A 57,671-nucleotide genomic window follows, 5' to 3' on the forward strand; every position below is an offset into this window, starting at 1 on the left:
TGGTCCAATCACATCTCAACCGGCGCCGAAAGGGTGGAACGCCCTTCCCGCGGCCAGAAACCACACGCCGAACTCATCGAGACGGGAGCCGTGGGGTCCGCCGTTCCAAGAACGGACCGTCGGCCATCCGAGGGAAGCGGGGCGCATCGAGCACGGAAGGCCGGAAGGCTCGGTGCGGGATCGGATCGATCCTGAAGGCTCGCGAAGATCAAGGACGAATCATCTTAACAACCGTCGCGGGGCCGTCAAGGCACGTCCGCTCGTCGCAACTATTCTACGCATATTGGCTAGCGAACCGCCAAATCGTTCTCGCAAAGTCGCCCCCGAGGCTCGCGGTTTCGCGGCTCGACCACCAGCCTTGGCTGGTATTTTCCGTGAGTGATCCTACAATTCACAGGAGAGATTTCGTCCTCCTCGTGTACACTTTGAGTGCGACGCGTCCCGGAAGCGGTCGTCCATGACGCCTTCCGGGCCGGCGGACTTCCATCGAAGAGGCCGATAAGCCCCCCTTCGCCCCCCCGTGCGCAGTCCCCAGGCTATCTGTATGACGTCCATCCCAGCGGACCCGCCGACAACCCCACGACGAGTCGTCGCGGCGTCGCCGTTCTCCACGAACGTGCCGCAGCTGACCTTCCTCGTCCCGGGATATCCCCAGTGGACGTCCGGCCGTCGGGCTCGGGGTGCGGCGTTGGCGGGGATGTATGCGGTCTCGGCGGCGACTTCGCTGCTGCTCTGGGGGAGTCCGGCGACCTGGTTCTTCCTGGTCGCCTCGATCGCGTTCCAGGGCCTGAGTTGGGTGGACGCGGCCCGGCAGAATCCGTTCTCCGGGCTGACGCCGACTCCGGTACTCGCCGTGACGGGCGCCGGACTCGGGCTGGCCCTCCATGCGCCGGCGTTCGCCCTGCTTACGCTCCTGGCCTGGCCGAGTCACGGCCCCGATCCGGGGGACGGCTCCTACCTCGTCAATCGGCTCGCGTACAAGGATCGCCTCCCCTCGCCCGGCCAGTGGGTCTGGCTCGACGGCTCGGCGACGGGGCTGCAGAGCGCGGCCCGGGTCGTCGCGGTCGGCGGCCAGGAGGTGGAATGGACGGGAAAGCGATGGACCGTCAACGGTGAGGAGATCGACGTGAAGTCGGGGCAGGCGTTCGCCGGGTATCCGAGGCGCTGGAAGTTCCGAGTTCCAGGCAATCACGTCCTCCTCGACCCCGAGACCCGCCCGCGCCCGGGCGAGTCCCGGGCCCCCCTGATGGTCGTCGAGAGCGAGCACATCACCGGCCGGGTCTGGGCCCGCTGCTCCCCGTTCTGGGGACGCAGCTTGCTGTGAGCCGATGGGAAGTCGACCGATCCGGTGCGAGCCCTCGCCGACCGAACGCCCCGCCCATCCGATCCTTTCCCTTGTTTTGATCAGGTCTTGGAGAGACATCTCCGACCCCCGCCTGTTATGATCCATTAGGAGTCGGCGTGGGCCCGGCTTCTCGGGCGTGACGGACCGTCGTGCGAAACATCCGCTCGCTCTCGATGCCGGCCTCATCCGGGCACCGGGCTTTCCGGAGCCTCGAGGACCTCGACCGTGATCGATCGAATCTGGGCGCCCTGGCGTGCGCAGTATGTTTCCGGCACGGACCCGGAGTCCCGGCCGGCCTCCTCGTGCTTCCTCTGTCAGGGCCTGGCCGAGGATCGCGATGGCGAGAATCTCATCGCCTGGCGCGGCGAAGAGACGGTGGTGATCCTCAATCGATATCCGTACAACAACGGCCACCTGCTCGTCGCCCCGATCGTCCACAAGGGCAGCCTTCAGGACCTCGAGGGCCGATCGCTCGTCGAGCCCGTCCAGACGATTCGCTGGATGCTTCGGATCCTCGACCGGATGATGCGGCCTCAGGGATACAACGTGGGGCTCAACCAGGGCAAGGCCGCGGGCGCGGGATTGCCGGGGCACCTCCACTGGCACATCGTCCCGCGCTGGGACGGAGACGTGAATTTCATGCCGGTGCTCGGCGAGACGAAGGTCGTCACCGAAAGCCTCCGCTCGTTCCAGGAGCGCCTGCGACGCGAGATCGAGGCCGACCTCAAGGCCGGCGCGACTTTGACCGAATGATTTCATCTAGCTTTTTATTTCATTGCGCCCCATCTTGGATCAATGGCCGGACCATCCCGGCGGTTCGAGCGTAGCGAGGTCCACCATCCCATGTTGCTCGTCCTGATTCGACTGACGTTCATCCTCGTGGTCGCCGGGCTCGGCGTCCGCGTCGCTCGGGTCGTCGGCGAGAACGAGATCGGCAAGCCGTACGTTTTCTTCATCGGCCTGATGCTGGCCGCCATCGCGTTCGTGATGGGCGACCTGCTGACGCCGCGGAAGAAGATCCAGACGATCTCGGCGATCTATTTCGGGGTGATCGTCGGCATCTTCCTCAGCAACCTGATCACCGACGCCGTCGAGCCCGCGTTGCAGCTCTACATCAACCCCAAGATCCACTCGGCGATCGCCAGCGTGCTGATGATATTCGTCACGTACATCTGCATCTCGACCCTGTTGCAGACCAAGGACGATTTCCGGTTCGTGATCCCCTACGTCGAGTTTTCCAAGGAAGTCAAAGGGGCCAGGCCCCTGGTCCTCGACACCTCCGTCGTGATCGACGGGCGGATCGCCGACGTGGCCGAGACCAAGGTGATCGACCAGCCGATGGTGGTCCCGCGGTTCGTCCTCCAGGAACTCCAGGGCATCGCCGACAGCTCGGACAAGCTCCGGCGCAATCGCGGCCGTCGCGGGCTGGACATCCTGAATCGGCTCCAGAAGTCGCCGGGCGTCGAGGTACGGATCGACGACGCCGAGATCCCCGAGCTGGCCGGCGTCCGCGAGGTCGACCAGCGGCTGGTGATCCTGGCGAAGCATCTGGGGGGGAAGGTCGTGACGAACGACTACAACCTCAACAAGATCGCAAGGCTCCAGGGGGTCGACGTGATCAACCTGAACGACCTCGCCAACGCGATGAAGCCGATCGTCCTTCCCGGCGAAAACCTGAACGTCAAGCTGATCAAGCGGGGCGAGGAGGCCGGCCAGGGCGTCGGCTATCTCGACGACGGCACGATGGTCGTCGCCGAGCAGGGGGCTCACCACCTCGGCGAGATCGTGCGACTGATCGTAACCAGCGTGCTCCAGACGAGTGCCGGGCGGATGATCTTCGGCCGCATGGAGCTGCTCCCGCCTCCGAAGGGGAATGCGGTCGCAAGCGGGCCCTCGCATCACGAGAACCCGCCTCCGACCTCGCACGGGCGAAACCGCGACGCTTGATCCGATCGCGGTCGTTGAAACAAAAAGCCGCCGCGGGCCCGGGACCAAGTGGGTCCGGGCCCGCGGCGATTTCGTTTCGAATCCCGAACCTGCTCAAATCAGTTGACGGCCTGCTCCAGACGCAGGCAGCGGCCGATCTGGCGGATGGCCTGACGGAGGCGGTGGGCGTTCTCCACGAGTGCGAGCCGCAACGAGCCTTCGCCCGCCTCGCCGAAGCCTCGGCCCGGGCTGACCGCCACGTTCGCCTCTTCGAGCAGCTTCATGGCGAAGTCGATCGAGCCCATCTGGCTCCGCCAGGGCTCGGGCATGTTCGCCCAGACGAACATCCCGGCGCGCGGAGCCTCGACCTCCCAGCCCTGTCGCTTCAGGCCCCGGACCATGACGTTCCGACGCTCCTGATACTCGGCCACCTGGGCGAGCCGGCCTTCCTCGCCGTGCCGCAGGGCCACGATCGCGGCGACCTGGACCGCCTGGAAGAGGCCGTAATCGTAGTAACCCTTGATCGCCTTGAGCGCGCCCAGCATGTCGCGGTTGCCGGCCGCGAAGCCGACCCGCCATCCGGCCATGTTGTAGCCCTTGGACATGGTCGTGAATTCGCAGCCGACCTTGATCGCGTCCTTGACCGACAGGAAGCTCGGCGGCTGGTAGCCGTCGAAGCCGATGTCGCCGTAGGCGAAGTCGTGGATCACGAAGAATCGGTACTTCTTCGCGAGCCCGACGATCTCCTCGAAGAAGGCCGGCTCGACGACGGTGGATGTCGGGTTGTGCGGGTAGTTCAAAACGAGGATCTTGGGCCTGGGGTGCAGGCTCTCGCAGACCCGGGCGATGTTCGTGAGGAAGGACTGCGAGTCCCTTACGTCCAGCGAGATCACGTTGGCCGAGGCCAGCGCGATGGCGTGGATATGGATCGGAAAGCTCGGGGCCGGCACCAGGGCCGTGTCGCCCGGCCCGAGGAGGGCCAGGCACATGTGGCTGAACCCCTCCTTCGAACCGATCGTCGCCACGACCTCATGGTCCGGGTCGAGCTTCACTCCGAACCGTTTCTCGTACTTGGCGGCGACCTCGCGACGCAGGTTGTAGACGCCGTTGGACACGCTGTAGCGGTGGTTGCGCGAGTCCCGGGCCGCCTCGCACAGCTTGTCGATCACCCAATCGCCGGGCGGGTCGGTCGGGTTACCCATGCCGAGGTCGATCACGTCGATCCCGGCCGTGCGCTTCCGATACTTCAGCTCGTTGATCTTGCCGAACAGGTACGGCGGGAGGCTGCGCACCCGGGGCGCGACTTCGATGTCGTAGCGTTCGGTCGACTCGTGCTCTTCAGATCCGGGATTCGTTATCGGATCGATCATCGCGACCCTCGTCCTCGGCCCGCGGGAGGGAAATGGCGAGAGCCTGCCGTCCATCGGACCCCCCGGCAGGCTCTTCTTCGGTTTCTCGACGGAGGTCGGGCCGTCGCCTCGCGGACGCCTCGTCCCGACTTCCCTATTACAATACATCAGATCGGCCGAAGCGGGCAGTTCCTTTCTCGCGGACCAGTCCGACCGGCCGGATTTCGGGTTGCGTGCGGCATTGTGCACCCTCTCCCGACGAGCCGACCCAGTAGGTCCGGATTCCGCGTGGAAGGCCGCGGATTCTGTGATTCCGGCGGCGTGGCGGGTCGATAACTCGTTTACCACCAGGACGACCCACCGACATCGTCGCAAGCACCCACTGATCGACCCCGCGGCCCCCGGTCACTTGGATCTTCATAAATCGACGAAAGGGCGGGTCGGCTCACGCCGACCCGCCCTTTCTCGCTTTCAGCACCGCGTGCCGAGCGCAACTGGGGTCACTTGGATCCCTTGCTCAGCGAGACGAACCGGCTGGGGGCCGAGCTGGACTGCACGTAGAACGACAGGACGTCGCTCTTGGCGGCCAGCTCCTGGAACGACTTGACGTCGCCCACCGGCTGGATGCTCTTGTCGCTGACGATCTTCGTGATCAGGTCGCCCTGCTTGAGCCCTTCGGCCTCGGCGGGGCTGTTCTCCTTGACGTCGGAGACGAGAAGACCCTTGACGTCCTCGCCCAGGCCCAGGGTCTTGGCGAGCTCGGGCGTCAGCGGCTGGACTTCCAGGCCGAAGTCGCCCACCGGGGTCTTCTCCGGCTCCTTGGCCTGCTCACCGGCCTCGGACTTCTTCTCCATCTCGCGCTCGATGTCGAAGACGACGTTCTCAGCCGGCGCCGGGATGATCGTCGTCGTCTTGCGCTGGCCGTCGCGATAGTACTCGACCGGGTATTCCTGGCCGGCCGGGCTGGAGGCGACCTTGAGCCGGAAGGCGGGGATGCCGTCGACCTTCTCGCCGCCAAAGCCGACGATCACGTCGCCCTGCTTGAGTCCCGCCTTGTCGGCCGGGCTGCCCGCGACGATGTCGCCGACGAGGATGCCCTTGGAACCGTTCTCGATCCCGAGCTGCTTGGCCAGCACCGGGGTGAGCGGGTCGAGCTTGATGCCGATCCGCGAGCGGCTGACCTTGCCCGACTTGATGAGCTGATCGGCCACGTTCTCGGCCATGTCGATGGGGATCGCGAAGCCGATGCCGTCGTTGCCGCGACCGCCGGTGACGATCGCCGAGTTCACGCCGACCACCTCGCCGGCCATGTTGACGAGCGGCCCGCCGGAGTTGCCCGGGTTGATGGCCGCATCGGTTTGGAGGAACGACTCGTAGTCGTTGATCCGGACGTTGTTCCGCTCGGTGGCGGAGATGATGCCGGTGGTGACGCTTTGGCTCAGCTCAAAGGGGGAGCCGACGGCCATGACGAGGTCGCCGACCTTCAACTTCTGGCTGTCACCGCGCGGCAGGGCCGGATAATTGGTGGTGTCGACCTTGATGACCGCCACGTCCGATTTCTCATCGGCCCCCACGACCGTCGCGGGGAGTTCGATGCCGTCGTGGAAGCCGACGGTGATCTTCTCGGCCCCTTCGATGACGTGGTTGTTGGTCAAGATGTGGCCCTGGTCGTCATAGACGAAGCCGGAGCCGACGCCGCTGCCAGGGCCGCCGAACTGATTCTTCTCGGGCATGCCTTCAGGGCCGAAGAACTTCTTGAGCATCTCCTCAAGGTCCTTCATGTCACGCGGCGACTGGGGACCGCGACCGTTACCGCCGGGACCGCCCGGGTTGCCCGGCAACGGGAACTGGAAGTTCCTCAGGTTGGGGCCCGAAGCCTTCTTCTTGACGCTGATCAGGACCGCCGAGGGCTTCACGAACTCGGCGACCGACTCGTAGGCCTGCGAGAGCGCCTCGGCGACCTTCTGCCCCTCGGGGGAAACCTTGGGCGCGGCCGGCATCGGCCGTAGGACGCCCGTCGAGCTGACCAGGGCGGCCGAGGAGACCACCAGGGCCGCCCAGGCGACGGGATTTCGACTCATATTCTGCCTTCTCCTCTTGAAAATCCTGAATAGCGACGGGCTCCGAGAATGACCGGCCCGCCCGAAACGCATGATCCGGCAAGTCCCGAGGGGGTTCGCCTCGGGCTTTCCGGCCTGATCGTGTGCAATTCCCCATTCCTACGAAGGGTCTTGCCCAAAGGTTTGTTCATCAAATCCGAGAATCCTCGGCGTGATGAAGAGTATGGAATCTCCGGAATTCGGATCGAACTCTCGGTGCCGCAGGCGAGTGACTGTCCCAACCGCCTCGACCCGCGAGCGGCGGGCACCATTCCCATTTGGGTTCGTTCGTCCCCACCGAGAACGAAGCCAAATCTCCACAACTCATTTTACCGATTCGCCTTGCGACACCGGAAGACACGTAGAAATTGGCTTCGTTCGGCGTGCTTTCCCGTTCGACGGAAGGCTTGATCGAACCGCACGACCTTTCATTAGGGCCAAGGCTCTCGTCGTGGTCTTCGGATCCTGCCCGCGAACATTCAACGGGTGGGGTCGCGAAGTCCTCTCCTGAAGGCGAGACCCCTCGAAGCCGGGTACGCACGGAAAGTCCCACCCTTACTGTACGATGGATAATGGCAATGCACGCGCCGGTCGGGTTCGATCCTGGAGCCTGACTTCGTTAGACTGGTCGGGCGGGCATGATTGCGGCGCGTCCGAGAAGTGGTGGAGTGGACGAAGATGGACCCCAGGAACGTCAGGCCGAGCGAACTGGAGGTCTGGGCCGCCGAGCGGGATTGCGACGCGACCGTCGTTCGCAAACTGCTCTCCGCCATCTTTCGACGCGGCGTCCTCGAACCGGGACGGTGGATGGCGGAGTCGCAGATCCCGAAGCGGCTCGCCCTGTCCGTCGCGCCGTCCCCCCTGCCCCGCCTGACGCTCGACGGGTCGGTCGTCTCGCCGAAGGACGGATTCCAGAAGCTCCGATTCCGGACCGGCGAGGGGCTGGCGTTGGAAACGGTCCTGATCCCCCTCCATAAAGAAGGCGCGGTCAGCGTCTGCCTCTCGTCTCAGATCGGTTGCGCGATGGGCTGCACGTTCTGCGCGACCGCCCGGATGGCGATCCGGCGCAATCTCCAGGCCTGGGAGATCATCGACCAGTTCCTCCAGGCTCGCGAGCTGGTGCAGGCTCAGGGGCGACGGGTGACGGGCGCCGTGTTCATGGGGATGGGCGAGCCTTTCCTCAATTACGACCATGTCCTGACGGCGGCCGACCTCCTGCGAAGCTCGTCGGCGGGGTCGGTGGCCGCGAAGGCCATCACGATCAGCACCGTGGGGCTCGTCCCGGAGATCGACCGCTATACTCGGGAAGGGCATCGCTACCGACTGGCCGTCAGCCTGGGCGCGGCGACCGACGCGAAGCGCAAAGAACTGGTCCCGGTGGCCTCGCGCTGGCCGGTCGCCGAGGTCGTGGCGGCGGCGCGTCGGCATGCGCTCGCCAGGCGAGCCCGCGTGACGCTGGCTTACGTCTGCATCGGCGGCGTGAACGTTGGCGAGGAGGACGCCCGGGCCCTGGGCGAGTTGATCGGCGACACGCCGGTCCGGGTCGACCTCATCGAGGTCACGGACACGACCGGCCGCTACCTTCCGCCCACGGCGGAGGAACTCCAGGCGTTTCGCGACGCCCTGACGCGTCACGTCGGACAGCCGATCGTCCGCCGCTACTCCGGCGGCAAGGACATCCAGGCCGCCTGCGGCACCCTCGCGGGCGTCGGTTGAAACGGATCGCCGATGCCCGTCGATCGACACTGGCGGGGCCGCGGGCGGGCCTATAGAATCGAGCCGCCTCAAGCCCTAGCGGCGCTCCCCGGTTGGATCGAGCGTACCGCGGTCGAGGGCATTGCTAGGCCTGCGACGCGATGCGTCGCAGGCCTAACGTCGGAGGGAAGACAGGGAGGCCCGAGCCTCAGGGCGAGGGTCCTCTCGCCGGCCGCGGGAGACCGCGGCTCGCGATCGCCCTGCGTCGGACCGGATACCTGTCGGGCTGCCGAGGGCCTTAGGCTCGCCGGCGCCCGGCATCAAGGATCGGCCCGCGATCGCCGGCTTGCCCGGCCGCCCCCTCCGACTCGCCGTCATCCCAGCGTCGGTCCCACGAGGGACATTCGTCGTCGAGAGGAGCCGGTCGTGTTGCGCCGCACCGTGATCGTCCGCGAATATGAGCGGGGCCTGCTCTACGAGCACGGCCGGTTCCTTGAGACGCTCCCGCCGGGCCGCTATCGGTCGTGGTTCTGGCAGGACCGAAACATCGAACGCATCGACGTCCGCGAAGTCAGCGAGACCGTCGAGGCGCAGGAGATCCTCACCAGCGAGAAGATCGGAGTCCGCGTCACCCTGATCGCGCAATATCGGGTCGCGGATCCGGTCGCCGCGAAACACCGGGTCGAGGATTATCACTCTCAGCTCTATCAGGACCTCCAGCTCACGCTCCGCGAAGCCATCACCGGGCGGACCCTGGAAGAGCTGTTGAAGGAGCGCGAGCTGCTGGGGAAGAACCTGTTCGAAAGCGTCGCGCCCCGGGCGACGTCCTACGGCCTGGAGCTGACCCGGGTGGGCGTCAAGGACATGGTGCTGCCTGGCTCGGTCCGCTCGGTCTTCCTGCAAGAGGTCGAGGCCGACCTGAAAGGACGGGCCGGCCTGGCCACCGCTCGCCACGAGGTCGCCGCGGCGCGGGCCCGGGCGAACACGGCTCGACTCTTCCAGGAGAATCCCCTGCTCCTGCGGCTACAGGAGTTGGAGATGCTGTCCCGGCTCGCCTCAAAGTCCGGGAACGTCGTCATCATCCCCGGCCTGGACTCATTCCTGGCGAAGCCGCCGATGGTTTCCCCACCCTCCGAGCCGGACCGCCCGGCATGAGCCCCTGGCGTCCGCTCGGCCGCCTGATCCCGACGGCCTTGCGGTCGATCCTGCCCAGGTTCGAGCACGATTCCGGCGCGATGGGACGACTTTCCACGATCCTCGGGTTGTCCGAGGACGAACTCCGCGCGTTCCGCCTGGGCCCTCGCTACCACTATCGCCCGTTCACGATCCCCAAGCCCGACGGCCGCAACCGACGGCTCCTCGCCCCATCCGCCGCCCTGAAACGACTCCAGCGAAGTTTGCTCGACGAGTACCTTGGCCGGCTTCCGGTCCATCCCTGCGCGACGGCTTTTCATCCCGGGGCGTCGACGGTGCGGCATGCGCTCCCCCACGCCCGCGGGACGCGGATCGCCACGGTCGACCTCCGCGACTTCTTCGAGTCGACGACCGCGGCGCGAGTCCGTCGGTTTTTCGTCTCGAAAGGTTGGCGAGGCGAATCGTTGGGCGTGCTGATGCGCCTCTGCACCTACCGCGGCTGCCTGCCGCAGGGCGCGCCCACGAGCCCTTGCCTGAGCAATCTCGTGAACGAGCGGCTCGACGATCGGCTTCGGGTCCTCGCCCGCCGATCGGGAGGGCGCTACACGCGTTACGGCGACGACCTGGCGTTTTCCTGGGTCGAACGGCCCATGCCGGCGGGGTTTCAGCGATCCATCGAAGCGGCCCTGGAACGATCGGGCTATTCCATCCAGCCGCGCAAGGGCTGGCTCGTCAGGGAGGCCCGCGGACGGCCGCAGGTCACGGGGGTGGTCCTCGCCGGGGACGGGCGATTGCACGTCCCCTGGCGATACCGACTTCGGACGGCCTGGCTGCGCTGGCGAGGCTTCTGGAGCCGAGACCCCCACGTGCGGGCGCAGTGGAGGGGCCGCCAAGCGTATCGGCGGATGGTCGAGCGGGGGAAGGCCGGGCCACGTCGCCGACCTGGGAGAAGCAGCTGAGCACGCCGCGGCCCGTGGGAAGCCACCGCGGCGGGGTCGATTGAAAGCCGGAGGCAGGATCAGGACTTGCGCGAGCGGGCGCGGCGGGCGGTGTCGTGACGCAGGGCCGCGACGAGTTCCAGGGTGGCCTTCGCGAAGGGGCGAAGCGCGGGCTGGCGGCCCACCCATTCCTCGGCGTTCGGGAGTGCTGCGAAGACGTGGCGGCCGTGACGCACCGTCCATTCGACGGCGCCCTGGTCGACCAGATACAGGAGCACGGCAAGCCTGCGGTGGAGCGAGACTCGCGACCAGTACTCGGAACGGCAGAGATCGTTTTCCAGGTGAAGGCCGACGAAGCGGCGCGTCTCTTCGTACAGCGCGTTCAGATGCTCATCATTACGATGCGTGTTGTAGTGGGCCAGGCGGCCCGTCCAGTGGCTTGAGAGCTCGCGAAGCGATGAAAGCGACAAGGCAGGTTTCCTCAAGGGCCCATTCTCGGGCCGGATGTTCGGCCCGATCCGTCTCTTCTAGAGCATAATACTCCTCATGGCAAGTTTCAGGCCAAGCTAGCCGACGGGTTCCGGGTGCGGCGGCCTCGACCGATCTCCGAAAGATGCCAGACCCCGCCCGCCGGGGGGTTTCGCTTTGACAGCGGCACGGGTATCGACTATGCTCGTCCCGATCAACCAAAAAGCTTGCCGTGGGACGACTTGGGACCGGTCGACGGCTGGTCCTCACGACGACTTCAAGGTGGAAGTCGCTCGATCGCACCTCCTCGGGAAACCAGTCCGACCATGTTTCCTTTTCTCGCCGGTCTGGTGCAGCGTCGGTCCTGGGTGATCCTCCTGCTCTGGATCTCGGCGACGGCCCTGCTGTTTCTTTACGCACCGCGATGGGAAGAAGTGACCAAGGACGACGACGTCCGCTTCTTCCCCAGCGATTACCCGAGCGTCGTCGGCCAGAATCTCCTGGAGCGTGGCTTCCCGCGCGACGCCTCCAGCTCTCAGGTCGTCTTCATCTTCGACCGGAAGTCCGGGCCGCTGACGCCGGAGGATCTGGCGTTCGTCGAGAAGCACGCGGCCGAGTTCTACAAGTGGAGCGAGGCCGACCCCACGCTCGGCGTCAAGAAGCTCGACACCCACCGATCCCCGGTCATCGGCCCCCGCCTGATCGGCAAGGACCCGGACGGCCCCGGCCAGGCCGTGCTCTCGATCGTCTCGCTGAACGGGACCTACCTGTCGCGGAAGACCCGGATCGCCGTCGACAAGATCCTGGAATACCTCGCGGCCCAGCCCCCGCTCCCGGAGGGGCTCACCCGATCGGTGTCGGGCTCGGCGGTCGTCGGCCACGACATGAACACGGCGGCGAACGAGAGCATCGAGAACACCACGACGGCGACGATCGTCCTGGTGGTCGCCATCCTCCTGATCGTCTACCGATCCCCCCTGCTAGCCATGGTCCCCCTGGTGACGATCGCGTTCTCGGTCCTCGTCTCCATGAAGGCGATCGCGGCGCTCACGGTGATCCCCTGGATGTCGTTCCAGGTGATCAACATCACGCGAGTCTTCGTGGTGGTGGTGCTCTTCGGGGCCGGGACCGACTACTGCCTGTTCCTGATCGCCCGATACCGCGAGGAACTGGCGCGCGGCAGGTCGCGGCACGACGCCTTGCGCGAGGCGATCGAGCAGGTCGGCGGAGCCCTGGTGGCCAGCGCGGGGACGGTCATCGTCGGCCTGGGGATGCTCTACTTCTCCAGCTTCGCGAAGATCCGTTACACCGGGCCCGCCATCGCGCTGAGCCTGACCATCGCCCTGCTGGCCGCGCTGACGCTCGCCCCGATGCTGCTCTCGTGGCTGGGCGGGATCATCTTCTGGCCGTTCCGACCGCCGCACCACGAACGGGGGGCCGACCGCGAGGCCGAGAGCCTGGACGAGATGCCGATGTCCGGCTTCTGGGTGGCCGTGTCGAGCCTGGTGGTCCGACATCCTATCTGGATCCTGCTCATCAGCCTGTCCGCGCTGGTGCCGCTGGCGGTGATCGGGGCGGGGACGACCTCGAATTACAGTCAGCTCGCGGACCTGTCGCCGGATCGGCCGAGCGTGATCGGGGCCTCGGTGATCCGCCGCTACTATGCGGTGGGCGAGTTGAGCCCGACGATCGCGGTGGTGGAGAACCCCAGGCTCGACTTCCGCTCGCCCGAGGGCCGGGCCCGCGTGGCCGAGGTCACGCAACGTCTGCTGGCCGTCCCCGGCGTGGCCGAGGTCCGCTCGCTCTCGCAGCCGCTCGGGAAGCCGCCCATCCCCGAAAGCGACATGACGTTCCTCCAGAAGATGGCCGACCGGGCCCTCCGCGCGGCGGCCGACGGTCGCTACGTCAGCATCAATCCCGCCGAAGAAAAGCTGCCGGGCCAGCCGGATTCCGCCCCCACGAAGTCGCGGAACCACATCACCCGGTTCGACATCGTCTTCAAGACCGACCCGTTCTCCAAAGCCAGCCTGGACTCGCTCTCACTGGTCGAGGAGACGCTCCAGGCCGCGAGCCGACCCGAGGGCCCGCTCAACGGCTGCGTCGGCATCGGCCTGGCCGGATCGACGTCGGCCGTGAACGACCTGATGCGGGTCACGACGGGCGACGAGCACCGGATGTACTTCCTCGTGACCTTCGGGGTCTATGTCATCCTGGTCGCCCTGATCCGCCGGCCGGGGACGTGCCTCTACCTGATCCTGACGGTGGTGCTGGGCTACCTTGCCTCGCTGGGGATCACGGAGTTGGTCTTCAAGAACCTTCACCACGGGACCGAGCCCTGGGGCGGGCTGGACTGGACCGTCGGCTTCTTCCTGTTCGTGATCCTGGTGGCCGTGGGGGAGGACTACAACATCCTGCTCATGGCCCGGGTGATCGAGGAGGAGGCGAAGTACGGCGTCGTCGAGGGGACCCGGCGCGCGGTGGCCCACACCGGCGGAATCATCAGCTCGTGCGGGCTCATCATGGCCGGCACCTTCGGGTCGATGCTCACCGGCAGCCTGACGTCGCTGCGCGAGTTGGGCTTCTCCCTGGGCCTCGGGATCCTGCTCGACACTTTCCTCGTCCGGCCGATCCTCGTGCCGGCCTTCGTGGTCGTCGTCGACAGGCTCTGGAACGACGTTCCGGCCCCTGCAAAGCCGGCGGCCCCAGCCTCGGGACCGCAGATGCCCGCGTCCGTCTCTCCCAACGGCGAGACCCCGGCGGCCGACAAGGACAAGTCGCTCGTCCCCGACGCCGTCGACTCCTGCCTGGGCGAATTCTACGAGGAATGAGACGAGGCCGATGTCGGCCGACGCTCCCCATAACCCATCATCCTCAAGAGTCGGCTCGTGTCCGGGCCGAGGACGGGGCGTTGGGTTCCGGATCGTTGAAGTCGATGGATTTGATCGACTTGGGCCGGATCAGGCTCCGTCGACCGTCGGAAAGTTGGATCAAGATCATCGCCCGCAGTTCCAACGGAATGTCGCTGAACTTGGATAGCTCATCGGGGAGGTTCCCCAGATAGCGAGCGTCTTTCAGGATGCCACCGTCGACGAGGTGGATCGTGATCGACGCTTCGGGCCTCAGCAGGTCTCGCGAGCCGAAGACCCCCCGGGCGAGCGAGCCGCCTCTCCTGCTCAGCCAGCTCAAGAGGCCGAAGAACAAGGTCAGAACGACCACGACCACGATGATCGCGGCGGCGACGCTGAGCATCACGGTCAGGGCTTCGATGACGCACCACCCTTAGCGAGGATGTGAATGATTCGCCGAGGCAGGCCGCTCGAGGCGGCTCGGCGCTCGAAATAGGACGGACCCGCCCCGGGGCCTCGCCGGCTTCGAACGCGAAGAGGGGGGCCGGGGCCCCCCTCTCGTCGACTGCGATGCTGCCGTAGGACGGCTAGCTGGTCGGGTCAGGCGTCGCCGCCGCCGACGGCCGCCAGCTCCTGGCCCTGAGCCTCGTCCTTGTTGACGGCGTCGAACTTGAGCTTCTTGGGCTCGTTCTCGCCGTCACCCGTGACGTCGACCGTGATGAGATTCTTGCCGGAGAAGGTCCCGCGAAGGATCTCTTCCGACATGGGATTCTCGATCATGTTCTCGATCGCGCGACGGAGCGGTCGGGCGCCGTAGTCGGGGTTGTAGCCCTTGGCGATGATGAGGTCCTTGGCGGCGTCCGTGAGCGCCAGCTCCAGGCCGCGGTCGGCCATTCGGCCCCGGATCTTGGCCAGCTCGATGTCGACGATCCGCTTGAGATCGGCGTGGGTCAGCGTGTGGAACACGATGACGTCGTCGAGCCGGTTGAGGAACTCGGGCCGGAAGTATTTCTCGATGGCGACCTTGAGCCGCTCCTTCATCTCCTCATAACTGCCCGCCTCGTCGCGGCCGCGGTCGAACCCGAAGATGTTCGTGCTCGACGTCACCTCCGCGCCGGCGTTGGTCGTCATGATGATGATGGTGTTCTTGAAGTCGACGTTGCGGCCGAAGCTGTCGGTGAGCCGGCCTTCCTCCATGATCTGGAGGAGCATGTTGTAGACGTCGGGGTGGGCCTTCTCGATCTCGTCGAGGAGGACCACGGCGTAGGGGCGGCGGCGGATCTTCTCGGTGAGCTGGCCGCCCTCCTCGTAGCCGACGTAGCCCGGAGGGGCGCCGATCAGCCGCGAGACGTTGTGCTTCTCCATGTACTCCGACATGTCGATCTGGATCAACGCGTCGGCGTCGCCGAACATGAACTCGGCGAGGGCCTTGGCCAGGTGGGTCTTCCCGACGCCCGTGGGGCCGGCGAAGATGAAGCTGCCGATCGGCCGCTTGGGATCCTTGAGCCCCGCCCGGCTGCGCCGCACGGCCTCGCTGATCCGCTTGATGGCCTCGGTCTGGGAGATGACCTTCTTCTGGATCTCCTCTTCCATCCGGAGCAGGCGGGCGGTCTCCTCGGTCTCCAGGCGGGTGAGGGGGATGCCGGTCATCTTGCTGACGACCTCGGCGATGACCTCCTCGTCAACCGTGCCGTCGATCTCCTTGGAGCGGTCGCGCCACTCGCGGGTGATCGTCTCCTTCTTCTTCTTGAGCTTGTCGGCCTGGTCGCGCAGGGCGGCGGCCCGCTCGAAGTCCTGGTTGGCGACGGCCTCTTCCTTGTCCTGGTTGAGCCGCTCGATCTGCTCGTCCAGCTCCTTGAGGTCGGGCGGCCGGGTCATGGCTTTGAGGCGGACGCGGGCGCCCGACTCGTCGACCACGTCGATCGCCTTATCCGGCAGGCAGCGGCCGGTGATGTAGCGGTCGGACAGCTCGACGGCCGCCTCCAACGCGTCGTCGGTGATCTGGACGCGGTGGTGGGCCTCGTAGCGGTCGCGGAGGCCGCGGAGGATCTCCAGGGCCTCGCTCTTGCTGGGGGGCTCGACCATGATCATCTGGAACCGACGCTCCAGCGCCCCGTCCTTCTCGATGTACTTGCGGTACTCGTCGAGGGTGGTGGCGCCGATGCACTGCACCTCGCCGCGGGCGAGGGCCGGCTTGAGGACGTTGGAGGCGTCGATCGCCCCCTCGGCCCCGCCGGCACCGACCAGCGTGTGCAGCTCGTCGATGAACAGGATCGTGTTCTTGGCCCGGCGGACCTCGTTCATGACCGCCTTGATCCGCTCCTCGAACTGGCCGCGGTACTTCGTGCCGGCGACCATCATCGCGAGGTCGAGCACGACGATGCGGCGGTCGCGGAGCAGCTCGGGGACGCCGCCGTCGACGATGAGCTGCGCCAGCCCCTCGACGATCGCCGTCTTGCCCACGCCCGCCTCGCCGAGGAGAACGGGGTTGTTCTTGGTGCGCCGCGACAGCACCTGGATCACGCGCTCGATTTCATTCTGGCGGCCGATGACCGGGTCGAGCTTGGTTTGCCGAGCCAGTTCGGTCAGGTCGCGTCCGAACGAGTCCAAGGCGGGCGTCTTGGACTTATTGCCTTTTGACGTGGCGCCGCGTTCACCACCCTCGCCGCCAGCGTCCATCCCGTGACCGAGCAAGTTCAGCACCTCCTCGCGGACTTCTTCCAACTTCAGGTTCAGGTTCATCAGGACCTGAGCGGCCACCCCTTCCTGCTCGCGCAACAGGCCGAGCAGGAGGTGTTCGGTGCCGACGTAATTGTGGTTCAGGTTGCGGGCTTCCTCGATCGCGTATTCGATGACCTTCTTGGCCCGGGGCGTCTGGGGGAGCTTCCCCATCGTGACCATCTCGGGGCCGGCCTGGACGATCTTCTCGACCTCGTTGCGGATCTTGCGGAGGTCCACGTCCAAATTCCGCAAGACGTTGGCGGCGACCCCGCTCCCCTCCTTGATCAGTCCCAGCAAGACGTGTTCGGTGCCGACGTACTCGTGGTTGAAGCGCTGGGCCTCTTGGTTGGCCAGCTGCATCACCTTGCGGGCACGATCGGTGAAGCGTTCAAACATGCGGTCTACTCCGATCCCACGTTCTAAGCGGCGACGGGCCGACGTCCCCATCGAGGCGACGAGCCGTTCCTTGATGCTTTCATTGTACACCCGGGGACGGTCGTCCGTTCAATACGGCCTACGCCGCCGGTCGGGTTTTCCGCCGCCGCCGGCACCGCCCCTCGTCCCGACCGCCGCGTCGCCAATCCCCGCCGGCCCGCCCCGTCGGCCGTCCGCGCTTCCCGGTCGAAGACGATCCGGACCTCGCTCGGCGTTGCTCAGGAATCCGGCCGATCGAGCGATCGGAGGGCCCGCTCGACCTCCCATCGCCACTTCGCGCCGCCGTCCTGTTCGAGGCATTGCCGGAACGCGCGCCGCGCCAGTTCCGGCTGATGGGTCCGTACGTGGATCGCGCCGAGTTGCAGCAGCGCGTCGGCGTCGGTGTCGTCCAGGGCCAGGATCCGCTCCACGCGGCGTCGCGACTCGTTCCAACGCCCTTGCAGGTAGGCCTCGACGGCCTCATAGTACAGCCGTTCGATCTCGGCGCGATGCCGTTCGGGATGGCAGAGCCAGACCCACCAGACCGTGTAGCAGAACGAGGCCGACCAGGTCAGGACGGCGGCCGCGGCGAAGAAGTCGGCCCAGCCTGGGGCGAACGCCTCCACCCAGACCCACCGGGCGGCGATCGCCAGGTTCACGGTCGACGCGAACAGCCCGGCCAGCAGCAGCCCGAAGACCTCCTGCCCGGTCCAGATCTGCGGCAGTCCCGGCCAGAAACACAACAGCCCGATCCAAGCTCGCCTCGGCACCGTGGGCTCCTCCCTGGATTCTCGCGCCTCACAAACGAGGCTCGAACGTCCTGATTCTAGGTTCCGTCGTGCCGTGAATCAAGATTCCGACACATGCATGCAATCGCAAGCCCTTGGCTTCTCCCGGCGTGGGAGATCGTCGTGGCGGGGCCCGGACCTGCGGCTCGTGCGTGTCGTTCAGATCGGACTGGACGACCTCGCGCTATCAGGCGAAACGACCGGACACGCGGAGGCGAGCCGTCAACGGCGTCGCAGGTCGCACAGTCGGGGGCCTTCAGCGCAGGAGCTTGTCGCGAATTTTTCGGCCGAGGAGCTCGCGGTCGAGGAGCTTGAGCCGCTGCTTGTCGGGGGTGGAGTTGAGTCCGTCGAGGGGGGCCTGCGTGGACGCGTCGCGGCCGAGGACGCTCACGTTCAGGTCGTCCACGGTGCCGCTGAGCCGGAGGCTGCTGAGGGCGTCGACGTCCAGGTCCAGTTCGGCGAGGAGTTGTCGAGCCCGGGCCGGGACACGTTCCGAGATCCCTTCGAGGCTCATCCGATAGTCGAGGCGGCCGTCGAAGTCCGTCCAGCCCGTGATGACCAGCGGGGCCTTGGCGATGTTCAGGGCAAGCTTGCTCGTGTTCACCCGCCCCTCTTTCACCGTGAAGTCGGTGCGGAGCGAGCCCATGCGGCTCTTGGTGGGGAGGGTGACGGTCTTCTCGACCTCGGCGAGCAGCTCGGTGCCGTCGAGCTCGATCGGGTCGATCAGGATGCGGCCCTGGCCGACGAGCGTCTGCTTGAGGAGCTCGCGGGTCTCGCCGTCGCCCCGGAGGTAGAGATCCATCGTCAGGTCGCCCTGAACGCGGGGGGTGGCGCCGGCGAGGACCGGGACCAAGTAGCGGAGGAACGACATCCCGTCGTCGAGGACGACGCGGTCCGCCCACAACTGACCCTCGAAGCTGGGACGGCCCGGGATGCGATTGAGCGACCCCGAGAACTGGAACTCGCCGTGATTGACCTCGCCGCTCAGGCTGCCGGCGATCGTCTTGCCTTCCTCCCAGGTCCCCTCCCCGCCGACGTCCTTCAGCACGACGTCGGTCTGGGTGGGCTCGTCGATCAGGTGGACCTCGCCGCGCTGGACGCGGATCTGGAGATTCGTGGGGCCGCAGGAGGGCTCGTTCCCCGAGGGAGGCGCGGCGGGCTCCTGAGAGTGGACGAGGTCGGCCAGTTCGAACGTCCCATCGGCACGCCGCTGAACGCGCAGCCGGACCCCATCGACGTCCAGTGAAGTCGCGTCGAGCCGGCCGCAGACGAGCTGAAGGATGCTGACGTCGATGTGGACCTTGTCGGCGTCGAGCCAGGGGTCTCCCGCCGATCCGGGCGCGCCGATCTTGAGGTTCTCCAGGTCGAGCCCGCCGCCGAAGCAGAGTCGCAGCTTCTGCAAATCGACCGTCCGACCGCTGGAGCGTTCCAGTGCGGCGATGACATGCTTCCTCGCCCAGTTCGTCGGAGCGACCAGGACGAGCAGGGACCAGATCAGGACGGGCGCGACGGCGATCCCAAGGGGGACCAGCAGGAGCCGGCGGAACCAACGGCATCTCATCGGAATCCCTCCCGAGCACCCGAGGGGCCCGGCCCTTCCCCGGCCCTCCCGGCCGGTGCGACGAACGCGTCGAGAAACGACGAGCGTCGTCCCCGATAGGCCGCGAACCATAAGCGAATCATCTGGAGGGTGCAAGAAGACTTTGACCGGGCGGGCCCCTCGATCAACCTCGGGCCCCAGGCTGATCGTCCGGGCGGCCCCGCGCCCGTAGCGAGCGGGCCGTCCTGAGGGTCGAGGCGTTGGATCGAGCCCTGACGAATCCGACGCCGCCTCAGGATCGAAGTCCGACCCGATCCGGTCCCGGCCCGTCGCCCGATGCGTTGAGCCTGACGGTTGCTTCGCCCCCTGGGATGCGACACAATCGTCGCCTGCGGACGCTCTTCAGGATCTCCATCGTCCCCATCGAGACCGCCGACCATGACATCGCGCGCGCGCCTGGCCTCGCTGCTGTTCGTCGGACTGGCACTCTCCGCGTCGATCGGCGTCGGTCCGGCGGTCGCGGACGCGCTTCCCATCGTGGCGGACGTGGAATTTCAGCCATTAGCCGCCCAGGCCCGCCGGGTCGTCCAGGCCCTGGATATGCTGGGCCAGCCGTTGAGCCCCGAGGAGAAGGCCGGGATCGACGCCGCCGTCGGGGCGGGCGAGGACGGGCCAGGGGTCAAGGCCATCCAGGAGGTGCTGGACGCCCACTGCCTCGTCGGCGTCGGCATCAATCCCGAGAGCCGGGTGAAGTCGATGCAAGGACCCGCCGCGCCCAGGCTGGTCCAGGGCGGCTGGACCGTCTTCCTGGTCAAGGTCCACAACGAGCCCGGGGTCACCGCCGAGCTGCTCGTGGAGAGCCCCAACGCCGGGCCGATGTACAAGCAGTCGACCAGCAGCGCCGAGCCGAAGGCGACGATCCGCAAGGCCGACCTCGTGGAGCGCTGGTGCGACGCCGTCCTCTACCGCGATCGCCCCATGACGCGGACGCTTTCCGGGCTGTCGGTGGAGTACCGGATCCTCCAGGTCGCCAGCCGGGACGCCGGCCGTCGCGAGGCGAAGTTCTCCTTCAGCGTCGGGCAAGGTAGCCAGGACCTGGGGTTCCGCAGCGACGTCGACATCCTCTTCACCTGCGAGCCCGCCGTCGCGGTGACCCTTGACGTCCGCGACGAGGACGGCCGGCCGACGACGGCCTCTTTCATCTTCCGCGACCGCCTGGGCCGGGTCTATCCGTCCCCCAGCCGGCGGCTCGCCCCCGATTTCTTCTTCCATCCCCAGATCTACCGGGCCGACGGCGAGACCGTACTCCTGCCCGCCGGCGAATTCCAGGTCGAGTACACCCGAGGGCCGGAGTATCAGGTCCTCACGAAGTCGATCACGGTCCCGAAGGCGAGCGAGCATCGAGAGGGCTTCAAGCTCGAACGCTGGATCCACCTTGCGAAGCGGAACTGGTTCTCCGGCGACCACCACGTCCACGCGGCGGGCTGCGCCCATTATGAGAGCCCGACCGAAGGGGTGACGCCCGACGATATGTGGCGGCACATCCTCGGCGAGGATCTCGACGTCGGCTGCGTCCTGAGCTGGGGACCGTGCTGGTACGCCCAGAAGGCGTTCTTCGACGGCCAGGTGCACAAGCTCTCCACGCCGGAGAACCTGATGCGCTATGACGTGGAGGTCTCCGGCTTTCCTTCGTCCCACGCCGGCCACCTCTGCCTGCTGCGGCTCAAGGAGGACGACTTCCCCGGCACGACCCGGATCGAGGAATGGCCGAGCTGGGACCTGCCCGTGCTCAAATGGGGCAAGGAGCAAGGCGGAGTCGTCGGCTTCTCCCACACCGGATGGGGCCTGAAGACGAAGTCGGACGCGATCCCGAACGACGAGATCCCGCCGTTCGACGGCATCGGCGGCAACGAGTACATCGTGGACGTGGTGCACGACGCGGTCGACTTCCTGTCCGCCGTCGACACCCCGATCCCCTGGGAATTGAACATCTGGTATCACACGCTGAATTGCGGTTACCGCACCCGGATCAGCGGCGAGACCGATTTCCCGTGCATTTACGGCGAGCGGGTGGGCCTCGGCCGCGTCTACGTCCAGTTGGAGGACGGCAAGCTCGACTTCGACCGCTGGTGCCAGGGCTTGAAGGACGGCCGATCGTACGTCTCGGACGGCAAGAGCCACCTCATCGACCTGACCGTCGACGATCGCGAGCTCGGCGACGCCGGCAGCGAGTTGAAGCTGGCGGGCCCCGGCAAGGTCAAGCTTCGCGTGAAAGCGGCGGCGATGCTGGCGCCCTCGCCCACGATCGACACCGAGTCGATCCGGAGCAGGCCGCTGGACGTGCAGCCGTACTGGCACGTCGAGCGGGCGCGGGTGGGGGCCACCCGCAAGGTCCCCGTCGAGGTCGTCGTCAACGGCCTGGCCGTGGAACGTCGCGAGATCGAGGCCGACGGCTCGGTGCAGGACCTGGAATTCGAGGTCCCCGTCGCCAAGTCGAGCTGGGTGGCCGTCCGCATCTTCCCGACGTCGCACACCAACCCCGTGTTCGTGGTGGTCGGCGACAAGCCGATCCGGGCGTCCAGGAAGTCGGCCGAGTGGTGCCTCAAGTCGGTCGATCAGTGCTGGTCGCAGAAGGAACCGGCCATCCGCACCTCCGAGAAAGAGGCCGCCCGCCAGGCGTACGACGCCGCCCGCGTCGCTTATCGCAAGATCCTGGAGGAATCCGAAGGCGACTGACGGCCCGCGAGCCTCGGTCCGCATTGACGGGCGTCGAGGGTTGATTAAGATCGGCGGCGCGCGAGGGATCGCGCGCCTCGCCCCGCCGCGGTCGTGCGATGCGGCGTCAGGATCGGCCGGGGCGACGCCCGAACATGGAGGCATCCAGGAAGATGATCGAAACGACTGGCAGTCTCGACGCGGTCAAGGTGGAAGGCGACACGTTGACCCTGGAGGGGTGGTCGGCCACCCGGGGCGCTGGTCGAATCGACGATTTCCGGGTCAGCCTACGCGGCCGCGACCTCCCCCTGGTCTCGGGCGATCGCGATCGTCCCAGCCCCGACGTGAAGGCCGCCCACCCCAGCCTCGACCACGCCGACGCCTGCCGTTTCCGCCTGAAATACCGCCTCGACCCCGCCCAGGTCGCCGAGGCCGAGACGGGGGTCATCGCGGTGACCCCGCTCGTCCAGGGCCGTCGGGGCAAGGTGCACATCCACCTGGCGAAGACCTCGCTGCCCGAGCCGAGCGTCGAAGACATCAACATGATCGGCGTAGGGTTCCTGGACGTGTCCAAGGAGTTCCTGACGCACTTCATCCAGCTCGCCGACCTCAAGTCGGACGCCGACGTGCTCGACGTCGGCTGCGGCGTGGGCCGGATGGCCTACATGCTCGCCCACTACCTGAAGCCCGAGGCGCGGTACGAGGGGTTCGACATCATCGACCAGCTCGTGAACTGGGCCTCGGCCAAGATCACGCCGAGCTACCCCAACTTCCACTTCCAGAAGGCCGACGTCTACAACAAGCATTACAACCCCCAAGGCGCGTTCAAGGCCGAGGAATTCCGCTTCCCCTACGAGGACGAGAGCTTCGACTTCATCTTCCTCACGTCGGTCTTCACCCACATGTTCGGCAAGGACGTTCGGCATTATCTGGACGAGTTCCGTCGCGTCTTGCGACCAGGGGGACGCTGCCTGACGACCTGCTTCCTGCTGAACGACGAGTCGCGACCGCTCATTCGCGCGAAGAGGAGCACGTTCGAGCTCGTCCATCCGGTCGGGGACGGATACACGAGCAATCCTGCGGACCCGGAAGACGCCATCGGCTTCGACGAGGGCGACCTGCTGGGCTGGCTGGCCGAGCGAGGCTTCGAGGTCGAGGGCAAGCACTACGGTGCCTGGTGCGGCCGGCCGAACTTCCTGAGCTTCCAGGATGTCCTGGTCTACCGTAAGGGCGACCTGCCCGCCCAGCGTCCCACCCCCCCCAGCAAGTTCCGCAAGGCCCTCCGGGACCTTTTCGGGAGTTGAGGCCGAGTCCGCCATGAACGACGCCCACGACGAGAACCTCTCCGAAGCCTTCGATCACCAGGCCGCTCGATTCGAAAAGGCCCCCGTCCAGACCGACCCGACGGCCCTTGAGAGTCTCGTCCGCGCGGCCGATTTCCACCCCGCCGCCCGCCTCCTGGATGCGGGCTGCGGCCCGGGGCTGGTGAGCGAGGCCTTCTTGAAGGCGGGGTTCCAGGTCGTCGGCGTCGACCTCTCGCCCGTCATGGTGGACCGAGCGCGATTGCGTTGCGGATTCGCGCGCGAGTCCGCTCGGTTCCTCCAGGGCTCCGTCCATGGCCCAGCGCTCGACGAGTTGGCCCCGTTCGACGGGGCCTACTCGCGATACGTCCTGCACCACGTCGTCGACCCGCGCGACTTCCTCGCGCGGCAGGTCGAGCTGATCCGACCGGGCGGGATCGTGGTCCTGTGCGACCATCTCACCGATCCCGACCCGGCCCTCGCGCGGCTGCATCAGAAGCTGGAGGTCGCGCGAGACCGCACCCACACCCGCAACTTGACCGGCGGCGAGATCGTCGACCTGTTCGCCGCCGCGGGCCTTCGCGACGTCCGGTACGTCGAGGAGGAATTCACGCTCGACTTCGACGAGTGGTTCGATCGCGGAACGCCCGGCGAGGCCAAGGACGACGTCCGCGAGGCCATGCTCCGCGGCCTCGATGCGCGAGGCTTCCGGACGGTCCCCGAGGCCGGCAGTTCGATCCGCCTCGACTGCGTCCGGGCGATCGTCCGCGGCGTGAAGCGCTGAGCCTCGGGCGTCGGGTCCGGACGATCAGCAGGGGTGGGTGGCGAGCGCGGGGTCCAGGGCGACGCCGTTGCGCCGATAGATGTTCCCCAGGATCACGAAGTTCGGACACCCCAGGTTCTGGAGCGGCGTGCCTCCGGTGTGGCTCGGGTCGATGGACAGGTAGTTCGGGAAGTCGTCGAAGACGTTCTGCTCGGCGCCCGACCCGCCGATCTGAGCGTTCACGAGACGCCCGACGCCCGCGACGCCGAAACGCTCCTGGCCTAGGTTCGCAGGAACCCTGAAGCGGTTCCCGAGGATCTGGACGTTCGCCGCGTTGGTCTCGGCGAAGAAGTTGAGGCCGATCAGGTTCGAGTCGAACACGTTCCCGACGACCCGGATCAGGTTGGGCGCGCTGCCGATGAAGAGGCCGTTGGCCGTGTTCCCCCGGAAGTTGTTTCCAGTCACCGAGGCGTAGCCCACGAAGTTGACGTAGAACTCCACGCCGTTGAAGCCGGAGACCGCGCCGAAGGTCCTGCCGTTGTTCGCGAACGTATTCCCACTCAGTATCGCAGTGGTCGCGCCGAAGAAGAGTGCTCCGTTGCCCTGGATGCTGTTCGCCGAATACGAGCCGCTCATCTCGACCCGAGCCGAGTCGTGGGCGATCAGGCCCGAGTTGAGGTTGCCGATGAAGGTGGTCCCGACGATCCGCGCCGTCGTGTTCGAGACGAGGACCATCCCGCCGCTGTCGGCCCGGGGATTGGCGCCCAACCCGTTGCCGTTGACCGTGCAGCCGATCAGCACGGCGTTCGTCCCGCTCTGGAGATAGATCCCCTGCCCGACCTGGACGCCGTCGAACCGGCTGTACCGAGCGTCGAGCGTCGTGGCGCGGCCGGGAGTATCGGTGGCGAGGACGCCGATCCAGCGCGTCAGGTTGGTTCGGACCAGGCCGGTGTCGGCCGACGAGCCGATCAGCACGAGCCCGCGACCGTCGGTCCCCGCCGCGGCGAACCACAAATTGTCGAACGAGATGTTGTCCGAGCTGTGGACGAGGACCGCGTCGCCTCGGGTCGGGTAGATGACCGACGACTGCAGCCCGGTGCCGACGATCTTCAAGTTCGCTTTGCGAATGATCTGGACGTTCTCGACATAGGCTCCCGACATGAGTCGGATGCTCGTCCCGGGGGCCGCCGCCGCGACCGCCGCGTTGATGGTCCGATAGGGCGCGGCGTACGTCCCGGCTCCCGACACGTCGGCCCCCGTGGACGGGTTGACGAACAGCGAGTTGGCCGTTGAGAAATAGCCGCTGATCGGCCGATCGCCGGCGACGCCGAAGTTGTACCGGCCGACCGTCCGGCCGTCGCGGTTCGGGTTGATGTACCACATCAAGGAGCCGTTCGCCTGCGGTGCGGCCACGGCCAGGGCGGGATCGTGCGTCCCGTAAAGGTCGAAGATCAAGGGGGTCGCCCCCGGGGCGAAGCCGCCGAACGAATAGACTTGGTCGGGGATGCGATCGGAGTTGGTGTCCACGAGCCACTGGCCGTTGTTGTAGATGACCGGGTCGGCCTTGCCGTCGTGATTGAAGTCCGCGAGCAGCGGCACGTCGCCGTTCGATCCTCCGTAGCCGAAGGAGACCGAAGCGCGACCGCTCAGGTCAGTGCAGAACTGCCAGACGCCATTGGAGGGGTTGTAGACCCCCAGGTCCGTGGTGCCGTTGCCGTCGATGTCGCCGGTGACGGGGAGCCAGCCGGGGCCGCCGAACGGGACGGCGATCGTCGTCGAGCCGTCGTTCCTGAGGTCCAGGTGCCACGTCCCGGTCGAAGGACGGTAGACGCCGATGTTCGTCAAAGTCGTGCCCGCGAAATCGCCGAAGACCGGGACGTCGGAGGCCAGGCCGTAGCTTCGGATCGTGTCGACTCGGCCGGTGATGGTGTTGTCGATGTGGTATGTCTGGTAGCCATTGAACGCCCGCGAAACCCCGAGGCCGGGAGTCAGGCCGGAAGGGCAAAGCCTGGCTTCGACCGCCTCCAGGTGCGGCACCACGGCCCGCCGCCGCCCGATCATCCCCGCCGAGGATCGCTGACGATCGAGCCGCCTCTTCATGAACGAAGTATTAAACAAGGTGCGTCCCCCATCGACTGTTGCGGCGCTCGGTGATCCGGCCTCTCTACGAAGGAAGGTAGGTCATATCCGCATCGAGGAGCGTCGTAGGAGAGGTTATTCGTCGGCTTTATCGCCCGATCTCCGGCCATGATAACCGTTCGGGCTGAACCAGCCCAGGACCTCGGCGGGTCGGACGACGTCCCCGGTTCGGCCATCCTCCGGCCCAAACCGCAAATCTGACCCCGGCCGGGTTCACGAGGTTTTCGGCGATGGCCCGTGCAGGCGGCTCTCTCGGAGAGTCATCCAGGAGCGACCGGCCGGGCGGTATGCGACTACGGGCGCATAGCGAAGCCCCGGCCGATGGTCGGCCGGGGCTTGCATGTCGACATCAGGACGCAACTCGGGTCAGTCGGCCTTCTTGACGATCCACAGGTCCTGGTGGTACCACCACTCGGCCTGCCGGAAATCGGCGATCGGGGCGCCGACGGACTTGTGCACGATCGGCACGACGTACTGCGGCAGGCTCAGGGTCAGGCCGTACTCGGCGGCGTCGAGGTCGTGCTGCTCGCTGCGGGCCTGGAACCAGAAGCCCTCCTCGTCGGCGTCGTCGAGCGTGATCTGCAGTCCCTGGCAGCTCTTCACGCCGTGGGTCGTGAACAGCAGGTAGCCGCCGGGCTCCAGAGAATCGTACAGGGCCTTGATCCAGCGCCCGAAGGTCGACTTCGGCATGTGGGAGAAGAACGACAGGCAGAAGATCGCGTCGTACTTCTTCGGCGTGGCGAAGCCTTCCGGGGTGTGGGCCGACTGCAGCGCGTGGACGCCGATCTCGTTCGTGAGGAACTCGATCGCCTCGGGGTGGATGTCGCAGCTCGTCAGGTCGAACCGGGGGTTCTTTTTGAGGTGCCGCGAGACGCAGCCGTAGCCGGAGGCGAATTCGAGCAGCTTGATCGGCTTCTTCTCCTCGCCGAACAGCCGGGTCAAGTGGCCGTCGAGCTTGGCCGCCGAGCGGGCGCCGTCCTCGAAGTAGTACTTCGTGGCGTTCTCCAGCGACATCTCCGGGTGGGTGGCCACGAACCAGAAGATGAAGTCCTTCGGGTGGACGCTCGCGGTGACCTGCTCCTGCTCGGCCCAGTGCCGGTTGAGGCGGAGCATCTCCTCGGTCAGGGCGCCGTCGTTGGGCGGGACCGGGACGCCGCCGGTCTTGGGCTTGGACGCCTCGGCGACCTCGGCCTCGCTCTTGACGCCGCCCACGTTCACGATGGTCGTCGCCGGGCTGCCCGGCTTGACCTTGAAGAGCATCGCGTACTGGCCCAGCACCTCGCCGAGCTTGACGGCGAGCTGGAGTCCGGCGTCGTCGCACATCTCAACGAAGTAGTCGATGTCGACGTCGATCTTGACCTCGTCGCCCGAGTAGCGCGTGCCCGGGGCCGGGTGGATGTGGATCGTGGGCAGAAACATGCCGGCCGGCGCCAGGGTGCGACGGACCTCGCGCAGGTAGTGCCGCGCGTCGGGCTCCAGGAGGTGGGTGAAGAGCGAGCATCCCCAGGCGAAGTCGACCGAGCCTTCCTTCGCCGGGAAGGTCACCTCGGTGGGCTTGATCGCCCCTTGGGGGTTGTAGCACGACAGGACGTCAAGATGGTGGAACTCGAACTTGTCGCCGATCCGGGGGACGAGCACCTGGTTGCAGAAGTCGATCGAGTCCTTGAGGACGTCGAACCCGACGTACTTGCGGACGTGCGGATGGTAGGCGAGATTGCGGGCCATCTTGCCGCTGCCGCAGCCGATGTCCAGCAGCAGCGAGTTCGGCTTGAGGAACTTGCTGATGAGGATCTGCCAAGCGTCCGCGCTGAGGATGTAGCCCGCCATCGACGGCGAACCGGCGGTCGCCCGGACGCCGGCGGCCGGGATCGGCGGGATGATCGCCGACAGGTGCTCGGTCCCGAGGACGTACGGGTCCGGCCCCTCGAACTGGGCCTGCTCCTTCTGGTACTGGGCGAGCTGCATCTTCAGCCAGGAGATTTCCATCTCCAGGGCCTGCACGTTCGCCGACTTGCCCGCGCCCTCGCCGGCGAGGCCTACGGCGGACATCCGCGGGAAGAGCGTGCCGAGCAGGCCCTTGCGGGGCTGAGTCGCATTCAGGTTCGCCATGCGGGCTATCTACCTTTCTCGTGACCGGGGGAGGTGACCGACGAAGTGATCGACGCCCTGGCCCGACGCGAGGCGCCTTGAGGGCGGGTTTGGCGCGGGATTATAGCCGGGCCGCCCGGGCGGGCAAGGCGAGTTTGAGCCGTCGCCCACCTCGCCCGACCCGCCTTGACCGGCCGGTCGGGGGGATGGTACACAAGCCGCCGTCCGCGCCGCCACGGAAGGCGAAAACGGCCCGGCCAGCGAGCCTCTGGGCCGGGTCGAATCCAGAGATTCATCGGAGGAAGACATGGCCCAGGAACGATCCGCCGACGTCATCGTGCCCGTCACGCTCGGCGGACCAGCGATCCTGAGCCGACTCCGCAGGATCCTGGACTGCAGCGGCCCCCCCCTGCGACGACTTCTGGTCGTCGACGACGGCTGCGCCGATCGCATCCTCTCCCAGGGGCTCGCGGAGCTGTGCGAGACGGACCCGAGACTCCAGCATCTGCGGTGTCCGCGAAGCCTGAGCTGGGCCGATTACGCGAACCGCGGGCTCACGGAACGCGGAGGCGACGTCATCCTGCTCGCCCCCGACGCGCTGCCGACCGCCGGTTGGATCGAGCCCCTGGCGGACGCGGCCCACTCCGAGGAGCGCGTCGCCCTGGCCGTCCCGCTGACCGACGGCGACGGCTTCGACGGCGCGGCGGGATCTGACGAGACGGCGGTGAAGCTGGCCATCACGGGGCTGCCCGAGAGCGTCTTCACGCCTCGGTCCGGCGCGGTGTGCAGCTACCTCCGGGGCGACGTCCTCGACGCTGTGGGCCTGCTGGACCCGTCGCTGAGCTCGCCACGCGCGGCCTTGGACGATTGGCTGATGCGGGCGTGTTCGCTGGGCTTCTTCGCCAAGCGCTCCGGCCGGTCGGTGGTTCTTCGAGACCCCGACGGGGCCGACGACGCCAAGGGCGACGAAGTTGCGGACCGAGGGATCCTCGACGCCCGCCATCGCTACATGAGCGGGCAGGCGAGTCGGGATGCCGGCACGCTCGACGGCTCCCTGGCGGCCCACGCGGTGGAGTTCCAATCGACCGGACGCATCAAGGTCGCCCTGGACCTCCGGCACCTCCCCCTGGAGATGAACGGCACGAAGATGTATGCCGTGAACCTGGGCAAGGCCCTCGCGGCGACGCCCGAGGTCGACCTGACGCTCCTGGCCGTCCATCCGTTGCAGGCCGACGGGATCGAGGGGCGCCTGGTCTCGCCCGACGAATGGGCCGACGACGTGGCGATCGTCCACAAGCCCGCCCAGATCTTCGACCGGACTCACGCCCGGCTGCTTTTCGAATCGCGGGCCCACGTCGTCTTGACGTATCAAGATCTAATCGCCTATCGCATGGCGCACGTCTTCGCGGACGAGGTCGAATACAACGCCTACCAGAAAACGAGCCGGCTGACCCTCCCGGCGGCGCAGGCCGTCCTGACCTACTCGCGGAACACCGCGGACGAGGCGGCGTCGGAATTCGGCCTCGACCCCGAGGTGATCCACCCGATCTTCCTCGGCGTCGACGTCGAGGCGTTCGCTCTCGACGTCGACGTGGAGGAGACCGTCTCGACGCTCGCGAAGTTCGATCTTCCCGGCCGATTCTTCCTGAGCCTGGCGTCGGACTACCCGCACAAGAACCTCGCGGGGCTGCTGGACGCCTACGCCATGTTCCGCAAGTGGTGCACCGCGGGCGAGCCCCCCGCGCTGGCCCTGGCCGGCCGCGCCCCGCGATCCGAGGCCGGTTTCGCGGACCGTCCCGGAGGCGCGATCCCGGGCGTCCACTTCCTGGGCGTGGTGAGCCACGAGGAATTGCGGGTCCTTTATCAGATGACGGAGGCCCTCGTCTTCCCATCCCTGTATGAAGGCTTCGGCCTCCCGCCGCTGGAGGCCATGGCCGCGGGCGCGCCGGTGATCGCGATGCCCTTCTCGTCGATCCCCGAAGTCTGCGGCGACGCGGTCCTGTATGCCGAAGGCCTGTCGCCGGTCGACCTCGCCCGGGCGATGCAACGGATGGCGGCCGAACCGGACCTGCGCCGTGAGCTTCGATCCCGAGGTCGGGGGCGGGCGGAAGGGCTTTCGTGGGAGAAGACCGCGAAAGAGACGGTGGAGGTCTACCGCAAGGTCCTCCTGAATCCCTCGCCCCGGACGCTCCAGGCCCGACGTTCCCTGAGCGAGGCCATCGTCCTCTGGTCCCGGCCTCCCGCCGAGACGACGATCCCGGCTCCTGAGGTCGCCGAGGTCGCCGAGGTCGCCGTCGAGGTTCCGAGCAAAGCGGAGGTCGAGGTCGAGATCGTTCCGGAGCCGATCGAGGCGATCGAGTCCGAGCCAGCGCTCCAGGTTGAAACCCAACCGTCCGCTCCGGTCGAGGTCCCCATCGCCGCCTTCATCGACCCTCCGCCGACGATCGAGCCCGAGCCTCTGGGCGTCATTGGCGCCTGCCAGGCCCTGAAGGCGGCCGTGGGACGCCGGGCTCGGCGCGACCTGACGCGTCGGGCGACGATCCAGCGGGCCCGCCTGGCCCGATTGAAACGGCTCACGCATCGCTTCCTCCAGGTCGCCAGGACCGACGGGCTGCGGGCCGCGTACGGCAAGGCGACGCGCAAGGCCAAGAACAAGGTTCGGCACACCGTGCGTCGGCTCTGGCCCGCGCGGACCGCTCGGGGATCGGGCTGTTCCTATTTTCGGCCCGAGCAGCCCCTCGAAGCCTATGAAGCCTGGCGGCTGATCAACGGCCCCTCGGCCTTACGGGCCGCGAGCCTCGCCGAGAAGGTCGAGGCCCTCGACCGGCCGATCGCGTTCTCGATCCTCGTGCCGGTGTACAACACGGCGCCCGAACTTCTCGACGCGGCCGTCGCGAGCGTGCTGGGCCAATCCTACCAGGATTGGGAGTTGATCCTGGCCGACGACGCCAGCACCGATCCGTCGCTGGCCGCGTATCTTGCGACGGGCCTGCCGCGAGACCCTCGCATCAAGCTCGTACGTCGCGAGGTCAACGGCAACATCTCGGCCGCCACGAACTCGGCCGCCGAGCTGGCCACCGGGGAGTTCTTCGTCCTCCTGGACCACGACGACGTGCTCCATCCCGAGGCCCTGTCCCACCTGGCGATCGGGTTGGCTGGGGCGGAGGACGTCGACCTTGTCTATTCGGACGACGACAAGTTGGGCACGGACGGTACGCGCCTCGCCCCGCAATTCAAGCCGGACTGGTCGCCCGAGCTCCTGCTGTCGTTCTGTTACACCGGCCATTTGACCGCGGTGAGGGCGAGCCTTTACCGCGAAGTCGGCGGGATGCGGCTGGGGTTCGAAGGGTCGCAGGACCATGACTTCTGGCTGAGGGCGTCCGAGAAGGCGCGACGGATCGAGCACATCCCGCAGCTCCTCTACCACTGGCGGGTGCTCCCGGGCTCCACGGCGGCGAGCGGACACGAGAAGCCGCACAGCTTCGAGGCCGGCCGCCGCGCCGTCCAGGAAGCGTTCGCGCGCCGGGGCGTCCCCTGCCGCGTCGAGCAGCCCGAGTGGGCGGTCGCGGCCGGATGCGGGATCTTTCAACCCGTCATGCCCGACGACGGTCCGTCGGTCGCCATCCTCATCCCGACGAGAAACCAGAAGAAGCTCCTGCACAACCTCCTCAGGTCGCTGGAGAAGACGAGCTATCGCAACTACCGGGTCTACATCATCGACAACGAGAGCGACGACCCCGAGACGCTCGATTACCTCGCGAAGGTCCCTCACACGGTCCTTCACATCCCCAACGTCGACGGTTGCTTCAACTACGCGGCCATCCACAACACGGCCGTGGCCCGCGTGCAGGAGGAGATGCTGCTCTTCCTCAACAACGACGTCGAGGTCATCGAGCCGCGCTGGTTGAGCCAGATGGTCGGATGGGCCATGCTGCCGGGCGTCGGCACCGTCGGGGCGCGGCTGCTCTACTCGGACCGGAGGATCCAGCACGCGGGGATCGTTCACGGGCTCCACGAGGGCCTGGCCGGTCACGCGTTCAAGCTCCTCCCGTGGTGGGACGGCGGCGCGATGGGGCTGGCGCGGGTCACGCGCGACTGCCTGGCCGTAACCGCCGCCTGCATGCTCACGCCTCGCAAGCTGTTCCTGGATCTGGGCGGCTTCAACGAGGCGGAGTTCGGCGTCGCCTACAACGACGCAGACTACGGCTACCGCATCCACGACTCGGGCCGTCGCAACGTCTTGTGCGCCGAGGCCGAGCTGTTCCACCATGAAGGCGCGACGCGAGGGTTCGGCGACAACCCCCGGGAGGAGGCGAACTATCGACGCATCCACGGCCATCGCCGCGACCCGTACTTCAGCCCCCACTACGACGCCCTGAGCGAATCCTTCGAGATCAAGCCGACCGTCGTCCCGGTCTCCGCGGCCGGACGGCCCGTGCGAGTACTGGCCGTCTCGCACAATCTGAATTGGGAAGGGGCGTCGCGTTTCGAATTGGAGCTGACGAGCGGGCTCAAGGCGTCGGGCGAGGTCGATCCGATCGTGGTGAGCCCGGTGGACGGACCGCTTCGCGAGGAGTACGAAAAGGCGGGCGTCGCCGTCCGCATCGACCCCTCCATCGTCTGCCTGTTCGGAGGCGAAGTCGCCTATGCCGAGGCCCGAGATCGGACGATCGGCCTGCTGGCCGAGCAGGGTTGCGACGTCCTCCACGCCAACACGCTCCAGGGCTTCTGGGCGGTCGACGCGGCGCGGCGGGCACGCGTCCCTTCGATCTGGAGCATCCACGAGAGCGAATCGTGGCAGACCTACTTCGACCAGTTCCCGGCAGAGATCGGCCGCATCGCCCTGGGCTGCATGGCGGACCCTTACCGCGTCGTTTTCACCGCTCGGAGTTCGGCCGAGGTCTGGAAAGACCTGAATACCCGGGGGAACTTCGACCTCGTCCGCTACGCCCTGAACGTCGGGCGATTCCAGGCCGAGTTGGCCGACTGCCCGCGCGACTCCGCCCGCGCGGCGTTGGGTTTGTCGATGGATGAGGTCTGCGTCCTGCTGCTGGGCACGGTCTGCGACCGCAAGGGTCAGCACGATCTCGTCCACGCCTTCCGAAGCCTGTCACCCGACGCGGCGAGCCGGATTCGGTGCGTCGTCGTCGGGGCTCGGGACTCGCTCGAATACAGCCGCCACCTGAGGCGGCTCGCGTCCGAACTCGGGGCCGATCGTCGCGGTCGTTTCCACATCGTCGACGAGACCGGGGCCACCGCGCCCTACTGGCAGGCGGCCGACGTCTTCTGCTGCACGTCGAGGGTGGAGAGCTACCCCCACGTCATCCTGGAGGCGCTCGGCCGGGGCTTGCCGATCGTCTCGACGCCGGTCTACGGGATCCCCGAGCAGGTCAGGCCGAACCTCAACGCGTTGTTCTATGGGCCCGGCGACGTGCGGGCGCTGGCGAAGCATCTGGAGGTCCTGGCCCGCGACGACTCGAAGCGGGCCGCGATGGCCGAAGCCTCGTCCTGGATCCTCCGCGCCCTCCCGAGCCACGCCGACATGATCGAGCGCTATGGCAAGCTCTTCCGCGCCGCGGCCGAGAGCTCCGTGGCCGGCGAGGCGTCGCGACCGATCCCCGCCGCTTCCGGAGGGGCCGACGACCTCTATCGACTCGATCAAGGGCACGCGAGCATCCTGCGTGTTCGGACGTCGATCTCGGCCACGATCTCCGAATAGTTCGAGGGATCGAGAGCGTTCTCGGTGGGAAACCCCGAGGCTTATGCTTTTCGGGCTCGCGGCATCAAGACGGACGAGAAGCGTTGCCGTTCGAGGAACCGAGCCGTCTCGACTTCGCGATGCAAGCGGATTGTGAACAGGCTCGGCCGCAGGCAACCAAACCCGCGGGGCCGATGATCGCGGGACCCACCCTGATCGCATCGGCGAGGGTCCGGGCCTGAGCGTTTCCAAGTGGGCCTCTCACCGCAAACGACCAGACGGCCGCCCTCGCATCATCGCGACGGCGGCCGTCTGGTCGATTCAGGATCCAGCCTCACTCCGAAAAGCGATCGTCAGAAGGCGAAGGACGCAAAGATACAGGCCGGCGATCCGAAACCCTTCGCTCGGTTCTCGATTGCTACCTGCATCGGGGTGGTGACGCCGTAGATGCTGAAACGAAGGATCCTATCCGGGGCCGGCTGCCTCGGTCGACCCGGAGCCTCGGCGGGCGACTTGGTCGCGCGAACGTTCTGGCGTCAGGCGCTCTCGCGAGAGGCGCAACTCGTCCGCTCGGGGGCGCTGGTCGTCGGAAGTCCCTCGCGTGGGAAGACCAGGAAGTCGCGGGCGTGGAAATAGGCTTCGACGCAGACGTGGGCCGCGTGTCGGACGTCGAACCGAGCCTCGAAGAGCTGTCGTGCCCTGCAGACGTGGTCGGCGTGGAGGTCGGCCTGGCGAAGGTAGCGGAGCATGGCCGCGACCATGCGGTGCACGTCCAGCCCTGTGTGCTCATTCGCTTTCGGGGCGATCCCGGCCGTGCAGCCGTCGAGCGTCAGCATGTCGTGGATCGGCCCTCTGTTGGGGGCGATGACGGGGAGGTGGCTCGCCAGGGCCGCCGCGACGTGAATCGACGTCTCGGCCGAGAGTTCCCCGGCCGGAGCCAGGGCCGCGTCGCACTGGCCCAAGAGACAGCGGAGGTCGCGGTCCGCGGACGCGGCGATAGCGGAATCTCGGGGGTCGGCTCCGGGCTCCGTGAGAACCAGTCGCACGCGGCGACCGCCCCGCTCCACGGCCGGTAGTCGATTGAGGATTCGGACGGCCGTCATCGCGTCCCGGCTCGCCCGGGACGAGCCCGCGCCCCCGGGGACCAGATAGACGAGGAACTCGCCTTGCCTCTTGACGATCGGGCCCGTCTTCTCAACCCGCGTGTCGTCGTTCTTGAGGCCCGGGAAGAGCAGGAGCCAGCGGCGCGAGGCCAGCTCGGCCCAATGCTCGTCCAGGGCCGGCGCGACGGGAGTCTGGTGGAAGACGCCGGAGATCAATTCCTTCGTTCGAGCTGGACGCAGTTCCGGGCTGGAGCATCCCGCCTCGTGGTGGACGAACCAGGGGAGGTTCAGATCGGCGTTGATCTGCGCGACGAGCCGGTCGCCCGAGGGATTGAGGGAGTGGACGACGTCGATCTCGTGGAATCGGATCAATTCCTGGAGGACCGTGACGCGTACGCGACCGGCGATCGAGCCTTCAGGCGCCTCGGAGGCGGACCAGGGAGTCGTGCCGAGGGTCCCTTCGAGGAGGACGACGCGATCGCTCAGTCGCTCCTGCAAGGCCAGCCCCGCCTCGCCGGGAGCGGCCGCGCAGAGGAACACGCGATGGTCGCGGGCCAGCTCGTCGGCGAGGTCGATCGTGGCGGTCGCGGCGAGGCCGGATTCGGAGCCGTCGACGACGAGCAGGATCTTCAACTCGCCGGTCGCGTCGAGCTTGCGGCGGAAAAGCTCGCGGATCTCGCCCAACGGACGTCCGGTGCGAGGGTTGTTCATCAGCGAGGGACGTTTGAGGGCGAACCGCTCCGTCATCAGCTCGTATTCGAACAGGGTCTGGCCGAGGCTGCGCGCCATGGCGTTGAGCGAGACGTCGAACGTCTCGAAGATGCGTCGCTTGACGTGGAGCGTTTCCTCGGCGTGGGTGTCGGCCTTGATCGACTGGAAGGAGACGGTCTGCTCGTGTCGCCGGTAGTCGTTGAGCGACTCGGGCACGAACGCGATCTTCCCGCCGCGGATCATCAACGCATAAAACAGCCAATCGCCGGCGAACCGCATGCCCGCCAGCTCGTCGGCGAAATCGAGCCGCTCTGGCTTGCGGAAGAGGACGGCGCTGGCGTTGGGGACCGTGTTCTTCTGGCTCAGCGCGACCTCAGCCTCCTCGGCCGCCTCGGCGCGGTAGGCCTTCCGCCATCTCGCGACATCCAGGTCGTCGGTGTGGCCGAGGAAGTCGGCCGCCCAGCGCTCGTCGTTCGGGCCGATGAGCCCCGACTGGCAGTAGGCCAGGATCACCTCGGGGTCGTGAAACTCGGGGATCAGACGTTCCAGGAACTGGGGCCGGCAGGAGTCGTCGGACTCGGCGAACCAGATCAGGTCTCCGGTGGCCAGGTCCATCCCCTTCATCCACTGGCGGAAGGTGCTGCCGCTGTTCTCCTCGTTGACGATGATCCGCATCGGCACGGGCGACTCGGGCGCCAGGCGTCGCGCCACCTCCACGCTGTCGTCGGGCGACGCGTCGTCGAGGAAGATGATCTCATGCGGCCGGACGGTCTGCTCGAACAGGCTTCGCAGCCGCGTCTCGAGGAAGGGGGCGTGGCGGTAGTTCGGCACGATCACCGAGACCTTGAGGCTCGGCGCCGGACTGTAACCGTAATCGGCGCGGAGGATCGTCAGGAACTCGTCCATGAAGCGCGGCCAGGTGAACAGGCTGCGGACGACGGTCCGTCCTCGACGGCCCATCGTCGACCTCGCGTCGTCGTCGTTCAGGAGCTCGCGGATCGCGCGGGCCATCGCGGGGACGTCCAGGTACGGGACCGCGACGCCGCCGCCGTCGAGCACCTCGGGCGCTCCACCGGAGCCCTGGAAGGCGACGACCGGCAAGGCGCTCTCCATCGCCTCCAGGTTCGCGAACGGGCAAGGGTCCTCTCGCGAGGTCAGGGCGAAGACGTCGGCGGCGAGAAAATACGGAGACAGGTCGCCGCGGACGCCGGCGAAAAGGATCCGATCGGCGAACCCGGAAGCCTCGACGTCGTGCCGGAGCCACTGGAAGAAGTCCGGCAGGACGACATGGCCGAACCAGACGAAATAGGTCCGCTCGGCCAGATCGGCGGTACTCGGGTCGGAGAGGACCGTCCGCGCGGCCTGGACGAAGAGATCGGCCCCCTTGCGGAGGTCGATCGTGCCGCATCCGAGGATGATCCGCGCGTCGTCGGGCAGGTTCAGCTCGGCCCGCACGCTCTCGCGCATCTCCTCGCGCGAGAGGCCCCGCGTCTTCGCGTCCAGGCCGTATCGGACCGTCTGGATGCGGTCGGCGCCGACGTCGAATCGGTTGATGAGGGCGTTGCGAACGACCTCGGCGGGGACGATCGTTCGACGGCTCGCGGCCTTGATTCGTTCGATCGCCTCGACGCCGCCGAGGATCTCGATGAAGGTCGGAAGCTCGTGGATCCAGGACAGGACCGGGACGTCGGCGGCCTCGAAAGCCTCGTGGAACTCGCTCACGGCCATCGTATTGCAGACCGCCGCCCCATTGCGGGCGTACTCGCGGAATCGCTCGGCGATGACGGACGGGGCAGCAGCCCAGGACGCGATGCCGGCTTCGACGACCTTGGCGAGGACCAGGGTCGGCGCCCGACGGGCGAACTCCGCCACCAGATCACCGCCGGTCTTCAGGACGACCCAGCACTCGATCCCCGGGACACGCGACAGCTCCTCGCAAAGCCGGAGGAGGCTGAAGGGGGCGCCGGTGCGGCAGGCCGAATGAGAGACCAGGAGAACCTTGAACGACGCCTGCACCCTCGAGGCGGCGTCGTCGGAATCGACCCGGGGTTTGCTCCACGGGAGATCCTCGAAGCGGGGCGGCGCGGTGGGAGTCGCGACAGGCGCGGCGAGTTCGGCTTTCGCGGCGGGCTCGACCTGGACGCCGAGCGACTTTCCGACCTTCCGGAACAACCGGCGGGAGGCTCGACTCAGGGCCGGCCGGGGTCCTTCGGAGACCGCCACGCGGAGGAACCGGATCGAGAGGGCGACGCAGCGGCCGTGAAGCCGGGTTTCCGGAAAGAACCGAGTCTTCACGCCCCGACAACGCTCGATCCATCTCGATGCCGTGCTTCGACGCAAGACTTCCAGCTGGGCCATCGCGGCGGCGTGATGATACTGGTAGTGGGCCAGGTGCTGCCGCAGACCGGGGATCTCGCGGCCCTGGTTCGCGTGCTCGATCGAGATCGCCCGGTGCCGCTCCTCCAGGATCGCCAGTTCCTCACGGAGCACGTGCACTTCCTCGCGGAGGGCCAAGGCCTCCTCGACGGTGTTCGTCCTAGGCGGCGAGGACCAGTCCGGCGTCGATCCCCCGCCATCTGCGTCGGCGTCCCCGCCGCCCAGTTCGAGGATCGCGGAGTCGGCGTCCAGCCCTTCGGATTCGATCGCCATGCGATCGGCCAGGCTCCGGCCCAGCCTCGCGTAGACGGATCGGATCTCGTTGCGACGCCCGGGGACGGCGTCGGCGTCGAACAGGCCCTTGAGCCGCTCGGGGGGATTGGGACCCAGCGCGACGAGACCGAGACCTTCGCCGTGCGTGAACTCGAAGCTCGGATGCCGCTCGGCCAGGTCGCGAAATGCGGCGTGGGAGCCGAACCGACGACCCTGGACGCAGGTCCGCGACAGGATCAGGACGGCCCGGTCGGAGAGCTTCGCTCGCCATCGATCAAAATCTTCGAGGAACGATTCGAGGTCCGCTCCGTCCGACGGGTGGACGAGGTCGAGGGACCGGTCGTCGAACGCCTCGACTCCGACGGCATGGTGGCGGAGCAGCTTCGAGAATGAGGAGTAGCGGCGGTCGTGGGCGTCCCGAACGCGCTGGATCGAGGCTTCCAGGAAGGCCGAGCTCGAGGAGTCGTCGCGTTCCGGCTCCAGGGCGACGCATCGGGCGTCGAGGCCGAGTCGACGAACGGCCTCGCACATCGAGAAGTAGACGGCGGGCTCGCGAAATCCGAGCTGCGCGACCCTTCGCGGCCGGGCCGCGTCCACCGTCCAGAATATCATGGGGCTGAACTGGGCGTGCGCGATCGGATCGAAGGCGTGATCGGGCGTCCAGAAAGACGCCGGCGACAGATATTGTGAGACGTCCATGTCCTTCACGCTCCTCGCATCCCCCCCTCGCCCTACGATCCGCGAGGCCGGCCCGATCGCCCGGGCGTCCCGTCGATCGGACGCTCGCGCCGTCGGTTGCTCGCCGTCGCCTCGTACTTCGGGAGGTGGGAACGACCGCTCCTGAGTCATCCGGACTTAAATGCCATCGCGCCCGCCCCGTGTCAATCCGAAGGCCGATCCGTCCGAGGGCTCGCAAGTCAGGATCGTAGCATCGGGGTCATGGTCGTCATCCTGGTCATAACCGTCCTGGCTTATTTCGGCCTCCGGCATCCGCTTCTTCAGATTTCTCGATCCGAAGGCCCTCCCCGACGACTCGCGCCGCGACTCCTCCGAGCCCGCCGCCCCGCGTCGGCCCGGCGTCGATTGACAGGGATTGCGAGAGGGTTTAGATTCACGCGGCCGCGAGGTGAAGCGGACGAGCACGGCACTCGGCCACCTCGCGCAGGACGTCGTCCGCGATGGATTCGAGGCGCGACGTCCGCCTCAGGTGGACTGGATTCTCCCGACGCCCGCGACGGCCCAGGATGGGACCCGCCGCCCTTGCATGCATCGCAGAGCCTCGGCTCCAGGCCCGGCCGACGCCGCTATCCCGTCTGACGCAAAGGAATGCCCATGCACGTCTTCACGAGCATCACGGCCAATTACCTTCCCAAGGCCGCGGCGCTGGCCCACTCCGTCAAGCGTGTGCATCCCGAGGCGGTCTTCCACATCGTGCTCTCGGACGACATGCCGGATTGCCCGGACGAGGTGACGGCGGCCTTCGATTCGATCATCAACATCCGCGAGCTGCCGATCCCGGACCTCCCGCGCTTCATTTTCCGTCATCGCGTGGTCGAGCTCTGCACGGCCGTGAAGGGGAGGGCGTTCCAGCATATCGCCGACGTCCACGGCGCGGATCGCATCTACTATTTCGACCCGGACATCATCGTCACCAACAGGCTCGACGACCTGGAACGGGCCCTGGACTCGGCGAGCGTGCTGCTCACGCCGCACTCGATCGAGCCCGAGACCGATCCGATGGCGATGATGGACAACGAGATCACCTGCCTCAAGCACGGCGTCTACAACCTGGGCTTCCTGGCCGTACGCATGGATCCGGAAGGCCGCCGATTCATCGACTGGTGGGCCGACCGCCTGACCCGCTGGTGCTACGACGAGGTCCCCGCCGGTCTCTTCACGGACCAGCGGTGGGTCGACCTCGCCCCCGCCATCTTCGACGGGATCAAGATCCTTCGCGACCCCCAGTACAACGTCTCCACCTGGAACCTGAGCCACCGCCGAGGGACCGGCGAGGCCCCCTACGACATCGCGATCAACGGCCGACCGCTGGTCTTCTACCATTTCTCCGGCTTCGACAGCGGCGCCCAGCTCATGATGCTGGACCGCTACGGCTCGCACAGCCCGGTGCTCTACGAGTTCCGCGAGTGGTATCTGGATCAGTGCGAGCGGTTCGGCCAGTCGACCCTGGGCAAGATCCCCTGTCGCTACACCCGGTACGCCGGCGGCTCGAAGATCGAGGACGCCCATCGGGTGACCTACCGCCGACGCGACGACCTGATGACTTACTTCGCCGACCCATTCGACGATTCGGACCCGTCGAACTCGTACCGCGACTGGTATCGGGTCCACGTCGAGGCGCCCGCCTCCCCGGCACCGGTCGAGCCTCGGCCTGGATCGGAACCCGAAGGCCGAGACCTCGCCCCCGCGGAATCGGCCCCGAGTCTCCGCCGGGCGTTGCGAGCCCACGCCCCCGAGCCGGCGATCAAGGCCTTTCGGTCGGTACGGTCGGCCTGGCGGAAGCTGGCCAAGGTCGACTGAACGGTCCCGACGAGCCCATCCGCACTTGATGATCGACTCCAGGGAGGGATGTCATGATTTCGAGCGATCCTGAGCGTCGACGCACGAACGTCGTCTGCGTCGTCGGGACGAGGCCGGAGGCGATCAAGATGGCGCCGGTCGTCCGGGCCCTTCGCGACCAGTCGTGGGCCCGCTGCCGGCTCGTGTTCACGGCCCAGCATCGCGATCTGGCGGATCCGATCTTCGAACTCTTCGACGTCCGGCCGGACGTCGACCTGGATGTGATGCGGCCGGGCCAGTCGCTCCCGGACCTGAGCAACCGACTGCTGGTCTCCGTGCATCAGGCCCTGATGCGCGAGAGGCCGGACTGCGTGGTCGCCCAGGGGGACACCACGACGGTCCTGGCCTCGGCCCTCGCGAGCTACATGCTGGGCATCCCGTTCGCGCATGTGGAGGCCGGGCTGCGCACGCACCGGCTCGACGCCCCCTTTCCCGAGGAGGCCAACCGCGTCGCGGCCACCCACCTCGCGTCGATCCACTTCGCGCCGACGCCGACCGCGCGGGAGAATCTACTCCGCGAGGGGATCGCGCCCGAGGCCGTCCATCTGACGGGCAACACGGGCATCGACGCCCTCCACTTCGCGGCCGAGCGCGAGGCCGCCCTGCCTCACGGGCCGGCCCCCGGGGCCCGCTTCGTCCTGGTCACCGTCCACCGCCGCGAGAACCTGGGCGAACCGCTTCGGCGGATCTGCGAGGGCGTCCGCCGCCTGCACGACCTCCATCCCGACGTCGAATTCCTCTGGCCGGTCCACCCCAATCCCGGCGTGGAGCCCGTCGTCCGCGAGGCGCTCGGGAGCCTGGAACGAGTCCATCTTTCGCCGCCGCTCGATTACGGGCCGTTCGTGACGGCGATGAAGCGAGCGACGATGATCCTCAGCGACAGCGGCGGCGTCCAGGAGGAAGCCACGGCGCTCCGGACGCCGGTGCTGGTGCTCCGCGACGTCAGCGAGCGTCAGGAGGCCGTCCGCTGCGGCGTCGCGAGGCTGGTCGGCGCGGATCCGGACGCGATCGCTCGAGAGGGCGGGCGACGGCTCGCCGAGGCGACCGACGGAGATCGTCGCTCGGACTTCGCGACCCCGTTCGGCGACGGCCGGGCCGCGGCCCGGATCGCTTCGATCCTTCACCGCAAGCTCCACGTCGAGGCGCCGACGACCGTCGGCGTCTGAAACGACGGGCGAGGATCAGATCGGTCGGTCCACTCGCGAGGACCTCGGCTCGCCGTTCGGCCCCAGATGCCGGAACTTGAGCCAGATCTGCTTAATCTGCCGCTTCCCCTTCACGGCGGCGCCGATCAGGGCGTTCGACTCGAATCGGTCCAGCCTGCGACGTAGGGCCACGTTTTCCTGCCATCGCTTCTCCTCGCGCTCCAGCGAGCGGACAAGCTGCTGCTCCTTGCGAGTGGCCGTCTCCTGGAGTTTCGCCGCCTGATCCAGAGCGACTTCGAGACGAGTCCGATCGGAATCCCAGCCCCCCTGCGACGTGGCGAGCGCCTGCTGGAACAGCTTGAGACTCCGCTCCTGCCGGTCGAGCGACTCGGCGAGTCGACGCTGCGTCTCCAGAAGCGCCTGCTCCTTGTGAGCCAGGATCCCCTGGGTATGGGCGAGCAGCTGCTCGGCCTGGACGCGCCGTTCTTGATTGGAGACCGAGTACTCCATGACGCGACAGAGCTGCTTCTCGGTCTGTTCCAGGCACGATTTGGCGAGGAGAAAGGCCTTCTCGGTCTCGTTGAGGGCCTGTCGGGTCGTGGCGAGTCCATGCTCGGCGAGCGCGGCCCTGTGCTCCAGGTCGTGGATTCTTTCCGCTGGGTTGTTCCGTTCGGCCTCGCGGAGCAGCACGATCGTCTTGCCGAGTTCCGCTCGGGCCGCCTTGAGCTGGCCGTGCATCGCGGCCTCGTAACGGCGGGCGTCGCGGGCGATTCGCTGGGCGTTGGCCTCGGGGTCGACTTCGATCCAGGCCTCGCGTCCCAGGGCGTTCAGAGTGTCCTGGGCCTGGTGGGCGACGACCGCCGGCAAGTGATGTACGCAAGACTGGTCGTAGAGGCGACGTACGGTGTCCTCGCACCAGGGCAACCCGCAGGCGTCGGCCAGCTCTTGCATGTCTTCCCAGAACGCGGGCGTCCCGAAACGGACGACGAGCGATCGGCTCTCCTCGTCGGACGCCGCCTTCATCCTCGACAGGTGGACGCCCACCACGTCCAGCGCGTTCCAGTACGACATGCTGCCCTGGCTTCGGGTGCAGAGGCTCATCGCGATCTCGTGCGGCGACCGGAGGAGCGATGAGGCGACGACGTCCACGCCCTGGAATCGGGAGAACACCTGTCGCCAGAACGGCCAGACGAGCACCGTACGGGGGTCCTTGAATCCCGACACCGGGCCGCTCTCGATCAGAAGGCGCGTGATGTGCTCGCCCTCGTCGAGCCAGTGTTCCGGGACGAGGCGGTCGGTCGGCCACTCGCCCTGGGATTCCAGGAATCGAGCGAGGACCGCCGGTTCATCCGGGATGTCGTCGGCGAACCCGAAGGCCCATTCCTGGACTCGACGGTTGAGAGAGTGGAACGGGATGGCCTCGAAGTGACCGTATGGGTTGCTCGGAGCCGCCTCGATCAGTTCGAACGGACCGAGAGACAGGCCCAGTTTCTGCAGGATGTTCGCCGTCAGGCTCGAACCGCTGCGATGCATGCACAAGAGGACGACGAGCTTGCGATTCGGTCCATCCATGACATCCACCTCGAACCATCCGTGATTGGTGCGCGAATCGCCCGGCGTCTCCCGGGGCGGAGACCTGCGTTACATTTTTTCGGCCGTTCGTGCCGCTCGGCATCACGACTTTATCGATTAAGCCGGAGGTGGCGACCCCGTTTTCAGCGGGCCTCCACCTTCGGGAACAACGGCGTGGGCTTCCCTTCCACCACGGGAGCGGCCACCCGCAACGGCTGCCCGGCGGAGTAAGGCCTGGACGCCGAGCCGTAGGACACGGCCTCCCAGGGCTGATGCGACTCGAAGTTGAACGCTCGATGGAACGTCTCGGCGGTCTTCGGCAGGAACGGCTTGATCAAGATGGCCGTCACGCGCATCCAGTCGGCCAGGTTGGCCAGCACGACGCGCGTGGCTTCCAGGTCCGTCTTGGCGAGCTTGAACGGCTGCGTCTCCTGGATGTACTTGTTCGCGGCGTCGACGACCTCCAGCCAGATCCGTTGGAGCGCCGTGGTGTAATCGAACGCGCCGACCCGATCGCGGAGCGTTTCGACCAGGGCGGGGAGATCCAGACCGCGCCGCCAGGCGGTGAGGTCGACCTCGCCGACCTCGCCGAGGTCGCCTCCGAAGTACTTGAGGCACATCGTCAGGATTCGGCTGTAGAGGTTGCCGAGGTTGTTGGCGAGCCCGCTGTTGTAGGCGTCGGCGAACCGCTCGAAGGAGAATTCGCCGTCGCCGCTGAAGGGGCACTGGCTCATGAAGTAGTACCGGAAAGCCTCGGCGGAGAAGTCGTTGATGAGGTCCATCGGCTCGACGACGTTGCCCATGCTCTTGCCGATCTTCGCGACCTCGCCGCTCTCCTCGTTCTTGCGATACACGAACCCGTGGCCGAAGACCTTGCGGGGCAGCGGCACGCCGGCGGACATGAGCATGGCCGGCCACAGGGCGCAGTGGAACCGCGTGATGTCCTTGCCGATGACGTGGACGTCGGCCGGCCAGGTCCGCTCGAACCGCGCCTCGTCGGTCCCGTATCCGGCGGCCGTCACGTAGTTGAGCAGGGCGTCGAACCAGACGTAGATCGTGTGTTCGGGGTCGAACGGGACCGGAATGCCCCAGGTGAAGCCCTTGCGAGAGATCGCGACGTCCCGAAGCTCGGTCTCCACCAGGCTGACGATCTCGTTGCGGCGCGACTCCGGGCGGATGAAATCCGGATTGGCCGAGTAGAAGGCCAGCAGGCGGTCTCGGTAGGCCGAGAGGCGGAAGTAGTAGTTCTCCTCCTCGACCATCGAAAGCTCGGCGTTGGGGTGATTCGGGCAACGGCCGTTCCCCTCGGCGACCTCTTTCTCGGTCTTGAACGACTCGCATCCGACGCAATAGTGGCCCGAGTAGACGCCCTTGTAGATGTCGCCGGCGTCGAAGACCGCCTGGATGAACTTGCGACAGCCGACATGGTGCCGCTCCTCGCTCGTCTGGATGAAATCGTCGTTCGAGATCTCGAGCGCGGACCACACTTCCTGGAACTGCCGGGCCATCTCGTCCACGTAGGCCTTGGGATCCTGGCCGAGTTCTCGGGCCCGGATGGTCACCTTGATCGTGTTCTCGTCGTTGCCCATCAGGAAGTGGACGGCCGCCCCTTCCATGCGACGGAATCGGGCCTGGACGTCCGCGCCGATCTTCTCGAACGCGGTGCCGATGTGTGGGCGGCTGTTGGGATAGTCGATGGCCGTGGTGATGTAGAAACGCTGCTGCTCGTCCATAACCCGTTCCTTGCCTAGAAGCAGGCGAAGCTCCCTGTATCTCGGAGCGTTCGCTCGCGTCGAGGGTTCGCCGGCCGCCCGCGCGCGAGTGCCAAGTGTACCAGAATCCCCAAAGACCTACCGCGACGAGGCCCTTTCCCGGAGTCGACGCATCCCGATCGCTCCGGCGGCCCCCAGCGCGATCACCAGGAACGCCGAGGGTTCCGGGACGACCGGGGGGATGACGCTCGGGACCGGCGGCAGGAGGGGAGGGTCGACGGGGATGCTGGGGACGTCGACCGGCGGGGTCAGCGGCGGGACGACCTGGGGTACGGGCGGAATCAGGCCCTGGGGTAGCCTGGGACCCACGAAGGGATGGTAAAAGTCGAACCGGGCGACGTCCAGGTTCCGACGCCAGAGCATGTACTCGATGAGCGGGCTGGAGGCCGCGATCGACGGATCGCCGTTGACGAGGCGAAGGACCGCCTGACGTACGGCCGTCGTGAACGGTGGAGAAGGCCGCGAAGCCCAGGTCGATTCGCCCCCCGACAGGAAGGAGGCCCAGGCGTTCGGGGCCGTCCGGACGCTCGCCGCTCCGAGCTGCTGCGCGGCGACGCGGGGCCGCGGGCTCCAGCGGATCGGGGCGGCCTCCGCCGTCGCGGCCGAGTGGACGAGGAAGATCGCCGCGAACGCCGCGCCGCCTCGTCGCCTGGCTCGAATGTTCCACGTCGCCCCGTTCGCGTCCATGCGTCACCCGCCTTGCCGTCGGTTGGGATCCATCCCTCAACGTCCATCCGATGCACGTCCGATCGCCTCGCGTGCCACCAGAAAAATCGGCCCATCCGGCCTCGCCTATTGACGCGAATCGAAGGATTGCAGCGGGGAGCTTGCGGGTTGTAGCACTCGTCCGAGGGCCGCAACCTCTCCCCGGCCGTTCGGGTCTCGTTGTGCGCGGCCGCCGCTCGGAGTATCGTGAGGCGGAGGGTCGCTTCACGCCTGACCGCCACGCTCCCTCGCCCATCTCACGGAGAGTCCGAAAATGCCCCCCGCCACGACCGACGCCAGCACCCAAGCCTTCCCCACCCGGATGTACATCGACGGCGTCTGGCGCGACGGAGACGGCGGGAAGACGCTGGCGGTGATCAATCCGGCCGACGAGTCGACCGTCGCCGAGGTCGCCTACGCGGGGGGAGACGAGGCGAAGCAGGCGATCGAGGCCGCCTCGCGGGCGTTCCCGGCCTGGCGTGCCGCCTCCGCTTACGACCGTGCGAAGATCCTCAAGCGGACGGCCGAGCTGATGCGCGAGCGGGCCGACCGAATCGCCCGGGCGATGACCATGGAGCAGGGCAAGCCTCTCGCCGAGGCGAAAGCCGAGACGCTGCACGCGGCGGACACGTTCGAGTGGTTCGCCGAGGAAGCCAAGCGCGCCTACGGTCGCATCATCCCCCCCACGAACGTCGCCAAGCGCTATTACGCGATCAAGCATCCTGTGGGCGTCGTCGGCACGATCACCCCCTGGAACTTCCCGGCCGCCCTCCCCAGCCGCAAGATCGGCCCGGCGCTCGCCGCGGGCTGCACCGTGGTCAGCCGCCCCGCCGACCAGACGCCGATCACGCTGATCCTGATGTTCGAATGTCTGGCCGACGCCGGCCTCCCCGCCGGCGTCGCGAACCTCGTCGTCGGCCCGGCTCGGCCCTTCGCGGACGCCCTGTTCGAGCACCCCGCGGTCCGCAAGATCAGCTTCACCGGCTCGACCGAGGTCGGCAAGGAGTTGATTCGACGTTCGGCCGATCAGGTGAAGCGCATGAGCCTCGAACTCGGGGGCCACGCCCCCCTGATCGTCTTCCCGGACGCCGACGTCGAGCAGGTGGCCCAGGCCGCGGTCATCGGCAAGTTCCGCAACAACGGCCAGGTCTGCATCGCCCCCTCGCGCTTCTACGTCCACGACAAGATCGCCAAGGACTTCACCGAGGCCGCCGTCGAGTTGACGAAGAAGCTCAAGATCGGCAACGGCCTTGAGGAAGGCGTGCAGGTCGGGCCGATGTTCGAAGCCCGGGCCCTGGACAAGACCCAGGGGCTCATCGACGACGCCCGTGGCAAGGGCGCTCAGGTGCTCACCGGCGGCGGCAAGTCCTCGAAGTTCGACAAGGGCTACTGGTTCGAGCCGACGGTGCTCACGAACGTCGACGGTTCCATGAAGTTGCTGACCGAGGAGCCGTTCGCCCCGGTGATGCCGATCCTCGACTTCAGCAAGCTCGACGACGTGATCGCCGCCGCGAACGCCACGCCCTACGGGCTGGCGGCCTACGTCTTCACCAACGACCTGACGGTCGCCACCCGGATGGCCGAGGGGCTGGAAGCCGGGATCATCGGCATCAACGACCCGATCCCCGCCACGCCGCAATGCCCGTTCGGCGGCATGAAGGAGTCCGGCATGGGTCGCGAACTGGGCAGCGAGGGCCTCGACGCCTACTTCGAGACCAAGTACGTCGCCGTCGGCCTCCGCCAGAACTGAGGGGTCGAATGCGAAACGCCCCGGCGGATCGAGCCGGGGCGTTTCGGTTGATCGGGATTTCGGGCGGCGGAAATCAGTTCAGGACCGGGAGGCCGGCCTTGGCCTGCTTCTGCTTCTCCTTCTCGACGAAGGAGGCGAGCGGCTTGGTCTCCTCGTCGAAGCGTTCGACCTCTTCCAGGAGCGCCTGGACCATCTCCGCCTCCTTGACCTGGCGGATGGGGACGCCGCGCTTGAAGATGATCCCCTTCCCGGAGCCGGCGGCGATCCCCAGGTCGGCCTCCTTCGCCTCGCCGAAGCCGTTGACCAGGCAGCCGAGGATGCTGATCCGCAGCGGGGCGGTCAGGTTCTTCATCTGCGCCTCGACCTCGGCGACGATCCGCTCCAGGTCGATATCGAGCCGGCCGCAGGTCGGGCACGCGACGACCTCGGGCTTGGTCACCCGGCGGTCGCAGGCGCGGAGGATGTCGAAGCCGGCCTCGATCTCGGGGACGGGGTCGCCCAGCAGCGAGACCCGGATCGTGTCGCCGATGCCCCTCAGCAAGATGGCCCCGATGCCGGCGGCGCTCTTGAGCGTGCCGTACTCCTTCGACCCGGCCTCGGTGATGCCGACGTGGGTCGGGTAGTCGGCCTTGGCGGCGTATTCGGTGTAGCAGGCGACGGCCGTGGGGACGTGGCTGGCCTTGAGGCTGATGATCATCTGCTTGTAGCCGAGCCCCTCGGCCATCTCGATATACCGCAGTGCGCTCTCGACCATGGCCTCCGGGCAGGGGAAGCCGTATTTCTCGACCAGGTCCTTCTCCAGGCTGCCCGAGTTGACGCCGATCCGCATCGGGACGCCGGCGTCGCGCGCCTTGCGGACGACCTCCTTGAATCGCTCCTCGCCGCCGATGTTGCCGGGGTTGATCCGGATCTTGTCGACAGCGCGGCGGCCCGACGGGGTGCGGGCTTCGAGGCAGGCGAGGGCCATCCGGTAGTCGAAATGGATGTCGGCGATCAGCGGGATCTTGATGTGATCGCGGATCGCCTTGACGCCCTCGACGTCCTCCTTCTTGGGGACGGTGACGCGGACCACCTCGCAGCCGGCCTCTTCCAGCCGGCGGATCTGCGCCAGCGTGGCCTCGGCGTCGAACGTGTTTGTCGTCGTCATGGACTGGACCAGGATCGGGCTGTCGCCGCCGACGACATGGTCGCCGAGCCCGACCTCCTTCGTCTTGTGGCGCTGGACGGTCGTCGCGTAGGCCATTGATCGTCGCCCTAATTTGTCGTCAAATCAGACTTTAACGCGCACATCGTCGTCGTGGACGCATGAATCGATCGTAATCGACGGCCGTCCCACGGTCAACCCTGCGCGAGCCGGCCGGACCCTCCCGACATGAGCAAGATCCCCCTGCCCCGCGTCGTCAAGCGTCCCCTGGTGAGGGCCTGGAACGAGGCCCACCGCCTGGGCTGGCTGGCCCGCGACTACGCCTCGGCTATCGCCTCGGGTCGTCACGAACATTGTACGGTGTGCGGGAAGACGGGCCGGATGTTCTATCGTCGTCGCGTGATTCCTCCCCGGCTCGTCCAGCTCTGGGGCCTGACGGAACGCCAGGCCGAGGCCCTCGCCCGCAAGGAGTCGTGCGACTGCGCCAACTGCGGAGCCAAGCTCCGCGCGCGTAGGATGGCGGAAGTCCTGCTCGACCTCTACCCGATCAACGGTCGACGCGCGTCGGATCTTCGAACCTGGGCCGGGAGCCACGAGGCGGGCCGCCTGCGGATCGCCGAGATCAACCGGATCGACGGCATCCACGAGACGCTGCACGACCTGGCCCATTTTCATCCGTCCGACTTCATCCCCAACGCCCACCGGGGCGGTTACGTCCACGGAGTCCGACACGAGGACCTCGACGGTTTGACCTACGAGGACGACCGATTCGACCTCGTGCTGACGTCCGAGACGCTGGAGCACGTTCCCGACCTCGGCCGGGCCCTGGCGGAGGTCCGCCGCGTCCTCGTCCCGGGCGGCTCGCACGTCTTCACGGCCCCCGTCGCGCCCCATGTCGCGAGGACCTTCCCACGCGCCCGGCTGCGTCGGGACGGTTCGGTCGAGGAACTCGCCCCTCCGATCCGCCACCCGGGGGGGGACGTCGGCTACCAGGTTTTCACCGATTTGGGGATGGACTTCCCGGAGATCCTTCGCGACGCGGGCTTCGAGACCGAGGTTCGCTTCGGCCCCGTCTCCGACGACGATCTCGCGCAGGTGTACGTCTGCCGCAAGCCTACGGGTTGAGGAGCGGCGCCGCGCGGGCCACGTCCTCCGGGCTGAGTTTGTAGATGTAAATCGAATGGCCGATGCGATCGATGGGTTCGAACAGGCGGAAGTAGCCGAAGGCCTCGTTTCGACTCGACCAGGCGGGGGGCCAGGCTTCGTAGAAGGCGGGGGTCGGGTCGTAGAGCCTCCAGTGGAGACCGTAGACCAGGGTGGCGCTGACGGCGTAGTAGCCGGGGACCAGGCTTTTCGCCGGGCCGATGAGTCGGGTCTCTGGATTCGTGTACGTCCCCGTGATCGCGCCCGGCTTGACCGGCGGCAGGAACCAGTTGAGACGATCGCCCCGCGCCGCGAAGATCCCCGGATTGATCTGACCGAAGTACGCAAAGCCGATCGGCTCGTTCGGGATGTTCGTTCGACACCATTCCCGAAGGCCGACCAGATCCTGGCCCCAGTCGAGATTGCTGTCGATCAGCCTCGCGGGAGTGCGGTCCGGGCCTCCGGAGGCCTGGTTGAAATACGCGAGGTAGTGAGGATGGATGCTCAGGGTTGAAAGGGCCGTGAGCCCAAGGCAGCCCACCAGCGCCGCCCGACCGGCGAGCCTCCCGCGTCGGCCGAACGACTCGACCCAGGGGACGAGCTTCCCCGTCTGCACGTAAACGTAGGGAAAGATCGCGAGCACGTAACGCAGGCCGAGGTTGATGTCGGTGAGGAAGCTCATCGCGAAAAGAACGGCCGAGGGCACGGTCCAGAGCGCGACTTCGTCGGCCCAGGCCGCGCCGGGGCGACGAACGGCCGCGAGCGCGAGCAAGGAGGCCAGCACCAGCGTCCAGGTCCCTTCGGGGACCTTGTAGGCTAGGGTCGCCAGGTAGTAGTACCACCAGCCCGAATCGCGCAGGACGCCGTTGAGATAGACGGGGTATCCGGACACGGAGCGGTCCGGCGAAGCGGCCTCGCGGCGGGCGAGATCCACGTCCCCCGACCGCAGGGCCTCGCGGGCCCGCACGAAACGCAGCGGAATCCCGTCGGCCTCGATCTTCTGCTCGTCGAAGCCGAGCAGGTAATGCTCCGGCAGGGGGGCCGGAAAGTTCTCCAGGATGGTCCCCCGGAACCGATTTCGGGCGAAGGGCCAGATGGTATCGAAGAGCGGATTCATCGTCGCCGGCGGCGTCCTCACGCCGCCCGGCGGGGGGCTCGTCAGGCTCTTGCTCGCGAACTCGAAGCTCCCCAGCGGTTTTCCAACGCCCTCGAAGAGATAGCCGGCGTCGATCACGAGGATGCTCAACGCCACGACGAGGGCACCATGACCGGCGGCCTGGCCGATCCGACGCAAAATGCGGCCCGCGTCGGGCGTCAGGGCCAGTCGCACGAGCCAGAGGAACGGCCAAACCGCATACAAGAGCAGCAAGCTGAACTTGGAGAGCTGGGCCACGCCCAGGGCGAAGCCCGCGAGCGCCGCCCTCGCCCAGCTCGGTCTCGTGAGGTATCGCCAGAAGAGATAGGTCGCCGCCGCCCCGAGCGCCGCCGAGCCGACGTCCGAGGTGATCAGCCGGCCGTGAGCCAGGATGTTCGGGCAGGTGGCCCAGAGCGCGAGGCTCAAGAGCCCTCCGAAGGCCCCATAGAGCCGGCTCGACCAGGCGAAGACGACGACGCCCCCGACGATCGAGAACAAGGGCATGACCATCCGTCCGAGTGTGAACAGCTCGAAGTAGCGGTCGGCGTTGACGAACGCGAAATCCTGCGAGAAGCTCGTCTGCGACGGGTTGCGGTCGCTCCAGGACTTGCGCTGATAGAGCGGCTCTAAAACCGGCCCCGCGAGCCAGACCGGCAGCGACGCGACGAGCTTCACGAGCGGCGGGTTGTGGGGGTAGAGCCGGAACGTGTGGCGGTCCCAGTACGTCAACCCGGCCGGCATGTGCACGACCTCGTCGACGGTGGGATTCTCGGTCAGCAGGCTCCGCTCAGCGAGCGCCAGGTGCAGGCCCAGCATTGCGACGACGGCCAGTCCGATCCACAGTCTGCGGCGTCCGAGACCGCCGCCGTCCTCCGGCCCCGAGGGATCGGGGGGGGCCGGAGCCGGCGGTGGAGCGGGAAGGGGACGATCCGGCTCTCGGCGGCGGTCGCCCGCGCCTCGGGGCTTGCGAGCCAAGCGAAGACTCCTGCGGGTGGTCGGGGAAGCTGGCTCAGAGGCCCTCGGCCACCAGCTCGCTGATCTCCCGGAAGCTCCCCTTCAAATGGCTGTAGAGGCCCCGGTAGACCGTGTAGGCTCGATCGTAGTACGCCTTCACCCGGGGATCAACGTTCGTGCTCTCGACGGTCATGATCGTGGCGTCGCACGCCTCGGGGACCGACGAGAACCCGCCGGTGCCCACCTGGGCGAGTAAGGCCACGCCAAACGCCGGGCCTTCGCTGGCATTGATCGTGTGGACGTCCGCGCCGTAGACGTCGGCCTGGATCTGCCGCCAGAGGGCGTTGCGGGCCCCGCCGCCGGAGACGCGGATCTGCTCGATCGCGACGTTCATGTCGCGGATCAGCTCCAGGCTGTCGCGCATCGCGAACGTCGCCCCTTCGAGCACCGCGCGGATCATGTGCGGACGGCCGTGGCGGACCGTCAGGCCAATCCAGCCCCCCTTCGCGTCGGGGTCGAAATGGGGGGAACGCTCGCCGGTGAGGTAAGGCAGGAAGAACAGGCCCTCGGCCCCGGGCCCCGCGAGCGCCGCCTCGGCCGTGAGGATCTGGTAAGGGTCCACCCCCTGCGACTTCGCCAGCGCGACCTCCGCCTTGCCCAGCTCGTTGCGGAACCACTGCAAGCTGCCCCCCGCGGAGAGCACCACGCCCATGACGTGATAGGCGCCCGGCACGGCGTGGCAGCCCCGTTGCAGCCTCCCCGCCGGGTCGAAGCCGAGGTGGTCCGAGTGGGCGAAGATGACGCCCGACGTCCCCATCGTCGCGGAGACCACCCCCTGCCTCACGATGCCGTTCCCGACCGCCCCGGCCGGCTGGTCGCCGCCACCGCCGACGACGGGCGTGCCGACGGGGAGCCCCGTGGCCTCGGCCCCGATCGCCCCCACGGTCGCGGAGACTTCCTGGCTCTCGAAGCACTCGGGCAGCAGCGCCGGGTCGAGATCGAGCTTGCCCAGCAGTTCGCGGCTCCAGCGTCGGTTGGCGACGTCGAGCATCAGGGTCCCGGACGCGTCGCTCACCTCGGTGGCGTAGGTCCCGGTCAGGCGGTAGCGGATGTAGTCTTTCGGCAAGAGCACCTGCCGGACGCGATCCCAGTTCGCCGGCTCCTCCTTGCGGACCCAGAGCAGCTTGGGCGCGGTGAAGCCGGTCAGCGCCCGGTTGGCGACCATGCGGATGAGGGCCTCGCGGCCGCCGGCCCGCTCCTCGATCTCCGCGCACTGGGCGGCCGTCCGCTGATCGTTCCAGAGGAGCGCCGGCCGAACGACCTGACCGTCGGCGTCGAGGAAGACCGAACCGTGCATCTGGCCGCTCAGCCCGACGCCGGCCACGTCCGATGGCTTGAACGCTCCGGAGTTCAGCACCGAGCCCAGCGTCTCGCGGGTCGCCTCCCACCACAGCTCCGGGTCCTGCTCCGACCAGCCCGGCCTCGGGTGCGAGCACGGATACTCCGACGAGGCCGAGGCCAGGATCCGCCCCGATTCGTCGATCGCCAACGTCTTGGTCCCGGACGTTCCGACGTCGATGCCGATTGTGACGCTCAAGGGCGGATCTCCCAGCGCTCGCCGCACTGCAGGACCTTGGGCTCGACCCCGGAGGGCAGGCGACGCGCCTGATGTTCGAACTCCTGGGCGGGCACCGTGTTGAAAGTGAACATGTCGTAGTGGTGCGGCACCACGTACCGCGGTCGGACGCGCCGGGCCAGGTCGACGGCCTCGGTCGCGCTCATGTTGCCGGCGACGCCCCGGCTGGGGTTGCGGCCGTTGATCGGCAGGAAGAGGGCGTCGAAGCCCTCATTGCCCAGTGACTCGGCGAGCCCTTCGTAGGCCAGCGTGTCGCCGCTGTGGTAGATCCTCAAACTACCGGACTCGATGATGAACCCGAGATAGGGGTGCCGGCCTCGCGCGTCGCGGTCGAACTCCTCGTGCGCCGAGGGGACCGCGCGGATGCGAAACCCCGCCCCCCGGACCTCCGAGCCGGCGTCCACGGGGATCATCCGATCCTCGGGCAGGCCCAGGCTCATCGCATAATCCCGGATCGACTCCGGAAGGACGAGCATCGCGGACGGCGAGGCGTTCAGGAGGTCCGGTGCCGTCCCCGGGTCCAGGTGGTCGGAATGCTTGTGGCTCGCCAGCAGCAGGTCGACCGACTTGAGATCTGCGCCGTGCAGGGGCGAGCGCGTCATCCGCACATGGGGGCGATTCGTGGACTCGTACTTCCGGGTTAGGTGCTCGGATAGGTAGAGATCGACCGCGAGCAGCCCCTGGGCGGACTTGAAAAGAAAACCGCTCTGGCCGGTCCACCAGACCGCCAGGCCGTCTCGCGGCGGGTCGACCGCTTCGATCTCGCGGATCAGGGCTTCGCCCATCCGCACGGGTTCAATCATCGTGCTCACCCCGTCTGGACTGATGGATCAGGACCGCCCCAACTCGCGGCGGACCAGCGCCGCCCCCTCGGCGAGCGACCGGGCCTTCGCCACGGCGATGTGTCGCGAGGTCTGCGAGAACCCGCAGTCGGGCGTCACCGAGACTCGCTCCGGGGCGATGTGCCGCAGGACCTCGCGGAGCCGTTCGGCGACCAGCTCGGCCGGCTCGACCCAGGTATTCTTGACGTCCACGAGCCCCACCGCCACGTCCATCCCCTCGGGAAGCTCTGCGAGGATCGCGACCTCCGCCATCTCACGGCTGGCGAACTCCAACGCCAGCTGATGGACCTTCGCGCGGCCGATATGCGGGAAGAGGGGCCGATACGAACGACGGCCGACCGCCCGGGCCCGGTAGTTCCCGAAGCACATGTGCATGCTGATGTAGGCGTCGACCCCTTCGACGGTCCGAGCGACCACATCCAGGAAATAGTCCGGAGCGTCGGGGTGACAGGCGAAGCTCGGCTCGTCGAGCTGGATGAAGTCCACCCCCGCGGCCGCGAGCGCCCTCAATTCCGCCCCGACGATCGGGATCAGGGCCTCGGCCACCGCCTGGCGGTCGGGATAAACGTCCCCGCCGTCGATGCAGCCGGCGAGGGTGAACGGGCCCGGGACGGGCGACTTCACCGGCGCCGCGACGTATTCGCGCAACCGATGGTACTCGGTCAGGACGCCGAGGCCGTCGGGCGCGGAGAGCGGGGCGACGCAGCGGTAGCGGTCGCGCTGGTCGTGGGCCGGAGCGCCCCAGTGCCTCGCCTTCCGCAGAGGCTCCAGACCGCCGAGATACTCGTAGAACCCCAGGTTGAAATCGACCCGCTGCATCTCGCCGTCGGTGATCCGATCGAGCCCCGCGCGGAGTTGATCATCGACCACCAGGCGGACGGCGTCGCGGACGGCCTCCTCGCGATCCACGGGGCCGTAAAGCTCGGGATGCTCCTTCACGTCGAGCACGAATTTCTCGTACCAACCGGGGAAGGACCAGCTTCCGATCACCGTGGCGGGTAGGAACACGTCCGCCATCGCTCATCCTTTCTTCTAGTTCTTCAAGCCCGGTCGAAATCTGGACGATCCCTCAAGGGAAGCGGGGGTGCGAGCCCGCGACTCTTAAGATATCCCAGTCAACTTGGCTGACCGGCCCGGAAATCGCAGGTGGTGCGGCTTCCGCGCCCTTTGGCACGACCGTCCGCCAATCTACCCCCGTCGCCTCGGCGACGCCAGGGCTTGCCAGGCGGAGCAAGACGCCCACGCACTAATGCTTGATTGAGTCGTGTCACGGAGTTTGTCCTGACACGTTAAATTGTCTATAGTCATTCATAGAGAACGCGCCGCGCCGACGCTTCGATCCGATGGGTTCGTGGGGAATCGCCGCGGATCCCCCGCATCGACCAACACCTTCTTCCCGAGGTGGTGCGATGACTCGATCGCCTGTTTCGCGGTCCGTCCGGATGCTTCTGGCCTGCTGCGTGCTGGGGACCCTCGGCGCGACGTCGCCGAGGGCCCAGGATCGGGGGCCGGGATTGACGGCGGAGGATCGGGTCCAGCTCCGACGATACGCCGCAGACACCTGGCGGTCGATGGAGAAGCTGGCCTTCCCGAGCGGGCTCCCTGCGGATCGGGTCCATCGCGACGGGGCGGGTTGGCGTGAGCCGGTCTTCGAGACGACGCCCACCAACATCGCGTCCTACATCTGGAGCGTCATCGGGGCGGAACGGCTGGAGCTGATCAGCCCGGAGGAGGCCAGGTCGAGGCTGACCCGGACTCTCCAGACCCTCGAATCGATGAACCGGCCGCACGGTTTCTTCGTCAACGACATCGACCCGAGGGACGGCAAGGCGCTTTCGGCCTCTCCGGTCGACGGCTCGCCCCGGCGTCCCCTGCTCTCCACGGTCGACAACGCTTGGCTCGCCCTGGCGCTCACGCTGATCGTCAACACTCAGCCCGAACTCGCCCCCGGCGCCAACCGGCTGCTCGACGCGATGGACTTCGGTTTCTTTTACGACTTCTACGACGAGGAAGACCCGATCCACCAGCCCGGCCTGCTCCGGGTCGGATACTGGGTGGACGAGAGCGCCTTCTATGGCCACTACGGGATGCTCAACACCGAGGCGCGCATCGCCAGCTACCTCGCGATCGCCCGTGGACAACTCCCGCCCGACCACTATTACCGCATGTACCGGACCCTGCCGACCGAGGTGGCCCCCCAGAGCCAGACCCCGACCGGCTTGGTCCGGGATTACCAAGGCGTCCGCGTGTTTGAGGGCGCTTATGAGTACCTCGGCTCCCGCGTCGTCCCCAGTTGGGGCGGCAGCATGTTTGAGGCCCTCATGGTCACGCTGTTCCTGCCGGAGGCCGAGTGGGCCCCGAAAAGCTGGGGCGTCAATCATCCCCTGTACGTCCGAGGCCAGATCGAGCACGGCCTGCGGGAGATGAATTACGGCTCCTGGGGCTTCTCGCCGGCCTTCCGTCCCACCGGCGGTTACGAGGTCTACGGCGTGAAGGGGCTCGGGACCAGCTCGGAGGGCTACCTGTCCTACGATGTGGCCTGGGGACAGCCCGCTTTCCTGGCGACCTTGACCACCCAGGCCGTTCACGGCGTCGTCACGCCCCACGCCTCGTTCCTCGCGCTCCCGTTCGCCGCCCGCGAGGCGATGGACAACCTCCGGACCCTGGAAGACCGCTTCCCCATCTACGGCCCGCTCGGGTTTCAGGATTCGGTCGATGTCAGCACGGGCCTGGTTTCGGGCTATGTGCTCGCGCTCGATCAGGGGATGATCATGGCGGCCGTCACCAACGCCCTGGCGGACGACTATCTCCAGAAAGCCTTCTCCACGGGGGCCGTCGACCGCCTGATCCGACCCCTCATCGCCGA

The 57,671-nt window shown here is 67.3% G+C and carries 35 protein-coding genes (2 of these 35 cut by a window edge); 16 read left to right on the forward strand and 19 right to left on the reverse strand.

From position 1 onward, the window contains the following. On the reverse strand, position 1 holds a 1-nt sliver of the coding sequence (gene fusA / locus G6O68_RS05755) for an elongation factor G (RefSeq protein WP_165245766.1). It extends 2,078 nt beyond the left edge of the window; a 1-nt sliver of its 2,079-nt coding sequence is all that appears in the window; only part of the start codon is in view: it crosses the left edge, with 1 base visible at position 1; its stop codon lies beyond the left edge, outside the window. A gap of 615 nt (positions 2 to 616) precedes the next feature. Between fusA and G6O68_RS05760 the strand changes: the two genes are divergently transcribed. The 3 genes from G6O68_RS05760 (at position 617) to G6O68_RS05770 (ending at position 3,292) form a co-directional block, all read left to right on the forward strand. Next, a complete protein-coding gene (locus G6O68_RS05760; protein ID WP_165245768.1) occupies positions 617 to 1,324 on the forward strand; it encodes a S26 family signal peptidase in 708 nt (235 codons plus the stop codon). A 246-nt stretch (positions 1,325 to 1,570) separates the two neighbouring features. Then, positions 1,571 to 2,098, forward strand: a complete 528-nt coding sequence (locus G6O68_RS05765) for an HIT family protein (RefSeq protein ID WP_240911060.1) — start codon at positions 1,571 to 1,573, stop codon at positions 2,096 to 2,098. Positions 2,099 to 2,188: 90 nt separating this feature from the next. After that, entirely contained in the window at positions 2,189 to 3,292 is a 1,104-nt protein-coding gene (locus tag G6O68_RS05770; RefSeq protein WP_165245770.1) for a PIN/TRAM domain-containing protein, read from the forward strand. Positions 3,293 to 3,390: 98 nt separating this feature from the next. Here G6O68_RS05770 and G6O68_RS05775 read toward each other — a convergent pair whose 3' ends face one another. Both G6O68_RS05775 and G6O68_RS05780 read right to left on the reverse strand, forming a co-directional pair. Further along, the gene (locus tag G6O68_RS05775; RefSeq protein ID WP_165245772.1) at positions 3,391 to 4,641 is read right to left on the reverse strand and encodes an aminotransferase class I/II-fold pyridoxal phosphate-dependent enzyme; all 1,251 of its coding nucleotides are present in this window, start codon (positions 4,639 to 4,641) and stop codon (positions 3,391 to 3,393) included. Positions 4,642 to 5,120: 479 nt separating this feature from the next. Next, entirely contained in the window at positions 5,121 to 6,701 is a 1,581-nt protein-coding gene (locus G6O68_RS05780; protein ID WP_165245774.1) for a trypsin-like peptidase domain-containing protein, read from the reverse strand. Between the two features lie 696 nt (positions 6,702 to 7,397). On the opposite strand from G6O68_RS05780, the gene rlmN reads away from it, so the two are divergent. From rlmN to G6O68_RS05795, 3 genes are all read left to right on the forward strand, one after another. After that, the gene (gene rlmN, locus G6O68_RS05785; RefSeq protein WP_165245776.1) at positions 7,398 to 8,435 is read left to right on the forward strand and encodes a 23S rRNA (adenine(2503)-C(2))-methyltransferase RlmN; all 1,038 of its coding nucleotides are present in this window, start codon (positions 7,398 to 7,400) and stop codon (positions 8,433 to 8,435) included. Positions 8,436 to 8,840: 405 nt separating this feature from the next. Beyond that, positions 8,841 to 9,569 carry an SPFH domain-containing protein gene (locus tag G6O68_RS05790; RefSeq protein WP_165245778.1) on the forward strand — a complete coding sequence of 243 codons (729 nt, stop codon included), beginning with the start codon at positions 8,841 to 8,843 and terminating at the stop codon, positions 9,567 to 9,569. Continuing rightward, positions 9,566 to 10,507 (forward strand): reverse transcriptase domain-containing protein, encoded by a 942-nt coding sequence (locus G6O68_RS05795; protein WP_165245780.1) that lies wholly within the window; start codon positions 9,566 to 9,568, stop codon positions 10,505 to 10,507. Before G6O68_RS05790 ends, G6O68_RS05795 begins: the two co-directional genes overlap by 4 nt. A gap of 59 nt (positions 10,508 to 10,566) precedes the next feature. Here G6O68_RS05795 and G6O68_RS05800 read toward each other — a convergent pair whose 3' ends face one another. Then, the gene (locus G6O68_RS05800; protein ID WP_240911061.1) at positions 10,567 to 10,956 is read right to left on the reverse strand and encodes a hypothetical protein; all 390 of its coding nucleotides are present in this window, start codon (positions 10,954 to 10,956) and stop codon (positions 10,567 to 10,569) included. Between the two features lie 324 nt (positions 10,957 to 11,280). Here G6O68_RS05800 and G6O68_RS05805 point away from each other — a divergent pair, with 324 nt between their 5' ends. Further along, positions 11,281 to 13,782 (forward strand): MMPL family transporter, encoded by a 2,502-nt coding sequence (locus G6O68_RS05805; RefSeq protein WP_165245783.1) that lies wholly within the window; start codon positions 11,281 to 11,283, stop codon positions 13,780 to 13,782. Positions 13,783 to 13,825: 43 nt separating this feature from the next. Here G6O68_RS05805 and G6O68_RS05810 read toward each other — a convergent pair whose 3' ends face one another. The 4 genes from G6O68_RS05810 to G6O68_RS05825 all read right to left on the reverse strand — a co-directional run bounded on the left by G6O68_RS05810 (position 13,826) and on the right by G6O68_RS05825 (position 19,284). Next, a complete protein-coding gene (locus G6O68_RS05810) occupies positions 13,826 to 14,206 on the reverse strand; it encodes a hypothetical protein (protein WP_165245785.1) in 381 nt (126 codons plus the stop codon). A gap of 194 nt (positions 14,207 to 14,400) precedes the next feature. After that, complete coding sequence (locus G6O68_RS05815) at positions 14,401 to 16,917, reverse strand: ATP-dependent Clp protease ATP-binding subunit (protein WP_165245787.1); 2,517 nt, start codon at positions 16,915 to 16,917, stop codon at positions 14,401 to 14,403. A gap of 257 nt (positions 16,918 to 17,174) precedes the next feature. Beyond that, entirely contained in the window at positions 17,175 to 17,705 is a 531-nt protein-coding gene (locus tag G6O68_RS05820) for a tetratricopeptide repeat protein (RefSeq protein WP_165245789.1), read from the reverse strand. A 274-nt stretch (positions 17,706 to 17,979) separates the two neighbouring features. Continuing rightward, complete coding sequence (locus G6O68_RS05825; RefSeq protein ID WP_165245791.1) at positions 17,980 to 19,284, reverse strand: AsmA family protein; 1,305 nt, start codon at positions 19,282 to 19,284, stop codon at positions 17,980 to 17,982. 417 nt (positions 19,285 to 19,701) lie between these two features. Between G6O68_RS05825 and G6O68_RS05830 the strand changes: the two genes are divergently transcribed. The 3 genes from G6O68_RS05830 to G6O68_RS05840 all read left to right on the forward strand — a co-directional run bounded on the left by G6O68_RS05830 (position 19,702) and on the right by G6O68_RS05840 (position 24,063). Beyond that, positions 19,702 to 21,999: a CehA/McbA family metallohydrolase gene (locus G6O68_RS05830; RefSeq protein WP_165245793.1), complete on the forward strand. Its 2,298-nt coding sequence runs from the start codon at positions 19,702 to 19,704 to the stop codon at positions 21,997 to 21,999. Positions 22,000 to 22,151: 152 nt separating this feature from the next. Beyond that, complete coding sequence (locus G6O68_RS05835; protein ID WP_165245795.1) at positions 22,152 to 23,282, forward strand: class I SAM-dependent methyltransferase; 1,131 nt, start codon at positions 22,152 to 22,154, stop codon at positions 23,280 to 23,282. Between the two features lie 13 nt (positions 23,283 to 23,295). Continuing rightward, a complete protein-coding gene (locus G6O68_RS05840; protein ID WP_165245797.1) occupies positions 23,296 to 24,063 on the forward strand; it encodes a class I SAM-dependent methyltransferase in 768 nt (255 codons plus the stop codon). 24 nt (positions 24,064 to 24,087) lie between these two features. Here G6O68_RS05840 and G6O68_RS05845 read toward each other — a convergent pair whose 3' ends face one another. Next, positions 24,088 to 26,103, reverse strand: coding sequence for a right-handed parallel beta-helix repeat-containing protein (locus G6O68_RS05845; RefSeq protein WP_165245799.1), 2,016 nt, complete (start codon positions 26,101 to 26,103; stop codon positions 24,088 to 24,090). A 444-nt stretch (positions 26,104 to 26,547) separates the two neighbouring features. Further along, on the reverse strand, positions 26,548 to 28,290 hold the full coding sequence (locus G6O68_RS05850; RefSeq protein ID WP_165245801.1) for a class I SAM-dependent methyltransferase: 1,743 nt from the start codon (positions 28,288 to 28,290) through the stop codon (positions 26,548 to 26,550). Positions 28,291 to 28,576: 286 nt separating this feature from the next. Between G6O68_RS05850 and G6O68_RS05855 the strand changes: the two genes are divergently transcribed. Then, complete coding sequence (locus G6O68_RS05855; protein ID WP_165245811.1) at positions 28,577 to 33,988, forward strand: glycosyltransferase; 5,412 nt, start codon at positions 28,577 to 28,579, stop codon at positions 33,986 to 33,988. 515 nt (positions 33,989 to 34,503) lie between these two features. Here G6O68_RS05855 and G6O68_RS05860 read toward each other — a convergent pair. After that, complete coding sequence (locus G6O68_RS05860; protein WP_165245813.1) at positions 34,504 to 39,129, reverse strand: glycosyltransferase; 4,626 nt, start codon at positions 39,127 to 39,129, stop codon at positions 34,504 to 34,506. Between the two features lie 633 nt (positions 39,130 to 39,762). On the opposite strand from G6O68_RS05860, the gene G6O68_RS05865 reads away from it, so the two are divergent. Together G6O68_RS05865 and wecB are read left to right on the forward strand one after the other, a co-directional pair. Beyond that, positions 39,763 to 40,968, forward strand: a complete 1,206-nt coding sequence (locus tag G6O68_RS05865) for a glycosyl transferase (protein WP_165245815.1) — start codon at positions 39,763 to 39,765, stop codon at positions 40,966 to 40,968. Between the two features lie 53 nt (positions 40,969 to 41,021). After that, entirely contained in the window at positions 41,022 to 42,173 is a 1,152-nt protein-coding gene (gene wecB / locus G6O68_RS05870) for a non-hydrolyzing UDP-N-acetylglucosamine 2-epimerase (RefSeq protein ID WP_165245818.1), read from the forward strand. Positions 42,174 to 42,188: 15 nt separating this feature from the next. Here the strand turns inward: wecB and G6O68_RS05875 are convergent, their stop codons facing one another. The 3 genes from G6O68_RS05875 to G6O68_RS05885 form a co-directional block, all read right to left on the reverse strand. Further along, positions 42,189 to 43,724: a hypothetical protein gene (locus G6O68_RS05875; RefSeq protein WP_165245820.1), complete on the reverse strand. Its 1,536-nt coding sequence runs from the start codon at positions 43,722 to 43,724 to the stop codon at positions 42,189 to 42,191. Positions 43,725 to 43,867: 143 nt separating this feature from the next. Further along, positions 43,868 to 45,457, reverse strand: coding sequence for a methionine--tRNA ligase (gene metG, locus G6O68_RS05880; RefSeq protein WP_165245822.1), 1,590 nt, complete (start codon positions 45,455 to 45,457; stop codon positions 43,868 to 43,870). Positions 45,458 to 45,574: 117 nt separating this feature from the next. Then, positions 45,575 to 46,183, reverse strand: a complete 609-nt coding sequence (locus G6O68_RS05885; RefSeq protein WP_165245824.1) for a PEP-CTERM sorting domain-containing protein — start codon at positions 46,181 to 46,183, stop codon at positions 45,575 to 45,577. 292 nt (positions 46,184 to 46,475) lie between these two features. Between G6O68_RS05885 and G6O68_RS05890 the strand changes: the two genes are divergently transcribed. Continuing rightward, positions 46,476 to 47,951, forward strand: coding sequence for an NAD-dependent succinate-semialdehyde dehydrogenase (locus G6O68_RS05890; RefSeq protein WP_240911062.1), 1,476 nt, complete (start codon positions 46,476 to 46,478; stop codon positions 47,949 to 47,951). 73 nt (positions 47,952 to 48,024) lie between these two features. Here the strand turns inward: G6O68_RS05890 and ispG are convergent, their stop codons facing one another. Next, positions 48,025 to 49,194 (reverse strand): flavodoxin-dependent (E)-4-hydroxy-3-methylbut-2-enyl-diphosphate synthase, encoded by a 1,170-nt coding sequence (gene ispG, locus G6O68_RS05895; protein WP_165245826.1) that lies wholly within the window; start codon positions 49,192 to 49,194, stop codon positions 48,025 to 48,027. A gap of 129 nt (positions 49,195 to 49,323) precedes the next feature. Here ispG and G6O68_RS05900 point away from each other — a divergent pair, with 129 nt between their 5' ends. Next, the gene (locus G6O68_RS05900) at positions 49,324 to 50,220 is read left to right on the forward strand and encodes a class I SAM-dependent methyltransferase (protein ID WP_240911063.1); all 897 of its coding nucleotides are present in this window, start codon (positions 49,324 to 49,326) and stop codon (positions 50,218 to 50,220) included. On the opposite strand, the gene G6O68_RS05905 is transcribed toward G6O68_RS05900, so the two are convergent. The 4 genes from G6O68_RS05905 to G6O68_RS05920 form a co-directional block, all read right to left on the reverse strand. Then, on the reverse strand, positions 50,210 to 52,189 hold the full coding sequence (locus tag G6O68_RS05905; protein ID WP_165245828.1) for an ArnT family glycosyltransferase: 1,980 nt from the start codon (positions 52,187 to 52,189) through the stop codon (positions 50,210 to 50,212). The genes G6O68_RS05900 and G6O68_RS05905 overlap by 11 nt on opposite strands. Positions 52,190 to 52,382: 193 nt before the next feature. Next, positions 52,383 to 53,924 (reverse strand): xylulokinase, encoded by a 1,542-nt coding sequence (gene xylB / locus G6O68_RS05910; RefSeq protein WP_165245830.1) that lies wholly within the window; start codon positions 53,922 to 53,924, stop codon positions 52,383 to 52,385. After that, positions 53,921 to 54,766, reverse strand: coding sequence for an MBL fold metallo-hydrolase (locus G6O68_RS05915; RefSeq protein WP_165245832.1), 846 nt, complete (start codon positions 54,764 to 54,766; stop codon positions 53,921 to 53,923). The genes xylB and G6O68_RS05915 overlap by 4 nt, the downstream gene beginning before the upstream one ends. A gap of 27 nt (positions 54,767 to 54,793) precedes the next feature. Then, positions 54,794 to 55,822 (reverse strand): cobalamin-independent methionine synthase II family protein, encoded by a 1,029-nt coding sequence (locus tag G6O68_RS05920; RefSeq protein WP_165245834.1) that lies wholly within the window; start codon positions 55,820 to 55,822, stop codon positions 54,794 to 54,796. A 392-nt stretch (positions 55,823 to 56,214) separates the two neighbouring features. Here G6O68_RS05920 and G6O68_RS05925 point away from each other — a divergent pair, with 392 nt between their 5' ends. Then, positions 56,215 to 57,671: the 5' portion of a glucoamylase family protein gene (locus G6O68_RS05925; protein WP_165245836.1), read on the forward strand. The gene runs 103 nt beyond the window's last position; 1,457 of the gene's 1,560 nt are visible here — the first part of the coding sequence; the start codon lies at positions 56,215 to 56,217; its stop codon lies off the right edge, out of view.

This window comes from Paludisphaera soli (genome assembly GCF_011064595.1).
GTDB classification, from domain to species: Bacteria; Planctomycetota; Planctomycetia; order Isosphaerales; family Isosphaeraceae; genus Paludisphaera; species Paludisphaera soli.

Bases quoted from the DNA above. Each gene is read 5' to 3' on its own strand.
- G6O68_RS05770 (WP_165245770.1), top strand. From the start codon at position 2,189: ATGTTGCTCGTCCTGATTCGACTGACGTTCATCCTCGTGGTCGCCGGG.
- G6O68_RS05775 (WP_165245772.1), bottom strand. From the start codon at position 4,641: ATGATCGATCCGATAACGAATCCCGGATCTGAAGAGCACGAGTCGACC.
- G6O68_RS05780 (WP_165245774.1), bottom strand. From the start codon at position 6,701: ATGAGTCGAAATCCCGTCGCCTGGGCGGCCCTGGTGGTCTCCTCGGCC.
- rlmN (WP_165245776.1), top strand. From the start codon at position 7,398: ATGGACCCCAGGAACGTCAGGCCGAGCGAACTGGAGGTCTGGGCCGCC.
- G6O68_RS05795 (WP_165245780.1), top strand. From the start codon at position 9,566: ATGAGCCCCTGGCGTCCGCTCGGCCGCCTGATCCCGACGGCCTTGCGG.
- G6O68_RS05805 (WP_165245783.1), top strand. From the start codon at position 11,281: ATGTTTCCTTTTCTCGCCGGTCTGGTGCAGCGTCGGTCCTGGGTGATC.
- G6O68_RS05815 (WP_165245787.1), bottom strand. From the start codon at position 16,917: ATGTTTGAACGCTTCACCGATCGTGCCCGCAAGGTGATGCAGCTGGCC.
- G6O68_RS05825 (WP_165245791.1), bottom strand. From the start codon at position 19,284: ATGAGATGCCGTTGGTTCCGCCGGCTCCTGCTGGTCCCCCTTGGGATC.
- G6O68_RS05830 (WP_165245793.1), top strand. From the start codon at position 19,702: ATGACATCGCGCGCGCGCCTGGCCTCGCTGCTGTTCGTCGGACTGGCA.
- G6O68_RS05835 (WP_165245795.1), top strand. From the start codon at position 22,152: ATGATCGAAACGACTGGCAGTCTCGACGCGGTCAAGGTGGAAGGCGAC.
- G6O68_RS05840 (WP_165245797.1), top strand. From the start codon at position 23,296: ATGAACGACGCCCACGACGAGAACCTCTCCGAAGCCTTCGATCACCAG.
- G6O68_RS05845 (WP_165245799.1), bottom strand. From the start codon at position 26,103: ATGATCGGGCGGCGGCGGGCCGTGGTGCCGCACCTGGAGGCGGTCGAA.
- G6O68_RS05850 (WP_165245801.1), bottom strand. From the start codon at position 28,290: ATGGCGAACCTGAATGCGACTCAGCCCCGCAAGGGCCTGCTCGGCACG.
- G6O68_RS05855 (WP_165245811.1), top strand. From the start codon at position 28,577: ATGGCCCAGGAACGATCCGCCGACGTCATCGTGCCCGTCACGCTCGGC.
- G6O68_RS05860 (WP_165245813.1), bottom strand. From the start codon at position 39,129: ATGGACGTCTCACAATATCTGTCGCCGGCGTCTTTCTGGACGCCCGAT.
- G6O68_RS05865 (WP_165245815.1), top strand. From the start codon at position 39,763: ATGCACGTCTTCACGAGCATCACGGCCAATTACCTTCCCAAGGCCGCG.
- wecB (WP_165245818.1), top strand. From the start codon at position 41,022: ATGATTTCGAGCGATCCTGAGCGTCGACGCACGAACGTCGTCTGCGTC.
- G6O68_RS05875 (WP_165245820.1), bottom strand. From the start codon at position 43,724: ATGGATGGACCGAATCGCAAGCTCGTCGTCCTCTTGTGCATGCATCGC.
- metG (WP_165245822.1), bottom strand. From the start codon at position 45,457: ATGGACGAGCAGCAGCGTTTCTACATCACCACGGCCATCGACTATCCC.
- G6O68_RS05885 (WP_165245824.1), bottom strand. From the start codon at position 46,183: ATGGACGCGAACGGGGCGACGTGGAACATTCGAGCCAGGCGACGAGGC.
- G6O68_RS05890 (WP_240911062.1), top strand. From the start codon at position 46,476: ATGCCCCCCGCCACGACCGACGCCAGCACCCAAGCCTTCCCCACCCGG.
- ispG (WP_165245826.1), bottom strand. From the start codon at position 49,194: ATGGCCTACGCGACGACCGTCCAGCGCCACAAGACGAAGGAGGTCGGG.
- G6O68_RS05900 (WP_240911063.1), top strand. From the start codon at position 49,324: ATGAGCAAGATCCCCCTGCCCCGCGTCGTCAAGCGTCCCCTGGTGAGG.
- G6O68_RS05905 (WP_165245828.1), bottom strand. From the start codon at position 52,189: ATGCTGGGCCTGCACCTGGCGCTCGCTGAGCGGAGCCTGCTGACCGAG.
- G6O68_RS05915 (WP_165245832.1), bottom strand. From the start codon at position 54,766: ATGATTGAACCCGTGCGGATGGGCGAAGCCCTGATCCGCGAGATCGAA.
- G6O68_RS05920 (WP_165245834.1), bottom strand. From the start codon at position 55,822: ATGGCGGACGTGTTCCTACCCGCCACGGTGATCGGAAGCTGGTCCTTC.